General features: G+C 37.6%; 46 protein-coding genes (2 of these 46 cut by a window edge). 33 read left to right on the top strand and 13 right to left on the bottom strand.

Annotated elements, in window-relative coordinates; genetic code table 11:
* The 3 genes from H6G18_RS04395 to ndhM form a co-directional block, all read right to left on the bottom strand.
* A protein-coding gene (locus tag H6G18_RS04395) for a CHAT domain-containing protein (protein ID WP_190405871.1) crosses the window boundary here: on the bottom strand, nucleotides 1–779 show its 5' portion. The gene continues 802 nt to the left of window position 1, outside the view; only the first 779 of its 1,581 coding nucleotides appear in the window; it begins with the start codon at nucleotides 777–779; its stop codon lies off the left edge, out of view.
* A 280-nt stretch (nucleotides 780–1,059) separates the two neighbouring features.
* A complete protein-coding gene (locus H6G18_RS04400) occupies nucleotides 1,060–3,336 on the bottom strand; it encodes a protein phosphatase 2C domain-containing protein (protein WP_190405872.1) in 2,277 nt (758 codons plus the stop codon).
* An 886-nt stretch (nucleotides 3,337–4,222) separates the two neighbouring features.
* Nucleotides 4,223–4,579, bottom strand: coding sequence for an NAD(P)H-quinone oxidoreductase subunit M (gene ndhM, locus H6G18_RS04405; protein ID WP_190405873.1), 357 nt, complete (start codon nucleotides 4,577–4,579; stop codon nucleotides 4,223–4,225).
* 702 nt (nucleotides 4,580–5,281) lie between these two features.
* Between ndhM and H6G18_RS04410 the strand changes: the two genes are divergently transcribed.
* The gene (locus H6G18_RS04410; RefSeq protein ID WP_190405874.1) at nucleotides 5,282–5,563 is read left to right on the top strand and encodes an Npun_R1517 family heterocyst differentiation transcriptional regulator; all 282 of its coding nucleotides are present in this window, start codon (nucleotides 5,282–5,284) and stop codon (nucleotides 5,561–5,563) included.
* A gap of 539 nt (nucleotides 5,564–6,102) precedes the next feature.
* On the opposite strand, the gene H6G18_RS04415 is transcribed toward H6G18_RS04410, so the two are convergent.
* From H6G18_RS04415 to ctpB, 3 genes are all read right to left on the bottom strand, one after another.
* Nucleotides 6,103–6,798, bottom strand: a complete 696-nt coding sequence (locus tag H6G18_RS04415) for a response regulator transcription factor (RefSeq protein WP_190405875.1) — start codon at nucleotides 6,796–6,798, stop codon at nucleotides 6,103–6,105.
* Nucleotides 6,799–6,862: 64 nt separating this feature from the next.
* Entirely contained in the window at nucleotides 6,863–7,831 is a 969-nt protein-coding gene (locus H6G18_RS04420) for a glycosyltransferase (RefSeq protein ID WP_190405876.1), read from the bottom strand.
* A gap of 220 nt (nucleotides 7,832–8,051) precedes the next feature.
* Complete coding sequence (gene ctpB, locus H6G18_RS04425) at nucleotides 8,052–9,389, bottom strand: carboxyl-terminal processing protease CtpB (protein ID WP_190405877.1); 1,338 nt, start codon at nucleotides 9,387–9,389, stop codon at nucleotides 8,052–8,054.
* Nucleotides 9,390–9,712: 323 nt separating this feature from the next.
* On the opposite strand from ctpB, the gene H6G18_RS04430 reads away from it, so the two are divergent.
* Nucleotides 9,713–10,411, top strand: a complete 699-nt coding sequence (locus H6G18_RS04430; protein ID WP_190405878.1) for a YdcF family protein — start codon at nucleotides 9,713–9,715, stop codon at nucleotides 10,409–10,411.
* Nucleotides 10,412–10,438: 27 nt separating this feature from the next.
* Nucleotides 10,439–10,579 (top strand): hypothetical protein, encoded by a 141-nt coding sequence (locus tag H6G18_RS04435; protein WP_190405879.1) that lies wholly within the window; start codon nucleotides 10,439–10,441, stop codon nucleotides 10,577–10,579.
* Nucleotides 10,580–10,650: 71 nt separating this feature from the next.
* On the opposite strand, the gene H6G18_RS04440 is transcribed toward H6G18_RS04435, so the two are convergent.
* Nucleotides 10,651–12,828, bottom strand: a complete 2,178-nt coding sequence (locus H6G18_RS04440; protein ID WP_190405880.1) for a GumC family protein — start codon at nucleotides 12,826–12,828, stop codon at nucleotides 10,651–10,653.
* Between the two features lie 302 nt (nucleotides 12,829–13,130).
* On the opposite strand from H6G18_RS04440, the gene H6G18_RS04445 reads away from it, so the two are divergent.
* The 26 genes from H6G18_RS04445 to H6G18_RS04570 all read left to right on the top strand — a co-directional run bounded on the left by H6G18_RS04445 (nucleotide 13,131) and on the right by H6G18_RS04570 (nucleotide 46,137).
* Nucleotides 13,131–14,486 carry a glycosyltransferase family 4 protein gene (locus H6G18_RS04445; RefSeq protein WP_190405881.1) on the top strand — a complete coding sequence of 452 codons (1,356 nt, stop codon included), beginning with the start codon at nucleotides 13,131–13,133 and terminating at the stop codon, nucleotides 14,484–14,486.
* 355 nt (nucleotides 14,487–14,841) lie between these two features.
* Entirely contained in the window at nucleotides 14,842–15,279 is a 438-nt protein-coding gene (locus tag H6G18_RS04450) for a hypothetical protein (protein WP_190405882.1), read from the top strand.
* Nucleotides 15,280–15,579: 300 nt separating this feature from the next.
* Complete coding sequence (locus H6G18_RS04455; RefSeq protein ID WP_190405883.1) at nucleotides 15,580–17,106, top strand: hypothetical protein; 1,527 nt, start codon at nucleotides 15,580–15,582, stop codon at nucleotides 17,104–17,106.
* A 55-nt stretch (nucleotides 17,107–17,161) separates the two neighbouring features.
* Nucleotides 17,162–18,226: an NAD-dependent epimerase/dehydratase family protein gene (locus H6G18_RS04460; RefSeq protein WP_190405884.1), complete on the top strand. Its 1,065-nt coding sequence runs from the start codon at nucleotides 17,162–17,164 to the stop codon at nucleotides 18,224–18,226.
* A 61-nt stretch (nucleotides 18,227–18,287) separates the two neighbouring features.
* A complete protein-coding gene (locus H6G18_RS25230; protein WP_390824733.1) occupies nucleotides 18,288–18,680 on the top strand; it encodes a GtrA family protein in 393 nt (130 codons plus the stop codon).
* 294 nt (nucleotides 18,681–18,974) lie between these two features.
* The gene (locus H6G18_RS04470) at nucleotides 18,975–20,477 is read left to right on the top strand and encodes a glycosyltransferase (protein ID WP_190405886.1); all 1,503 of its coding nucleotides are present in this window, start codon (nucleotides 18,975–18,977) and stop codon (nucleotides 20,475–20,477) included.
* A gap of 385 nt (nucleotides 20,478–20,862) precedes the next feature.
* Nucleotides 20,863–22,458: a glycosyltransferase family 39 protein gene (locus H6G18_RS04475; protein WP_190405887.1), complete on the top strand. Its 1,596-nt coding sequence runs from the start codon at nucleotides 20,863–20,865 to the stop codon at nucleotides 22,456–22,458.
* A gap of 154 nt (nucleotides 22,459–22,612) precedes the next feature.
* Complete coding sequence (locus tag H6G18_RS04480; RefSeq protein ID WP_190405888.1) at nucleotides 22,613–24,229, top strand: ArnT family glycosyltransferase; 1,617 nt, start codon at nucleotides 22,613–22,615, stop codon at nucleotides 24,227–24,229.
* A 154-nt stretch (nucleotides 24,230–24,383) separates the two neighbouring features.
* The gene (locus tag H6G18_RS04485) at nucleotides 24,384–25,211 is read left to right on the top strand and encodes an ABC transporter permease (protein WP_190405889.1); all 828 of its coding nucleotides are present in this window, start codon (nucleotides 24,384–24,386) and stop codon (nucleotides 25,209–25,211) included.
* Between the two features lie 15 nt (nucleotides 25,212–25,226).
* Nucleotides 25,227–26,498 carry an ABC transporter ATP-binding protein gene (locus H6G18_RS04490; RefSeq protein ID WP_190405890.1) on the top strand — a complete coding sequence of 424 codons (1,272 nt, stop codon included), beginning with the start codon at nucleotides 25,227–25,229 and terminating at the stop codon, nucleotides 26,496–26,498.
* A 139-nt stretch (nucleotides 26,499–26,637) separates the two neighbouring features.
* Nucleotides 26,638–27,843 (top strand): glycosyltransferase family 4 protein, encoded by a 1,206-nt coding sequence (locus H6G18_RS04495; RefSeq protein ID WP_190405891.1) that lies wholly within the window; start codon nucleotides 26,638–26,640, stop codon nucleotides 27,841–27,843.
* A gap of 105 nt (nucleotides 27,844–27,948) precedes the next feature.
* A complete protein-coding gene (locus H6G18_RS04500) occupies nucleotides 27,949–29,226 on the top strand; it encodes a glycosyltransferase family 4 protein (RefSeq protein WP_313954414.1) in 1,278 nt (425 codons plus the stop codon).
* Nucleotides 29,227–29,239: 13 nt separating this feature from the next.
* Nucleotides 29,240–30,256 carry a glycosyltransferase gene (locus tag H6G18_RS04505; RefSeq protein WP_190405892.1) on the top strand — a complete coding sequence of 339 codons (1,017 nt, stop codon included), beginning with the start codon at nucleotides 29,240–29,242 and terminating at the stop codon, nucleotides 30,254–30,256.
* Nucleotides 30,257–30,334: 78 nt separating this feature from the next.
* Nucleotides 30,335–31,276, top strand: a complete 942-nt coding sequence (locus H6G18_RS04510) for a glycosyltransferase family 2 protein (protein ID WP_190405893.1) — start codon at nucleotides 30,335–30,337, stop codon at nucleotides 31,274–31,276.
* 6 nt (nucleotides 31,277–31,282) lie between these two features.
* The gene (locus H6G18_RS04515; protein WP_190405894.1) at nucleotides 31,283–32,503 is read left to right on the top strand and encodes a glycosyltransferase family 4 protein; all 1,221 of its coding nucleotides are present in this window, start codon (nucleotides 31,283–31,285) and stop codon (nucleotides 32,501–32,503) included.
* Nucleotides 32,504–32,583: 80 nt separating this feature from the next.
* The gene (locus H6G18_RS04520; protein ID WP_190405895.1) at nucleotides 32,584–33,645 is read left to right on the top strand and encodes a glycosyltransferase family 2 protein; all 1,062 of its coding nucleotides are present in this window, start codon (nucleotides 32,584–32,586) and stop codon (nucleotides 33,643–33,645) included.
* Between the two features lie 56 nt (nucleotides 33,646–33,701).
* Entirely contained in the window at nucleotides 33,702–34,784 is a 1,083-nt protein-coding gene (locus H6G18_RS04525; protein ID WP_190405896.1) for a glycosyltransferase, read from the top strand.
* A 1-nt stretch (nucleotide 34,785) separates the two neighbouring features.
* On the top strand, nucleotides 34,786–36,096 hold the full coding sequence (locus H6G18_RS04530) for a glycosyltransferase (protein WP_190405897.1): 1,311 nt from the start codon (nucleotides 34,786–34,788) through the stop codon (nucleotides 36,094–36,096).
* Between the two features lie 122 nt (nucleotides 36,097–36,218).
* Nucleotides 36,219–37,331: a glycosyltransferase gene (locus H6G18_RS25170; protein WP_199311551.1), complete on the top strand. Its 1,113-nt coding sequence runs from the start codon at nucleotides 36,219–36,221 to the stop codon at nucleotides 37,329–37,331.
* A complete protein-coding gene (locus tag H6G18_RS04540; protein WP_190405898.1) occupies nucleotides 37,331–38,458 on the top strand; it encodes a glycosyltransferase in 1,128 nt (375 codons plus the stop codon). The genes H6G18_RS25170 and H6G18_RS04540 overlap by 1 nt, the downstream gene beginning before the upstream one ends.
* Before the next feature lie 2 nt (nucleotides 38,459–38,460).
* Entirely contained in the window at nucleotides 38,461–39,615 is a 1,155-nt protein-coding gene (locus H6G18_RS04545) for a glycosyltransferase family 4 protein (RefSeq protein ID WP_190405899.1), read from the top strand.
* A 164-nt stretch (nucleotides 39,616–39,779) separates the two neighbouring features.
* The gene (locus H6G18_RS04550; RefSeq protein ID WP_190405900.1) at nucleotides 39,780–41,021 is read left to right on the top strand and encodes a glycosyltransferase family 4 protein; all 1,242 of its coding nucleotides are present in this window, start codon (nucleotides 39,780–39,782) and stop codon (nucleotides 41,019–41,021) included.
* A 169-nt stretch (nucleotides 41,022–41,190) separates the two neighbouring features.
* Complete coding sequence (locus H6G18_RS04555; RefSeq protein WP_190405901.1) at nucleotides 41,191–42,414, top strand: oligosaccharide repeat unit polymerase; 1,224 nt, start codon at nucleotides 41,191–41,193, stop codon at nucleotides 42,412–42,414.
* A 2-nt stretch (nucleotides 42,415–42,416) separates the two neighbouring features.
* Nucleotides 42,417–43,559, top strand: a complete 1,143-nt coding sequence (locus H6G18_RS04560; protein WP_190405902.1) for a glycosyltransferase — start codon at nucleotides 42,417–42,419, stop codon at nucleotides 43,557–43,559.
* Nucleotides 43,560–43,903: 344 nt separating this feature from the next.
* On the top strand, nucleotides 43,904–45,097 hold the full coding sequence (locus H6G18_RS04565; protein ID WP_242040186.1) for a glycosyltransferase: 1,194 nt from the start codon (nucleotides 43,904–43,906) through the stop codon (nucleotides 45,095–45,097).
* A 179-nt stretch (nucleotides 45,098–45,276) separates the two neighbouring features.
* The gene (locus H6G18_RS04570) at nucleotides 45,277–46,137 is read left to right on the top strand and encodes a hypothetical protein (RefSeq protein WP_190405903.1); all 861 of its coding nucleotides are present in this window, start codon (nucleotides 45,277–45,279) and stop codon (nucleotides 46,135–46,137) included.
* A gap of 242 nt (nucleotides 46,138–46,379) precedes the next feature.
* Here H6G18_RS04570 and H6G18_RS04575 read toward each other — a convergent pair whose 3' ends face one another.
* Nucleotides 46,380–48,002, bottom strand: coding sequence for a mechanosensitive ion channel family protein (locus H6G18_RS04575; RefSeq protein ID WP_190405904.1), 1,623 nt, complete (start codon nucleotides 48,000–48,002; stop codon nucleotides 46,380–46,382).
* A 408-nt stretch (nucleotides 48,003–48,410) separates the two neighbouring features.
* On the opposite strand from H6G18_RS04575, the gene ahcY reads away from it, so the two are divergent.
* Both ahcY and H6G18_RS25235 read left to right on the top strand, forming a co-directional pair.
* Nucleotides 48,411–49,688: an adenosylhomocysteinase gene (ahcY, locus tag H6G18_RS04580; RefSeq protein WP_190405905.1), complete on the top strand. Its 1,278-nt coding sequence runs from the start codon at nucleotides 48,411–48,413 to the stop codon at nucleotides 49,686–49,688.
* Nucleotides 49,689–49,842: 154 nt separating this feature from the next.
* Nucleotides 49,843–49,911 (top strand): element excision factor XisI family protein, encoded by a 69-nt coding sequence (locus H6G18_RS25235; protein ID WP_390824734.1) that lies wholly within the window; start codon nucleotides 49,843–49,845, stop codon nucleotides 49,909–49,911.
* A 171-nt stretch (nucleotides 49,912–50,082) separates the two neighbouring features.
* On the opposite strand, the gene leuD is transcribed toward H6G18_RS25235, so the two are convergent.
* Both leuD and leuC read right to left on the bottom strand, forming a co-directional pair.
* Nucleotides 50,083–50,691: a 3-isopropylmalate dehydratase small subunit gene (gene leuD, locus H6G18_RS04590; protein WP_190405906.1), complete on the bottom strand. Its 609-nt coding sequence runs from the start codon at nucleotides 50,689–50,691 to the stop codon at nucleotides 50,083–50,085.
* 85 nt (nucleotides 50,692–50,776) lie between these two features.
* On the bottom strand, nucleotides 50,777–52,180 hold the full coding sequence (gene leuC / locus H6G18_RS04595) for a 3-isopropylmalate dehydratase large subunit (protein WP_190405907.1): 1,404 nt from the start codon (nucleotides 52,178–52,180) through the stop codon (nucleotides 50,777–50,779).
* A 204-nt stretch (nucleotides 52,181–52,384) separates the two neighbouring features.
* Between leuC and H6G18_RS04600 the strand changes: the two genes are divergently transcribed.
* On the top strand, nucleotides 52,385–53,359 hold the full coding sequence (locus tag H6G18_RS04600) for a 50S ribosomal protein L11 methyltransferase (RefSeq protein ID WP_190405908.1): 975 nt from the start codon (nucleotides 52,385–52,387) through the stop codon (nucleotides 53,357–53,359).
* 642 nt (nucleotides 53,360–54,001) lie between these two features.
* On the opposite strand, the gene H6G18_RS04605 is transcribed toward H6G18_RS04600, so the two are convergent.
* The 3 genes from H6G18_RS04605 to H6G18_RS04615 all read right to left on the bottom strand — a co-directional run bounded on the left by H6G18_RS04605 (nucleotide 54,002) and on the right by H6G18_RS04615 (nucleotide 57,085).
* Complete coding sequence (locus tag H6G18_RS04605) at nucleotides 54,002–54,601, bottom strand: gamma-glutamylcyclotransferase (RefSeq protein ID WP_190405909.1); 600 nt, start codon at nucleotides 54,599–54,601, stop codon at nucleotides 54,002–54,004.
* 320 nt (nucleotides 54,602–54,921) lie between these two features.
* A complete protein-coding gene (locus H6G18_RS04610) occupies nucleotides 54,922–56,319 on the bottom strand; it encodes a hypothetical protein (protein WP_190405910.1) in 1,398 nt (465 codons plus the stop codon).
* Between the two features lie 268 nt (nucleotides 56,320–56,587).
* Entirely contained in the window at nucleotides 56,588–57,085 is a 498-nt protein-coding gene (locus H6G18_RS04615; protein ID WP_190405911.1) for a hypothetical protein, read from the bottom strand.
* Nucleotides 57,086–57,470: 385 nt separating this feature from the next.
* Between H6G18_RS04615 and H6G18_RS04620 the strand changes: the two genes are divergently transcribed.
* On the top strand, nucleotides 57,471–57,671 hold the start of the coding sequence (locus H6G18_RS04620) for a glycoside hydrolase family 10 protein (RefSeq protein WP_190405912.1). 1,050 nt of this gene lie beyond the right edge of the window; 201 of the gene's 1,251 nt are visible here — the first part of the coding sequence; it begins with the start codon at nucleotides 57,471–57,473; its stop codon lies beyond the right edge, outside the window.

A 57,671-nucleotide genomic window follows, 5' to 3' on the forward strand; every position in this document is an offset into this window, starting at 1 on the left:
TCTGGGCCTGGTAGACCGTGACCAGCGTAGAAAAAAACATTGTATGCTCTAGTTTCTAACTCTTGAATCAATTGTTGGGGTGTTGGCTGGATAAGGGTTTTAACTGTACAGGGTGCGTAACCCTGAGCATGACTACTCACCTGACCACCATTTAACAAGGTTTTTTCTAGGATAGCGGCTTCTGTTTGCAGTTGCAGGTCTTGATCGTGTCCGAGAACCAGAAGCACTTTTAAAGCTTGGTCGATGCGTAAATATGGTAGAGCTTCAACTTCACTCGTAGTGCGGCTAAATAACACATCTGGGGAGAGGGACACCGCCGGCTGACCGGGTTCCCGTTGCATAATTTCCCAAGGTAAGGCAATTAAATCTGGATCACGAATTTCTAGACGAAAGCGCAGACGTGTATGCTGACCCATAGCGATACCACGGCTACGTTCCAGACTCCCCAGGATTTGGCCCTCAAAGATCCAACGCCATAAATTCATCCCCAAATATTGCATGAGACGACTACCATAACCAGTGGTTTGGCTGGAGGGTAGTGGGACTAAATTCCCCGGAACTGAATTTTTTAACAGAGGGTTTGTGTCTGAAGAAATGTTAATACCGCTATGACCAGCAAACATTTGCTGCCATTCTTGCCAAACTTGATTGAGTTCAGCCGGCCAAGTACAGTCACGCAGAACATAGCCACTGGGATAGGGAGCCTTGACCACCCAAATGGCGAAACTATCTTTGCCAGTGTTGATGAGACGGGCGATCGCCAGATTCAGGGAGGGCATGGATTAGGACACTACGAGGTATAAACAATTCAAAATTCAAAATTCAAAATTCAAAATTATGGTTACTGAACCTGCCGAAGTCAAGAGATTTAGCCTACGGCACGCTTTTCACATTCAGAAGGGGACTTTTACCCAGACTGAAACTGAAACCACGTGTAGACGTAGGGATATTAAACCCTTTAATTTACGATACTTGCCAAGTATAATTTTCCTGGAGAAAAACTTTTGGCTTGTGAATTTCGTCTTGTTATTATCTGTATTATTTCAGGTTTTTATCAGTTTATCGAGTATTTGATTCAGTTGCACTCGTATTGTTTGGGGTATTTGGTGTAGAAGGTAAGCTGTCTGCTGGAAGGGAGACACTATCACAAGGACTGTCTTGATTTGATTGTAAAACAGTGACAGCAAAGCGTTTCAGTTCAGCTAATTCTATCCTCACTGGTTGATCTGAAGGTAGGGGCGGTTCTGTCGCTAGGTTATTAGGGGTAGCTGGGCTGGGATTGTTACACAGACGCAGGTACACTTCATAACCCCCAGAAGCAGGTGGAGGATTGAACTTTTTATCAATAACTTCTAAAAAACTTTCAGGGGGTAACTTTTGTTGATTGAAGGTGATTTCACTGTTAGTTTTAATTACCCATCCAGGTGCGATATTATTGAGCGATCGCGCTAACTTGGGACTCTGGGTGGTTGATGGTACGGTCTTTGTTGGGGCTACTGTCGGAATTGCGTATTGCGATCGCAGTAACATCACCCAATATCCCAATACTCCAGCCGCCGCCATCAAGATTAACGGCACGATCAAATTTAGGGGTAGTTTGCTGATTCTCTGGGGTAAATGGCTGGCAACTACTTTTGTTTTTTGTTCAGGGCTAGCCTCTAGCAATGTTGGCTGTAGAGCCTTTGATGACAAATTTACGGTTTTGATATGAATATTGTCGGGAACGACTGCTTTCAGAGTGATCTGGGGTTCAGTGTATTTAACTCGACAGTTTACCAGAGCGATCGTGACATTATCATGTCCATTTTTAGTGTTAGCGATTTCCACCAATCGCTCAACCACATTAACTATATTATTCTCTTCACCCGTAAGAATTGGTAAAATTTCTGTTTCCCAGTAGTCTTCCACACGGTCAAAATCACTTAAGCCGTCGGATGTCAACAGAAATACTCCATCTTCATCGAGGATAAATCGTTGTGCCGTGGGATGTAGTGAACTGCTGGGACTCATCCCTAAGGCCTGTACGAGAGAACCAGATCCACTTTGTTGTACAGCTTCACGATAGACAGCGTAGCCTAGTCTCACTTCCCGTGATGCCACATCGTCGTCTAGGGTGACTTGATAACAGCCGTGGCGGTTAATCCAATAGGCGCGACTGTCACCAACGTGAGCAATATACATTTCGTGGGCAATAGGTAATGCCATCACCAAGGTTGTACCCATGCGTTTTCGCCCTTGGCGATTTTCACTGTCATTGCGCTGACTAATTTTGTCGTTGGCAATGGCTACTGCCCTTTCTAAATCAGCGATCAAAAGTGAGGGTTCGATGTGATCTACAGGTACATTTGTCAGTTGCTGTACCTGTTGGTAGATAGTCTCAATGGCTAAATTAGAGGCAACATTGCCGCCTTCATGTCCACCAATTCCATCACAGACAATAGCCAAGGCGGTTGATTGGGGTGGTTTGCTCAGTAGTGTTCCACTGGGAGGATAACAAGCATCTTCGTTCCGTTGACGACTGGGGCCTGTGTCAGTTTGAGTAGCAATTTGGATGGTAGGCGTTTGTGAATTACTTAATTCAGTCAGTCCTTGGTCTAAAACGGCAACTAGTACTTCTGGAGATGTAATTTCGCCTTGAATTAGCAAATTACTGATTTGGTTGACAAATTCCGCTATGGCTGGTTTGGCTTCGTGGTGTAGTGACTGCCAAAATTCTCCTAATTGGGACAATTCTGGTGCGGTTGTCGAGTCATAATGCAATTCCAACAACCGCACTAATGGCCCTTCTACCCGCAATAAGTATGGGTTAAGTAGGCTAGAAGCAACGCCCTCACTCTTGAAAGGTTGCCAGAGATTGGCAATTTGCCACAGCCAATGTAGTTGGCGTATTGATGTGGCGTAGCACCAAGCATCTGTAAACTCGCTACACAAATGAACTTGTTCAGCTAAATTGTCTGCGAAAAGTGGAGATTTTTCCAACAACAAAACTTGACTGTGTACATACCCATCAGTTATTTGTAGCATCCCATAAACTTGCGGAATATTTAAGCGATAGGGGATGAGTCGGAGATAAGGTCTGATGGCATGGGAATTTTCTAACTCAGGTGCTTGGGGTAGTAAACCTGGTTTAGTATCTAAAACAACGGATTTATTGATAATTAAATAGCGATCGGCTAATACTTCTCCGGTACTGCCAACGCTCAGACTATCTCCCACCACCCACAAATAACGCTTAGGTAAGGGTGTGGAGCATCGCTGGCAAAACTTATGAGTCAGGGGGTTAGCAGCCTGACAAAGTTCATTTGGACAGTAGAGCGTTGCCGCATCATTTTCCATAGTGTTCGCACTGATCAGCGATTGGCAATTGTTTCAACAGCACTGGTAGCGGCAAATATTGACACCGCTCATATTTCTTGAATTAGATTTATCCAACTTCGGATCATGATTATTCGCTGGTAGATACCAGCCGATATTAATACTTATCTAAATTTATGCAAACAACACACTCCTTTGTTAACTCTACAGCCTCATCATAGCTTTTATTTATCTGTGGTTTTCTCTTGCTAGAGCCACTAATACGCATCCTGTCAGGATTGTTTGCTTTGATTGTATTAACCATGAGCAACCATCGAAAACACAGGTATTTTCATAGTTTATAAGTTGAGGAACAGTCATAAACTTTAATTAAGAATTAAGATGCTAAGAGTTAAATGAGTGGGAAATTTGTAATTAGTAATACCCTAGAATAAGTGGGCTACGTAATACGTTGTGGTGACTCCGTTAGAAAAATTCTAGACTAAGCTAACGCCTACGCAATTTGTAATCCCCTATGATACTTTGTTGCAGAACTAGAACACTAGGCAAACACCTACATAATTCTTAATGATTTTTCAGCAAGAGAGTCAGATATTTGAAATGGGTGATTGATTTCCGTCTTACTTTAGAACTAGTGATTTTTACTCGATACTCAGCACTCCAATTGGATGATAAATATCTAATTGATTTGGTGCTGTTCACATTGACACATTTAGGGAAATAATTCAAAACTCAATTTATTTAATTTATTAAGGACATGGTGTTTCCATGCCCTTAAGATGTATGGCGGTTAGCAATTGAATGGGATACACTTTGGCTTGTCCCTGACTCCGTTCATACAAGAATGGGGTGAAGGGTTGAGGTTTTGTGTTTTCGTCAATGCTTCGCTCATAACTTATGCTTTTACTTACTTTTCCTCAACTGCAACTTGAGGAAGTCCTAAGCTGTAGTTAGTGACACGAGCAGAGAGGTTGTAGCTAATTTCGCCTTTTTGGAGGAGCGATCGCAGATAATGTTCTAAGTCTGACCCAATGCGGCGTAAGTTGTAATCTGTCAGGTCTGCACCACTGGAGGCTTCGACTAGTTCATCGAACTTGCGATAAATCTTTTGCAAAGCATCTTCATTCCAATTTAATTCATTGTCTGGGTCAACATCCAAGGTTAAGACCTGATGACTGGGAACTAGTTCGCCATCCCGGTCGATTTCTGCTGCAAAAATGCGGATGTGTCGGGTTGTAGACTTGAGCAGCGTTGCGTTGTCCATAGCTGGGTGTCAGATTCAGGTTAATTACACTGCAATAATTGTAGACGCTATATATGGGCTTAAATGCGCCCAAATTAATGGGGGTGGGGAACTTGGTAGGGGTGGGAAAAGGAGGAAACGTTCTCTAAGCTTCTTTTCCTTGCTCCCTTGTCTCGATTAGATTTTCTTTATTTGAACTTAGAGTCTATGCTATGGGTTACAACCAAGATTTTACTTTTGAGAAAATTGCTCCTCTACGTCTGCTGAATTTGATGATGAAAAAAACGTACATTGGGTAATTTTACGTAATTAGCATATAACTATGTCTAGCTTTAATCAAAGCTGAAAAAATAGGGGATTTACTTACGTGTAAACACGAAAAGTTCAGTAAAAACTCAAACTATTATTGACGGCAAAATAAAGTTGATGTAAAAAGCTTTAAAAACCTAGAACAACTTCTTACAGAAACTTTATTGTATATAATCTCAAAAACTGAATAATAGTTATGGCTTACCTAAACAAAAACTGGTACAGGAAGATTCAAACTTAGACAGTGAAAGTCTATCCAAAAAAAAACTCAGGAGAGGGCAATGGCAGATAAATGCTGTGAATTAAAAAAAATTTCTTAATTCAGGCAGAACGGATTCAAAAAACTATAAAGAAATTTTGTCGGAGATATGTCTCCTCAACCCCATACAACCAAGCACAGGAATCTCTAAAACTATGAACTCGAAAGCATTACCACGGCAGATAAATAATATAGAAGTCGGTGTTTATGAGTGCGAAATACACCTTAAATTTCGGTTAGTTGAAGAAAAGAGCTTGCTGGGCGATCGCGAGCAACTAATGCAGATGCTGCTAGAAGCTCTAACCGAAGGGTCTGACGACTTTCTAGAGATGCTACAAGCGTCTGTAAAAGCACAAGAAGTCTCTGAGTTTAAAGCATCACCCCAAATGCGTCGTCAATTGATGCGTTTACGTAATGCGGTTGATACTAATCAATAGTTACAAATAAAACAGTAATTTGAGTAGCGGCAAATCAAATACTGGGCAGAAAGTCTTAATTTTTTTGTAAGTTAGCCCATATACCTATTTGCTCTAAATAATGAGTTGGCTTGTATAACTTAATGCCTTTGTTAATAAGCTCAAATTTACCCTACTCTCCAAAAAGCTGAATAAAGCATCTACAATCGTAGTTCTAACTATTTGCATTACGTATATAGTTGAGTAATTACTAGCACTATCATGCCTGCTTCTTAAGCCGAGAACAGTTTTGGAAGATTTACTTTTGAGGGCAATTGGTGTGACCAGGGTTTTACTTTGATTCTCGGAGATTAATTAGTAATTATTGCCACAAATTATTTAATATTTATCACATACTGAAAATAGTTGATAGTTGATTTTTTTAAGATGTGTGGTTGTTTAATGTAATAGTTATCACACCTTTGTTGCTAAGTTTTTGTGTCTCCGTGGCTCTGTTTTTAATAATATTTTTTTACCACAGAGGCACAGAGAGAAAATTTTTATAGGGATTTCTGAGGAGTCTATTTTGCTAGACCGTGTTCTAAGGCAAAACGAACTAACTCAGTCCGGCTGTTAGTACCAGTTTTACTGAACAAACGACTGACATATTTTTCGACGTTTCGCACGCTGGTTTCTAGACGGCGGGCGATTTCTTTGTTCATTAACCCTTCGGCTACCAAGTTTAAAACACTCTGTTCTCTGGGGGTGAGGTCAATTTTGAAAGGGGCTGGTGTTTGTGAAATCGCATTTCGTTGAGTTAATAAAGCTTTAATTTGAGCAATTTGATTGGCTAATTCGGCAATATCTGGTGTTTCGCCTTCTTCAGTTGTACTTTTAGTTTTGCTATTACGGCGGATAAGTAAGTTTTCTACGATGGCTACCAGTTCATCTGGGTCGAAGGGTTTAGGCAAATAAGCATCGACACCAGCTTGATAACCTTGGATGCGATCGCTTGTCATCCCTTTAGCTGTTAAAAATACCACGGGGAGCGATTGAAAGCGGGGGTCTTCACGCAATTGCTTGAGAAACTGATACCCATCTACCTGAGGCATCATGACATCAGAAATCACGAGGTCTGGTGTGTTTTGTTGCATCAAATCCCAACCCTCACGGGCATTACTGGCGACTTGAACGCTAAAACCACTTTCTTGCAAGTAGTCTTTCACGGCTTCTCTGATTCCGGGTTCATCATCTACCAGTAACAATTGTGCTGACATCTAAAATTTCCTTTGGTCTACCTTGTTCCAATGTAGCGAATCATGGATCGAAAATTCCAATTTCCTACAACCATTCAATTGTCTTAGCTTCTTCTGGTAGCTTGGCATTCCGTTGTCCATCTGCCCGCGCTCTAGCTGTAAACAGGCTAATGGGCGTATTGAATAAATCTACCAAGGTGGCGTGACCTGCGATCGCCTTGGCACTATCCCGTGGTATTTCTTTAACTAACCAACGTGCTAAACGGTAGCCCACATCTTTGAGGCTGATATCTGGCATTAAATCTACACCATGCAGTTCGTGCAGATAGCGATTGGAGCGTCCGTAGCGTCGCCATTGACTGGCTAGTTCTTTGAGGCTGGCACGGTGGCGGTGTTGGACAATGGCATCTGGGGCAAATTCTAAACTGCCAATATTTGACCGCAAAATTCGCCAACAAATATCTGCGTCACCGCCGGTGTTGAGATGAGGACGAAATAATCCTGCTTGCGTAAAGGCTGTACGTCTGATTGCTAAGTTAGCCGTTTGACCATAGGGACAAAAGCGATGGGCTAAAGTGTGTTTTTGTGAGAGAGTTTCTTGACGGTCTGCGTGTTTTTCTAATAAATTTTTTCCTGGTAAGGCGATGATTTCACCTGCAACCATTACTACTTGTTGGTTGACAAAAGGTTGAATTAGTGCATTTAGCCATTGGGTTTGGGGACGGCAATCAGCATCCGTGAATACTACAATGTCACCCACAGCAGCCCGAATTCCGGTATTACGTGCAGCGTAGGAGCTTTGAATTTGGTTTTCGCTGAGGGGACGAATGGTGATTGGGGAAGTGACGGCAGCTTTTTCTATAAATATGAGGGTGCGATCGCTACTGTTATTATCTACCAACAAGTACTCTACCCGTTCTTTCGGATAGGTTTGAGATGTAAAACAGTTAATTAACTCTGGTAAATCTGTTTCACCGTTATAAATAGGAACAACCACCGATACCATTGGCAAAAAGCTGTTGGTGGTGGTTGTATCACTTGGCTGATGATTCATAAAACCTGGGAGTGTGGGTTGGGAAATACTAACTAGTAGTTTGCCACGGAGTTAGTTGGTAGTCAGGACTTTAGACCTTAAATATTTCCGTACTAAAGTACTTGCTTACAACCTATCAAAACCTTCAACTCTCAGGTTATTATTATGACTCCAGACAACTGGAGCGAGAAAATACTGCTATACGAACACCTGGTAACTAAATTACTCGCAAAACGAATTGTTAAAACTTCAACTCACTGGCTCCCTGGCTCATTGGTTGATTGGGCTGATTTACGGGAGGAAGGGCAAAGGTATTGCTTGATAATATAGCGATCGCGCGGGCATATTGAGGATCGTTTTGAGTCCCAATTAGTTTGGGGTTAGTTGCTAGTTGGCGTTCTTGTGCCTCGGTTAATTCTATGGGAATATCTGGTGTAATACCTTTTTTATTAATATCTGTACCGTTGGGAGTGTAGTAATGAGCAATGGTGACTGCCAAACCGGAACCATCTGGTAGCTCATGGACTGACTGTACTAAAGCTTTACCGAAGGTTTGGCTACCAATGACTACAGCGCGTTTATTATCCTTGAGCGCACCTGTGAGAATCTCACTAGCACTAGCTGAGTTACCATCTACTAACACTGCCAAGGGAAGTTTTGTTAACGCAGTCCTGTTAGCTCTTGTATTCTCGTTGACTCCTTGACGGTTAACTGTGCGGACAATTGCACCATTGTCTAACCACATCCGGGCAATTTCAATACTCCCTTGCAATAAACCGCCAGGATTTCCCCGCAAATCTAAGACGTAAGAATCTACTTTCTGACCGTTCAAATTGCGAATAGCTCGTCCCATCTGCTCGGCGGCGTGGGCGCTAAATTCCCGCAACCGGATATAACCAACTCGACGGTTTCCTTCTTGCCTCAGGGTGTAGGTGACGGTTGGTACTTCTATTCTGGCTCTTGTGAGCTTCAGGTCAAAAGTGCTGCGTCCAGTACGTCCTAGACGTAAAGTAATGGCAGTACCTTCTTTACCACGAATTAATTTAGAGGCATCATCCACTTTCATCTGCTGAGTGGGTTTGCCGTCAATTGCGAGGATTTCATCACCTGCTTTAATCCCAGCTTTCAGGGCTGGAGAATTTTCTATGGCTTCTAAAATCGTCAACCGCTTGGTTGTTTCATTCAACTCCATGCGAATGCCGATACCGGATACTTCCCCAGATGTTTGACTGGTGAGGACTTCAAACTGTTTGGGATCCATAAACCTGGTATACGGATCGTTCAGCTTTTGTAGAGCTTCCCGAATTGCTACATAAGCTTCTTCTTTGGATGAATAATCTTTGCTTAATAAACTTTGTCTGACTGCCAGCCAATCTTGTTGATTAAACTTGCCATCAACATATTCACTATTTACTAATTGCCATACTTGGTCTACTACAGCTTTGGGACTGTCTTGTAAGGCGGCGCGAACACTGCGAGTCCAAGCCGGGCCAAATACGGATACAGTTGCTGTTGTAGCGATCGCTCCTCCAATCATGGCAACCTGGAGCAGCGAGTAATTTTTCGCAGATGGGTTCATGTATATCAGCCGGAATTTATTGTGATTTTGACAGTTTAGCAATCAGACTTTCCAGAAATTTTTAAGTTTTTATACTCAATTTTTAGTTACACTCCCCTCATTAATTCTCCTCTTTAAACTATGCTAAAATTTTGCATTAGTTTATTAACAATCATTACTATTTTGTCACTTTTTTAATCAGTCTAATGTACCACTATGACAATAGTGTGACAGTTCTGTTACTGTCATCTTTACACCCTATATTAATTTTATAAGATAGCACTTATCTCAAAGAATGGCCGGTCTTTTTAAGCTTAACTAACTAGGCTTTTTTATCTTGTGTCATGAAGCGCAAATTTACCATAAATTTATCTGTCCCTATAGGGAAGAAATTAGGAAAAAAGTTGCAAATACTACAAAAACTTGCTTGGGGTTTATGTCTGGTGTTGGCGAGTTGGCTAATAATTACCACTATAACCTTACTTTTTGCCTCTTCCCAGCGTGTAGATGCCTTTTTTGTCCTTGGTGGTAGCATTAGACGCGAAATCTATATTGCCCAAACAGCCAAGGAATATCCGCAAATTCCAATTTTGATTTCAAATGGTTCCCCAGATCCATGTATCCGGCTAATTTTTCAACGCGAGTTAGGGAAGTTGTCAAACGTTTGGCTCGAAAAGTGTGCCAATTCCACCTTTGAAAATTTCTACTATGGAATTCCCATTTTAAGACGTTGGCGAGTACATAAAGTTAAACTAATTACTTCACCCACTCATTTACCAAGAGCTAAATGGATGGCACAGATTCTTTTAGGCGCTCATGGTATTTGGGTCGAGGTTGAGGTTGTTAAAGAAACAGGTGTTCCTGGTAATCGAGAATCTTGGATCAAAACAGGATTAGATATCACTCGTAGTTTATTGTGGGCAGGTTTGAGTCAAATCATTCAACCCCAATGCCCAAATGTCATTAAACTCAGTGAAGTGGATATGTCGACTTGGGAGAATCGAGGATTTAGGTGTGAACATCAGGGGGGTTTGGGAATGTGAAGGGAGAGACTTCCAACTAAAAAAAACGTGAGTTCGACGCAACCTAAACCCAACCCCTTCCCTACAAGGGAAGAGGCAAAAAAGCTACAACTGGGAACGCAGTTAATTTATTGCTGTACTGCCAACTGTGAGTCTACTTCATCGTTGGGCAGCTTGAGCGATCGCTGAATTTTTAATTTTTAATTCCCCGTTCACTTAGCGTCCCGTAGGGAAGGGGTTGACAATTGTGTACAGTATTTTTAGTAATAATTACTATGTCTAATTTTTTGAGCATTACCAACAATACCCAAAATATTTACTGGAGCTATTTTTAAATCATCAATAGCAAGTTTTAAAACTGATGAGTTAGTTTGATCAATCTTTACTACTATTAAAACACCATTAGTGTGGGGTGCAATTAAGCTAGCATCAGCTAATCCCGCTAAAGGTGGGACATCATAAATTACTAAGTCAAATTTTTCAGCCAATTCTCTCATTACGTGCTTCATTTTTTCAGAAGAAAGCAATTTGGTAGGATCAGGTGGTAAGGAGCCTGTAGTAATGACACTTAGTTGCTTAATGGAAGGTGCTTGCAGAATCACCTCTGATATTGGCAAGTTGCTAGAAATTAAATTACTCAGTCCACACGAGTTATTTAATTTCGATAGTTTATGAATTGTTGGTTGGCGAAGATCAGCATCTACAAGCAGTACTCTTTGCCCCATTGCTGTGGCTATTCTCGCCAGGTTAAAAGCAACTGTAGACTTACCATCACCTTGCGTAGCAGAACTAATAACTAGAGAACGAATTGGATGATCAGAATTAAGGAGTTTAATATTAGTGTAAAGTACACGAAAAGCCTCTAGAAATGGAGATGAATAGTAGTTGTATTCTAAATTAAGTTCAGTATCTGCTTTAGTATTCTCTTGTAGTATTCTATTTTCTTGTTTAATACCAAAAAATCTTTCTTTAAAAGTTCTAGATTGATTATTTTGGAGTTTTACCTCAAAGGGTATATTTCCTAGTAAAAGTAATTTTAAATCTTCTTTCAATACTTGAATGTCATGATAAGTATTGTCTAATTTTTCTAACAGTAGGGCGGCACCAAGACCCAATAAGAGACTGCTGCCGAGTCCTTGCAAGATAGCAAGTATTGTGTTGGTAGAGTTAGCAGGATATTGGGGTAAACTGGGTGACTCTATTAACTGCCAGCCTAATTCTGTTTGAGAAATTTGAATTTGCAGATTCTCACGGGTAGAGAGAAATCGATTGAGACTTTCAGTTGCAACTTGTAAACTACGCTGTAAGTCGGTGTATTTGCGTGATAGGTTCGGCAATTGCTTTCGTCTCTGCTCTACTGTTTGTTCATTTTTACTGAGTTGTTGGTTGATAACTTCTAATCTTTGAAGCTGAGTAGTTAATTCTGACAATTTCAAATTAATATGGTTCTGCGCTTCTTGACGTACTAATGGCAACAAACTGTCTCTCTGTTCTTTCAACGTTAAGACAATGGGGTTATCCTCTTGTAAAATAATTAATATTTTAGCAATTTGTACGTCTAATTGCCGTACCTGACCAATTAATTGCTGATATAACTGAGCATCACTCAGGGCGATCGCTTCACCATCTTGTCCTTGTAAGATGGCTAAACTTGCACGTACTTGGGCTAACTGTAAATTCAGTTCTTGTCTTTGTTTAGATAAATCAGCAGCTTGAGAACCAATCTCGATTGCTAGAGAATCTGGATCTTTCAAGTTATAATTTTGTCGTAAAAATTGCAGTTCTTTTTGGATCTGATCAACTCTAGTTTGTAAAGATGGTAACTGTCTTTCAACGAACTGTATTCCTTGACGTAATCTAGTTTGCCGTCTTTCCTGACTGTATTCTAAGTACTCTTTAGCAATTTCGTCTAATACTAGTTTGGTCAGCTTTGGATATTCACTACTATACCTAACCTCTATAATTTTAGCCCCACCCAACTGCTTAACAATTAAAGAGGACAGTAAAAAATCGTAAGTGATATTTGAATCATAACTTTGCAATCGCTTCACAACGTTTCCTATCAATTCAGGACTCTTGAGAACCTGAATTTGCGTCTCATAATCTAGGTTAGATATACTTGTTGAGTCTTTGACAACATCGACAGAGTTACTATCTTCATTAACAGGTTCCACTAACAAGCGAAAACTGCTTTCGTATACTGATGGCTTGGCATTTAGTATTGAGTGAGCGACCAAAGTTGCCATTACAACCATACTTACACCTGCAATAACTAAGGATCTACGCTGGAGCAGGCTTAATAACTTAGTAAAATTTCGGTTATCTTCTTGTCTGTCTGATGAAAAAAAGGATTGAGCTTGGAGTGATGGAAGTACAGAGTTACTATTATGTTCAAAATTTGAGAGTGGAGCGGATTTATAAGAATTATTATCCAGCATTTAAATTACTAATGTGTAGTGTGGTTGTAGTAATTAATGGCAATGTAAGCTTTCGTAGTCAAGTTTATAGCAAAAATATTTTGAATTAAATAATTATACATACTGATTTTTAGGAAAAATTGTCTATTCTAAAGTTTGTCAGTATACCAATTAGAAAGTTAGGTATCCTGACCAAGAAAATAAAAAATACTGTTGCATATCAGTAGACTTTTGGAAAAATCAATATTAATTTTGTGAGTGTTCAAAAATTAATGACTTGAATAATTGAGTAAGACTAAAAAATAAAAATTAGGATACAGCCGATGAAGTTGAATGAATGGATTCATCAAAAATTTCTGCAATCCATTTATACTGTTTTAGAAAGTGAGAATAAAAATTTATCTCAAAGCCAGAAAAAGCAGTTAATTAGATTATCTGTAATTACTCAATTTTTTCCTCCTGACTATGCGGCTACTGGACAACTGATAGAAGAATTGGTGCAACAACTAGGACACCAAGGTGTAGATATTGAGGTTTTTACAAGTCAGCCTGGATATGCTTTTCGTTCTAATATAGCTCCTTCAGTCGAACAGTTAACACAAATCCGAATTCAGCGATCGCGCACTGCTCAGCTTTATCCGGGAAGAATTCGTGGTAAAACTATAAATGGTATTTTATATACCTTACGAGCTATGCTCTATCTGTTGAGGGCTTGGCGGCGTAGAAATATATTGTTAGTGACTACAGCTCCACCATTTTTGCCGTTGCTAGGATATCTGGCTAAACTCTTATTTAAATTACCCTATGTCTGCATACTCTATGACCTTTACCCCGATATTGCGATCGCATTGGGAGTAGTTTCTCAGCGTAGCTGGCTAGTAAAATTTTGGCACACGCTTAATAGACTGACTTGGCTAAATGCTAAGGCAATTGTGGTTCTCAGTCCAGCGATGAAACAGCAAGTCTTAGCAAATTGTCCAGGTATAGCTGATAAAATCTCCATAATTCACAGTTGGGCTAACCCTGATTTAATTGTGCCAATTGCCAAGCAAGAAAACTGGTTTGCATGGAAACACAATTTAGTTGACAAATTTACTGTTCTCTATTCTGGTAATATGGGGCGCTGTCATGATATCGAAACCATATTGGCAGCTGCTATATATCTGCAAAATGAAGCAATCCAATTCGTCTGTATTGGTGGTGGAGCAAAACGTGATGAACTGATCAGAGAAGTGAATCGTTTAGGAATGAACAATTTCACATTTTTACCTTATCAAGACAAGCAGGTTCTACCCTATTCTTTAACAGCTTGTGATCTATCTTTAGTTAGTGTTGATGCAATTAGCGAAAGTTTGGTCGTTCCTAGTAAGCTTTACTCAGCTTTAGCGGTCGGAAGGCCATTGGCTGTTATTTGTTCTCCATTTTCATACCTGAGACAATTAATTGCCGAAGCTAACTGTGGTGGTACATTTGACAATGGTGATAGTCATGGTCTAGCTCAATTTATTCGGTTACTTAATCGCGATCAAAAATTAGCAGAACGTATGGGCCAATCTGGTCGCCAGTATATGCGATCGCATTTCACACCTAAAGTAATTTCTCAGCAGTACCTGAATATTTTACATCAGGCAGTATTTTCTGATGAAATTAAACAGGTATCTCGAAGAACCATGAAATAAGGATATTCGAGTTATTGAATAAGGGTAAATTTTCAATCAATTCGTGATTTTTTCTTATAATATTTGGTGCATTTATGGTATGATTAGCTTATGCAGTACACGAATTAAAACTCCATAAAATTTAATAACCAAACCTTGGTGTAAGGTTAGTAAAAAATGATTTGTTACTTGAATAGATTAATGATAGGAATGCTTGTTAATCAATTAAATAATAAAGTAACAAACACCGAAATTCAACAATTTATTGTTTCTGATACTAACTTTTAGGAGTTGGACTTCGATGGTCTTATTGATCTCAGTCCCTCCAAACGTAACCTTCCTAGTTCAAGTTTTTGATTTATATCAGGAGGTCGAATTGCAGAGAAGGTGTGACCGAAACCGGAAGCGTTCAAAACGTAGAGCTATCTACTGCCCTATTCATAGTTGTTATCTTGAGAGCGTCAGTCAGAAATACTCTTTGTTTGCAGATAAAGCTGGACAGTTGCAGCAAAGAGGTATGAATCGTCGCAGTGCATTGATGTTAGTAAATACTCAGACAGCAGTTCCTATAACAGGAGAATGGTTAGAAGCTTTTTGGTGTCAAGAATGCCAGCAGACAAAATGGTATCACGTCTGTAAATCTCAAGATCGCACATATAAAATTTCACTTGCACCAGTAGAGTTGTGGCAGCAGGTAACAGGAGTAATAGACCCACACGGTAATCCCTCCATTGGAGAATTTACTCGCAAAAATTCAAGGATGCTTACTCACAACAGCATCAAATATTTTAACTGTGCAGGTCAGTACATTTAGTGTTGATAACAGGGATGACGCATCTAAATATTGGCGTTCATGAATAAAGTTGTTGTTGTACTTTGACTATTTCTACCGATATACCGAAAAGTCAAAACAAAAAGATGAGAGGCTAGTATCACATTTTTTAGGTCGTTTTACATAATGGATTACAACACTAATTTAATTTGAAAATGTCTCTCCCTTTAATAACAATTGATAAAATACTTCGGATAAGTGTGATAGTCGAAATATTTAACCCAACAATTTTTTTAAATGAATATTAAATAGTTTTTTGAGAAAATACTGAAATACATCTATATGAATTCACTAAAAAATATTATCTTTATTATTTTTTTGATTATATTTATCGGTTTTGTTATAGATGTATTTCTAATAAAAAAATTCCTTTTCTCGTATGTTTATGAAGAATGGCTAATTAATTACAGCCAAGGATTTATAAGAAGAGGATTTCCTGGCTCAATTTTATTTTTTTTTAACAATAACTACAAGATAGATATTTTTAAAATTATTAAATTATTTTCTTACTTCACATTTTTACTTTTCTCTAGTATATATCTTCTCAAAGTAAAGCAGTCAAAAAAAATCCTGGATTTAGAATCATTGATGGTCGTTTTGTTTTTGCCATCTCTAATTCTGTTTCCTTTACATGACCCTCATGTGATTGGAAGAAAAGAGATTCTTTTTTTCTTTGGTTTATTTGTTAATATCTTTTTACTTGAAACATATCTCAAAGTTTTAAACATAAAACAAAATTTTGAAAATGAGCAAGATACAACAAGGATTATTAATCAATATTGTTACAAATTATTTATTTGTTATAATTTGTTATCTATTCCCACAGCACTTAGTCACGAGTCAATTATTTTTCTATCTCTTCCTTTAAACATAATAATTACATCGAATTTCATTCGCTTAAAATTTTCCATTAAACAAGTTGTATTGCGAAGTTTAATAATTTATTTTCCTACTATTTTTATTGCCTTTTTATGTTTTATTTTTCAAGGAAATGACTTATCTAGTATCGGAATTTGTCAATCTTGGCAAGAATATATTAACCAATATAAATCCATAAACTGCGACTCAGCTTACCTGCCAGCTAGGAAAATGTTTACTTTCACAGATAATGTACCTTTAGTATTACAGTACTTTGGGCTTCCCATCCGATATTTTTTCATAGAAGTTTGGACAAATAATATTTCGAGTAATAATGGCTTAGTGTTTATTAAATGGCTATCTGCTTTTTCATTATGTACAATTATATTAATACGTATATCATCAAGAATATTGAGCAATTATGTGGAAAAGTTCAAACAAAAAATTCACTGGCAATATCAATATGATAAATCTCTTGGATTCTACTCTTCAATAAATTTGAATCATTTGATTCCAAGTTTTATTTTTAAATATGCTTTTATACCTTCTATTTTTTCTGCTGTTCTCTATATCATTGCACAAGATTGGGGTAGATGGTTTTTCGTGACTTCTACTAGTTATACTATCTGCCTCTTAAGCCCTGGTTTAATTCTTATTGAAATAGTTGGTAATTTTAAAAATAAGTGTAATAGTAGAGATAAGTTGCAACCGAAGTTTTTATTTTTTATTTATTCTACTTACTTAAAAATTTTAAATCTATTTTGTACATTTCATTCATGTAAAAAAATTAGTAGTATTATTTATTTTTTAACTATTATTTTCACACTTTTTATTTTAAAAATTCCACACCACAGTCATTTTTGGGATTGGTCTTTTAAACCTTGGTTATTACCTTGGCTAAATAGAGTTAAATATTTTGATCAATTTGCTTTAATTGAGATATTAAGTTGATTCAACCAGTTTAATATCTTATTTTTAAATCTTGAAATTAAAAGAGTATTTACTGATGAATATTGTTTTAATAACTGGTTCAGCAGGGCTGATTGGTTCCGAAGCTGTAAGTTTTTTTTGTGAACAAGGCTTCACTGTTGTCGGTATTGACAACAATATGCGCCAAAGATTTTTTGGTGAAGATGCTTCTACAGAATGGAATCGCGATCACCTCATAGATAAGTACGGTGATCTTTATATTCATCACAATGTTGATATTCGAGATCACGAAGCTATTTCTAAAATTTTCCAGACTTATAATCAAGATATTAACCTAATTATTCATACTGCTGCTCAGCCTTCTCATGATTGGGCTGCTAATGAGCCTTATACTGATTTTACCGTTAATGCTAATGGCACTTTAGTTTTATTAGAGAATACGCGTCAAATATGTCCAAATGCTGTCTTCATTTTTTGCTCTACTAATAAAGTTTATGGAGACACACCTAATGGCTTACCACTAATAGAAGAAGAACTACGCTGGGAAATAGATCAGAACCATCTCTACTATCAGGGTATTGATGAAACCATGAGTATCGATAACACCAAACACTCATTGTTTGGCGCTTCAAAAGTAGCCGCAGATGTATTAGTTCAGGAATATGGACGCTATTTTGAGATGAAAACTGCTACTTTCCGGGGTGGGTGTTTAACAGGTCCCAGTCACTCTGGAACAAAGTTGCATGGCTTCTTATCCTATTTGATGAAATGCACAATCACTGAGCAAGCTTATCAAGTATACGGCTATAAAGGGAAGCAGGTTAGAGATAACATTCACAGTTATGACTTAGTAAACGCTTTCTACCATTTTTATCAGAACCCACGAGTTGCAGAAGTTTATAACATTGGGGGTAGTCGTTACAGTAATTGTTCGATGTTAGAGGCTATTCAACATTGTGAAGCTATTACTGAGAAAAAACTAGACTGGAGCTATATTGAATCCAATCGAATTGGAGACCATATTTGGTGGGTTAGTGATGTCAGCAAGTTTCAAAGCCACTATCCAGAATGGCAACTAACCTATACTGTTCCAGATATTTTAAAAGAAATTTTTGCTCAAAATGTAAATCGATGGCTTTAAAAACAGGATTTTGCCCTTATTGAGAATTTTCAAAAAATTGAAAGCAATGCTTAAAAAACTTATGAGGAACCGGATAATTAGGTTCCTCATTTGTGGAATTATTACCGCAGCCTTCAATGTTCTTCTTCTGATTACTCTTCTTGAACTATTGAAAATTGAACAACCTTTACACCGTAATATAGTAAATATTGTCTCAATTGAAATATCTCTGCTATTTAGTTTTTTTATTTATCGTATCTGGGTTTGGTCAGAGGGCAAATGGAATTTTAGAAATATTTGTTTTAGACAAATTCCTATGTACCATATCTCTTATGGATTAGTTATAGTAGTTAGAAGCTTCCTATTGTTTCCTATATTAGATTGGTTAGGTATTAATTACATTATTAATACATTAATAGGAATATTAGTTGGTTCCATTATTAACTATATATTTAGCGAAAAGCTAGTCTTTTGATATAACTTATTTTTTTTTAAATAGTAGGATGTTTCGTTTTAAGAAAATGGAAAATTTTTAAGATACACTAAAAAATAGTCAATTAGTTGAATGCCTTGCAAAAAGATTTAATTTATAATTTAAATCCGTGCTTAAAATTCTCATTAAAAATGAGTAATTCTATTAAAAAAAATAAAAACATATGAATAAGTTATTGTTGGTAAATAAGCTTTTGTCAGGAAAAAAACAATAATTAAAGCACCAACAATTGGATGATAAATATTAAAAAGTTAAACATAAAAAAACCAAAATAACATGATCAAAAGCTCTATAATTTCAGAAAAAAATAGCCAATCTGCAAAAATTCTTAGTATACGTGAACAGTATCGAGATAGCTATTGGTTAAAACGTGATCCAATTTATCAAGACAGGCTTCTCTGGCGAGCGCAATCCTTTCGTCACATGGTACATCTGCTACCAGGGCAAACTATCTTAGAAATAGGTTGTGGTCAAGGTCTGTTTACTCAACAGCTAGTGAAGGTTTCTCGTGCAGAAAACCCAATTACTGCTGTAACTTTTACTGAGATTGCTAGACCAGAAAAGTTATCTCAATGTGTTGAATTCATTAATGCTTACTCGATTCCAGGTGAATTGCAAGAAAAACGATTTGACTTTATAGTTGCAATGGATCTTTTGGATAAGCGTAATTGTCCATGGTTTCTACAAAATGTGTATGAACTACTTAAACCTGGCGGTCAAGTAATTTTTTATGAAAGTAATCCATGGAACGTAGTTCTTAAATGCCGTCGTTTTATTACCCAATTTTTGGGTAATAAAGACCCTCGGCAATTATTAAGTCGCCCTGAACTGTACGAATTAATTTCTGAAATTGGTTTTATTAGAGTATTTGCGATTTACAACGATTTTGTTTACGCACCATTGAAACAACAACTAATATGGCTGCTGCGTAACCTCTCAATTCTCTTAGAAAACCTCTCAGGTATTAAAACCTTAGCTGGAAACATTCTGATCCATGCACAAAAGCCTCCTCGTATAGTTGAGCATCCTCAAATCTCTTTATGCGAGCATGAGCAGTTAAAGAAAGGTGTTTCTGTCGTTATTCCCTGTCATAATGAGGAAATGAATATTGAGCCGCTCATTACTAGATTAAAAGTATTATTTGGCGACTATCTTCATGAAATCATTCCTGTTGATGATAACAGTCGGGATAAGACTCGTGAAGTAATTCAAAAACTGGCTAATGAAAATCCAATTATTAAACCCGTATTTCGTACACCGCCAAATGGTGTAGGTAGAGCGCTTCAAGATGGTTATAAAGTAGCTACAGGGCGCTACATATTATCAATGGATTGTGATTTTCAACATCTTTTGCCAGAAATACGCGATTTATTCGATGCAGCAGCGCAAGGATATGATGTTGTAGTAGGTAGCCGTTTTTCTCGTCATAGTGTGTTGCTAAATTATCCATTTCAAAAAATATTTATGAATCGTGGGTTTCATTTTTTAGCTAGAATTTTGTTCTTCCGCAATATCCGCGATTTAACAAACAACCTTAAACTCATGCGTAAAGAGGTGGTAGAAAAACTTGAATTAACGCAACCAGGATTTTCTATTAATGCTGAAACTGGTCTAAAACCATTGCTGATGGGCTACTCAATCAAAGAAGTTCCCATTTCTTGGATTAATCGCACTCCAGACATGGGAGTATCTTCATTTCGTTTAATAAAAGTTGGTGGAGGCTATTGGCAAGTCATATTTAAACTATGGATTAAATCCATTTTTAAGTTTAAGCATTAAGAGGTTATTTATAAAGTAAAAATAAAATTTATGTAGGGTGTATTAAGCACAGATTTCAATGTGATTGGTCACGAAAAAATAATTTAAGTGCCTAACGCACCAGGTTATATGGCGGTGCATTAGGCTAAAGCCATAACACAAAGGTAATAAAGCGGGAAGAATATCTACACCGCTTTTTGCCTTCCCTACTTAAGATTTACTTTATAAATGGTTTCTAATGCTTGGTATTGGTAGTTTAATAGCGACAATCTAATTGTAGAAGCAAGAAAATCAAGCGAAACTGACTCAATTTATTGGCTTCACTTCACTTTTCATGAACCAGCAACTACTAATGAGCTAATTCCAGTTTGGATAATTTACATAATATAATTTGAAATTTAATATAATGAATAATACTAAATTTAGTAAATGGGAGTATATAGTACCTCTATTTACTGTTGTGTCTCTACTCACTTCATCAGTTATTGTTTCTGGAAAAAAATATTTCTGGAATGATGAGTTTTTATCATTTTATTTATTAAATGATCCATCATTTACGCACATGATAGCTGCTTGGAGCGATACTTTCAATCAAGCACCTCCTTTGTATTTTATACTGGGATGGCTATGGTCAAAAATATTTGGTGCTACAGAAGTATCACTTAGGTTATTTTCAAGTTTAACGTTATGTTTAGCGTTCATAATTATTTGGATAACATTACGCCGTACTTATGATTTTTGGAGTACAGTTATTGGAACTACAAGTGTATTTTGCTTATCCACTTTAGTTTTATATCATAACGCCGAAGTGAGAATGTATGGGTTGTTTACAGCATTTTGTGCATTAGGATTTTTATTGTATGACATCATAATCAGAAGAAAAAATATATCTTCAAAAATTCTTGTTCTCAATACCATTATTCACGGCTTAATAGTTTTAACTCATCTCTATGGAGGTTTTTATAGTGCAGCCATTTTAATCGCAACTTTTATTAGGGATAAATATTTGAATAAAATACGCGTTAATGTTTATTTATCAATAATATGCGGCTGGTTATTTTTATTTCCTCTTTTACCTTTGATGATTAATCAATCTAATAACCATGCTAAATGGATTGCTAGTATTAGTTTAGTTCAAGTAATTAATTATTTGATATTTACACCTAAATTTGCACTATTTATTTTAACACTATTAATAATTTCAATTTTTCTAAACATAATACATCCAAGTATTGCTAATAAAAACAGACAGTCTGAATATAATTTCCAATCAGATTTTCATTTATTAATATTAGCTGTGATGTTTATGGCAGTCCCTGTAATTACTTGGTTTATTACTCAAACAGTTAAACCTATCTTTGGTGAAAGATATATCATACCTACTATTACTATCGGTTGGACTATTTTGTTATCATATTTGTGTACAAAAATATTTCCCTACTTGAATAATATAGAAAATCTGTTTTTTGATAAAAACAAAACTCAATGTATTCTTGTTTTGACTTTAAGTTTTTTACTTATAATTTATCCATTAAAATATGCTACACGAGATGTCGAAGCAATATTACCAAACAGCTATCTTACGAAACCAGGCATAGAAGATGAGCGTTTTGGATACACAGCGCTACCTATTGCTACAGAAGCTGGGCATAATTTTCTGCCACGTTTTTATTATTCTCCAAAAAGTGAAAGATACTTTCATATTCTTGATTGGGAAACGGCATTAAATAATAAAGAAAGTGCTTTTGCAACTGGCGATTATACTCATATGTCAGCCTTAAAACGCCACTACCCTTTCATTAATAGTGTTCAAAGCCGCGATTTCTTGACTGAAAATACTAGGTTTTTAGTTTTGAATGAACCTAAAAATGTTATCAGTTGGTTTGAAGAACGTATTCAGAATACCTCTTTATATAAAATTACACTACTTGGAAAAGTGGATGGTGGATATGGATATCCTTTGGAACTATTTCTTGTAGAAAGTAAATCATTATTGAAATAAATTATTTAAACACAATATTAATTAAAATAAGATATTAACTTGAAAATAGTATGTTATGTTAAACATGAAAAAAATTGATACTAAAAATATTTTATTAATAATTTTTATATGGTTCGTCATAGTCATTCTAGTAAATCCTATAGGCAATTTTCCCTTGAATGATGACTGGGCCTATGGCTGGAGCGTCAAAATATTATTAGAAACGGGAGATTTTCAACTTTCTGACTGGACTGCTACAAACCTTTTACCCCAGGTGTTTTGGGGAGCGCTTTTTTGTCTACCTTTTGGATTTTCATTTACGGCTCTAAGATTTTCTACCTTAACTTTAGGAGTAATTGGTGTCATTACAACTTATCTTTTATTAAGAGAGGTTAATTCTAGTCCTAAATCTTCTCTGCTTGGAGCGCTCACAGTCGCATTCAATCCTTTATATTTTGTACTTTCTAACTCATTTATGAGTGATGTACCTTCTTTAACATTTACAATTTTATCTTTATATTTTTTAATTCGAGGGCTTAATAAAAATTCAAATATTGAAATTATTATTGGTATTTTTCTTTCTTTTATATCTATTCTTAATCGTCAATTGGCTATTGTAATTATGCCAGCATTTAGTTTGGCATATTTAATAAAAAAAGATTTAGAAGTTAAAACATATCTTGCAGCTTTAACTCCTAGTATATTTGGTATAGCCTTGTATTTATCTTATTCACATTGGTTACGGCTAACTGAGAGATTACCTCTTCTTTATAGTTTTCAGGGCAAGCAATTGCTAGAATCTTTTTCGAGAAATTTAATTGAAATTATCGCAATTTATTCTAAAAACTTACTAATTATTTCAATATATTTAGGATTATTTCTATTTCCACTTTTAATAGTTAGGGTTTCTATTGAATATAAAATACTTTCTCTTTGGCAGAAACGAATTAGTATTTCTTGCACATATTTTATAGTGGCGGTAGTTTCAGTATATTTTTTAGTTAAGCGCCTGCAAATGCCTTTAGTGGGCAATGTTCTAGATTCATTCAGTTTAGGTCTTCAAGCATTAGATGGTTATAATGCTTTCTTAAAGCCTACTTCAAGATTTATCATTAGTGCAATTTGGCAAATATTAACATTAGTAGGGGTGGTTGGTGCTGCTTTATTATTTCAGTGCTTATTGTTTGCTATATTCCAAATATTTAGCCTAAAAACAGATTTAAATCGAAAATATTTGTTAATATTAACGATTTCTAGTACAGTTCTATATCTTTTACCAATAGCTGCATTAAAAGATTCTTGGTTTGATCGCTACCTCATTCTCTGCTTACCATTTTTATTGATATTTATCTCAATAAAAATGAACAACGTTTATAAAAATAAGCCTAGCTTAAAAGCAGTTATCATTTGCTTAGTTATGTTAATTTTTTGCGGAGGATTCACCATTACTGCAACCCATGACTACCTTTCTTGGAATCGAGTTAGATGGCAAGCCATAAATGATTTAATGCAAGAGTCTCAAATATCTCCTCATCAAATCAACGGTGGGTTCGAATTTAACGGCTGGTATTTCGGAAACAGGCTGGAAATATGTAATCCTGAGTATCAACAAAATACTCAACAAACTAGTATTAATTGGGGAGACTTCACTTGTCTATGGGGTCAAGGTGAGTATAAATATACTGTTTCTTTTGTGCCTAAAGCTGCTTATGAACTAGAAAAAGAATACTCATTTAAAAGATGGCTACCTTGGAGAGACGAAAAATTATTTGTATTACGTAAAGTTATTTAGAAATTACTTTAAGTTACTTTTTGGATTAATACACACAGCAAAATCAAATATTACAAATAATCTGAACTATTTACCTAAAGCTTGTAAGTATAAGCTTTCCAAGAATATCTCTCAATCTGACTTTTCACGCTATTTATTAGATGCAGGTATATAGATGAACCAACAAGAACTAATTATCGAACCTGGACAAACTCAAAAGCAGTATTGGAAAGATATATGGAAATATCGGGAATTATTTTACTTTCTAGCATGGCGTGATATTTTGGTACGTTATAAGCAAACTGTTATCGGCATGGCATGGGCTTTAATTCGACCATTTTTAACAATGGTAGTATTTAGCGTCATATTCGGAAAGTTGGCTAATTTACCCAGTGAAGGTGGCGCTCCTTACCCAATTCTTGTCTATGCTGCAATGTTACCTTGGCAATTTTTCTCCGGTTCGCTTTCGGAATGTAGCGGTAGTTTAATTGGTAACGCCAACTTACTTTCTAAAGTTTACTTTCCTCGTTTGATTGTGCCAACATCTGCGGTGATTGTTAGTTTTGTAGACTTCATGATTTCTGGCATGATTTTGTTGGGCTTAATGGCCTACTACAATTTTGTACCTGGTTGGCGCATTATTACGCTACCACTATTTATTTTGATTGCCTTTGCAGCATCAATGGGTGCAGGATTGTGGCTGGCATCTTTAACTGTAGAGTATAGAGACTTTCGCTATATTGTGCCATTCATTGTCCAGTTTGGTTTATATATTTCTCCTGTAGGTTTTAGCAGCCAAATAGTACCAGAACAATGGCGCTTTCTATATTCACTTAACCCAATCGTGGGAGTTATTGACGGTTTCCGTTGGGCAATTTTAGGTGGTGAATCACAGATATATTTACCTGGATTTGCATTATCTTTGGTAATTGTGACTCTGTTGTTAATAAGTGGTATTTGGTACTTCCGTAAGATGGAACGTACTTTTGCTGATGTGATTTAGTGAGGAGTTGATTACGTGTCTGATACAGTAATTAGAGTTGAAAACTTAAGCAAAAAATACGTTATTGGTCATCAGCAGGAGGGAAAATCCAAATATAAATCCTTACGAGAAGTTATTAGTAATAGAGCAAATGCATTAAGTAAAAAAATATTGAAACCTGCTGACAAAGAAATTTATAATCTTGAACTTGAAGAGTTTTGGGCATTAAAAGAAGTTTCTTTTGAAATTAAGCGGGGAGACAGAGTTGGCATAATTGGTCGTAATGGTGCAGGGAAGTCCACTCTGTTAAAAATATTGAGTAGAATTACGGAGCCTACGCACGGAAAAATTGAAATTAAAGGACGAGTTGCCAGTTTATTAGAGGTAGGGACAGGTTTTCATCCTGAATTGACGGGAAGAGAAAATATTTTTCTTAACGGTGCAATCTTAGGAATGAGTAAAGCTGAGATAAAGCGAAAGTTTGATGAAATTGTTGAATTTGCAGAAGTTGAAAGATTTTTAGATACTCCAGTTAAGCGTTACTCTTCTGGAATGTATGTGCGATTGGCGTTTGCAGTAGCTGCACATTTAGATCCAGAAATTTTAATTGTGGATGAAGTTTTGGCAGTGGGTGATTCTGCATTTCAAAAGAAATGTTTAGGAAAAATGGAGGACGTTTCTACGAATCAAGGACGCACAGTCCTGTTTGTTAGTCATAGTATGCAAGCGATTGCACAGCTAACTAATCGTTGCATATTGTTTTCAACAGGAAAAATTCGGTTTGATGGTTATACTGACCAAGCAGTGCGGTTATATTTAACTGAGCCAAAAGTTTTGGATGCTCAACCCGCTTATTACAAAGCGCCTCTTAATAAAACTGAAAACCACATAGCTTGGGCCAAAGTACATACCTTTGATGAACAAGGTCTTCATTTTTGGGGTCAGCATATTACTTTTGAGTTCGCTTTAAATATTACTCATCCACATGAAAGTTTGTGGTTTTCTTTTCATGTAGTTAACGAACTGCAACAATCTATTTGTGCATTCTGGTTTTACGATTCCCAAGCCCCCTTCAGAAAAGAAGCAGGAAAATTTATTCTACAATGTTATATACCAAAATTCCGACTCTATATGGGATCATATACTTTAACAACCTGGTTATTAGAGCGTCGTAGCAATACTTTGTTAGAAAAACTCACTTATATTTGCCCTTTTGAAGTAACCATGCACGGTACTGAGAGAGAAGAGTATGAATGGCAATCTAATGAGTGTATTTATTTAGAAGATTCCGTTTGGAAAATAATATAGTACTAAAGAGCCGTAATTTTAGATTATGCAGTTTACTAAACTGGCATTTTTCTGTTCATTCTCCATAAAAGTGCCTGAACAATCATTAATTTTAAACAACTTAATTACCATTAAATAATAATTGAGTCATTAATTAAGCATGAATATCTTAATATCTGTTTCCGATTTAAGTATAGGAGGAGCACAAATATTTGCTGTAAGGTTAGCAATTGCTCTTTCTCAAAATCATTCTGTCTATATTTATAATCATGAACTATTTCAAAAACATAATACATCCAGATTGCTCCAAGAATTACCACATAATATAAAAACTATATATCTTCCATCAAGGCTAAATTGGTTAGCAATAAAAGCAGATGCGCTACTTTTAAGGTTTAAAATTAATGCTCAAATAAGACGAATTATTCGATTTCTTTACTTCAGAGCAATAATCCATTTTTATAATATAAATATTATCAATAGCCACTTGTATCCCTCCGATCAATTTGTTGTAAATGCATTAAAATCTTATAAAATTCCAATAATAATGACTGATCATGGTGAATATCGCTATGTTATTGAGGAAAAAATATCAACACTCGAAGAAGTTCACAAGATAGCAAATAGAGTTAACGGCATAGTATATTGCTCTCGTTCCAATGAAGAAATATTCTCAAAATATATTAAAGAATATAAACCTTTAGAACGGATAATATATTATGGCTTTTTTCGTGAAAATAAAAGAAATATTACTAATTGTGCAAGAGAAAACTTAGGAATACCAAAAAGCTCTTTTGTCTTTGGGATGGTTGCTAGAGGCATACCTGAAAAGGGATGGAATGAAGCGATTCAAGCATTTAAGTCAATTTTATATGTAAGTGATGTAAGCAAAAAAGATATTCATTTAATACTTGTAGGAGAAAGTGACTATCTGTGTTCCTTGAAAGATTCTTTAGAGCCTAGATTAAAATCTGTTATCCATTTTATAGGTTATTCTTCGGAACCAGATTACTGGATTGATGCTTTTAATGTAGCTATGCTACCAACCTATTTTTTTGGGGAAAGTCTACCAAACTCAATTATTGAGTATTTGTCTTTTGGAAAACCTGTTATAGCTACTGATATTGGTGGAATTCCGGAAATGATAAATCACAACGGAGAAACAGCTGGTTTTCTAGTTAGTCTTAGTGAAGATGGTAAAGCAGACACTTCTATTTTGGCAGATAAAATGTTTATGTACATAAATGACTCTAGTTTGCTAGAAAGTCATTCTCGTCTTGCAATGCAGGCATTTGAAAAATTTAAGATGCAGAATTGTGTAGAGTCATATGAATTCTTTTTTAAAGAAATTTTGAATATCAGTTAGAAAAATTGGATTTTAAAAACTCACAAGTAATAATTCTTTTGATTCTTATATCCTGCCTATTAATTATTCATTTTTGAATTTTAGACATAAATAGTTTAAGTAATTGTGGAGAGTAATCAATCACAACTAAAAATTGCCCTGATGTCTTGCGGTGGTCTGTTCGAGGACTTTTTTGATACGGTCGGAGTTTCCTTAGAAATATTTCGCACTGAGCAAACAGGGGGTTGGATGTTCAACTATATAGAGGCTCTGCAACTTGCAGGTGTGCAGACAGTTTTAATATTCATTTCATCTCGTGTTTCACAAACATTACAATTTAAACATGAACCTACTGGTGCAAGAGTTTGTATATTACCAGCACCGATACTTCATCGTAGTTTTCGCTATTTAACTTGTGCAATGAAAATATCGGGTAGGAGTTTATGTAAAAGTATTGATTCTTACCTAGTTTTACCGATTTTATTACTGAGTCACGAATTAAACCAACAAGGTATTAACGCTATCGTCTTTCAAGATTATGAAAATCCTAGCTTCGATATTTGTGTTCTGCTAGGGAAGTTATTACAAATCCCTGTATTTGCCAGTTTTCAAGGGGGTAGTGGTCAGCGCAGTCGTCTGGAACGTCCAATACGTCCATTGACACTACGAGCAAGTACAGGTTTAATTATTGGACCTGAAACAGAGATTCAACGGGTACGCGATCGCTATCAGCTACCATCCCAAAAGATAGCGCAAATCTTCAATCCAATGGATGTGATGGCATGGCATCCATCTGATCGCAATCAAGTAAGAACGTCATTGGGTATTCCAAATCATGCGAGAGTCGCCTTGTGCCACGGTCGTATTGATATTGCCCACAAGGGTTTAGATATTTTGCTGGAAGCCTGGAAACAAATTTGTAGTGAGCGTCCAAATCAGGAATTATGTTTGCTTTTAGTAGGTTCAGGTAGCGATGCACCGGAATTGCATCAGCGTATTGCCTCAATGCAACTAACAAATGTGTTGTGGATAAATGAATATATTCGCGATCGCACTCTGCTTTGGCAATACATCTCAGCCGCAGATGTTTATGTTCTTTCATCTCGATATGAAGGCTTTCCTGTTGCACCAATTGAGGCAATGACTTGTGAACTACCTGTAGTCGCAACCGATGTTAACGGTATACGCGATATTTTTAACGAAGGTGAAGCTTCAGGTGGAATCATAGTACCTCGTGAAGATCCCAGTGCCTTAGCTGCGGCATTAGGTCGCATTTTAGATGCTACATCTCTTGGACGTGAATTAGGCAAACGGGGCCGCCACCGAGCAGAACAAGCTTTTTCATTTGAAGTGATCGGTAAGCAAATGCGTGACTTTCTTTTTCAGAACGAAGTTGACAACTGACCAAATAGTTTTTATGCAGGAACAACACTCATATCGAGCTACGATTCCACCCGTTCCAGATGGAATACATCGTCCACTCTGGTCTGTAATGATACCCAGCTATAATTGTGCATCATATTTGCGTGAAACATTAGCTAGTGTATTAGCCCAAGATCCAGGACTTGAGATGATGCAAATAGAGGTGATTGATGATTACTCTACGAAAGACGATCCTGAAGCAGTAGTTGCCGAACTAGGAAGAGGTCGTGTCAGCTTTTATCGACAGCCCCAAAATGTCGGTCATACGAGAAACTTTGAAACTTGTTTAAAGCGATCGCGCGGAAAATTGATTCATCTACTACACGGTGATGATTGTGTGCGAGAGGGTTTCTATCTGAAAATGCAGCAAGCATTTGATGAAAGACCTGAAATAGGTGCTGCATTTTGCCGTCATATTTTTATGGATGAACATGGGAATTGGCAATTTCTATCTGAATTATTACAACCAAAAAGTGGAGTGTTGAGCAATTGGTTAGAGCGCATTATTGTTAAGCAATATATTCAGACACCCTCAATCGTAGTACGACGTGAAGTATACGAAAGTTTAGGAGGGTTTGATAGACGATTAGCTTGGTATGAAGACTGGGAAATGTGGGTAAGAATTGCTACTGAATATGGCTTCTGGTATGAAGTTGAGCCATTGGCAATATACCGTATGCACTCAGCTTCTAATAGTGGGCGTTATGTACGCACTGGGAAAAATATTCAAGATGTGCGTAGGGGTCTTGAGATTGTTCAATCATACTTACCTAATTACCTACCCAATACGATTGTCAGCCAATTATTAGATAAAAATAGAGAATATTCAGCATTATGCGCTCTGGATACTGCTAGAAAAATGCTTTCAGTTGGTGAAATCGAAGGTGCTAATAATCAAATTCAAGAAGCACTCAAGTGTAGCCAGTCCTTCAAAATCCGTCAGCAAGCCATTAAGCTTTTCGTTAAAAATAGAGTACGGCAAATTTTGCAGCCAGTTAGTACAAGCATATAAGGCTAATTTTACTACACTTTTCATCGTCTTATAATTAAGCAAAAATCAGAAGTTAGGAAATAGATTACAGTTATAGCTATGTCTCTTAAAACTCCTGTAGGGTTTCTTATATTTAACCGTCCTGACTTAACAGAACAAGTATTTGCTGCTATTGCCCAAGCAAAACCTGAAAAGCTGTTCGTTATTGCCGATGGTCCACGCTTTCCCGAAGAAGCCGAAAAGTGTCAACAGACTAGAAGTATTATCAATAAAGTAGATTGGGACTGTGAAGTTTTTACTAATTTCTCAGAAATAAATTTAGGATGTGGTCGTCGGGAGGCTACTGGATTTGACTGGGTTTTTTCGCAAGTAGAGGAAGCTATCTTTTTAGAAGACGATACGTTACCAGCACCATCATTTTTCAGCTTTTGTGAAGCAATGCTGGAACATTATAGACATGATGAAAGAATCATGCACATTAATGGTGATAATTCTGTTAACCACAGTAGAACTGAATACAGTTATTATTTCTCAAAATATATGCACGGGTGGGGCTGGGCTTCTTGGCGAAGAGCCTGGCAACATTATGATTACTATATGAAAACTTGGCCAGAGTTTAAACAGCAAGGCTTACTTGAACTCATTTTTGAAGATTTATACGAACAACAATATTGGACAAATCTCTTTGACCAAATGTATGAAGATCCACAAGTAATAGACACATGGGATTATCAATGGACTTATGCTTGTTGGTCTCAAGGTGGTTTAGTCATAGCACCTAATAAAAACCTGATTACAAATCTGGGTTTTAATAGACCAGATGCTGCTCATACAACAGGTGATAGCCCACGCTCTAAATTGGCAACAACGGATATTTGGAAAATTAAGCATCCTCCATTTATAGTTAGGCAAACACAAGCAGATCAGCACACCTTTGACTATATTTTTGGAGGTAAACAAATGCGACAGCAAGACCAACCACTGATGAAAATTCGCCGACGGTTATCTTCGGTGAAAAAAAAGCTGCTCTTTGTATCTTAATGTTATATGAATGTTTTACACATCAACCAATCTGATATTTCTGGTGGAGCAGCGCTCGCAGGCTACCGACTACATCAAGGTTTATTGAAACAAGGTATTAACTCAAAACTGTTGGTTGGTATAGTTAAAACTGATCATAGTGAAGTTGCTGCTGTACCTCGTAAGCATCGCTTAGAAAATCAATTATTTCGTCTGAATAGGCTCTTAGGATTAAATTATCTTCATTTAGTAAGCACATTTGATATTTTAAAACATAATTTCTATCAACAAGCTGATATTATTAATTTCCATAATCTGCACACTGAGTATTTTAATTATTTAGCTATTCCCGCATTAACTAAAAGTAAACCTGCTATTTTTACACTCCATGATATGTGGAGCTTTACTGGACATTGCGCTTACAGTTATGATTGCGATCGCTGGCAACAAGGTTGCGGTCAGTGTCCCTACCCTGAGACATATCCGGCAATAGCTAGAGATAATACCAGACTGGAATGGAAACTGAAAAACTGGGTTTATAGTAACTCTCGTCTGATGATAATAACTCCCAGTCAATGGCTGACTGAGCAGACAAAAAAGAGTATGCTTAACCGCTTTCCCATTTATCATATACCAAATAGTATTGATACAGATGCTTACCAACCCTTAAATAAAGATAAATGTAGGGACATTTTACGTATTCCTGCTCAGAAAAAAGTACTCATGTTTGCTGCGGATAGCCTTAAAGATTCCCGTAAAGGTGGGGATTTACTTGTAAAAGCATTGCAAAGCCTACCTGAATCGTTAAAAACAGAGACATTATTGCTAACTTTAGGTAACGGAGGCGAAAAAATTGGTGATGTAGTGGGAATACCAACTTTAAACCTTGGTTATGTAAGTAGCGATCGCCTTAAATCCATAGCTTACTCTGCGGCTGACTTATTCATTTTTCCCACTCGTGCTGATAACTTACCCTTAGTACTACAAGAAAGCATGGCTTGTGGTACGCCGATGGTCTCTTTTAAAATTGGTGGAGTACCTGATTTAGTACGTCCAGGCATAAGTGGTTACCTAGCTCAACCAGAAGATACTCAAGATTTTTGTCATGGGATTATTCAATTACTAGAAAATGAACAGTTACGAATAACAATGAGTGAAAATTGTCGAGCGATTACGCTTAAAGAATATGCTCTAGATTTACAAGCAAAAAGGTATATTGAAATCTACCAAAAGGTTTTGTATTCATAATACTTTTACTTGAGTGATTCTTACTTGGTTCTGCACAACTTTTTTTAAAAATACTTTTTAAACTTAAGTATATTAAATTAATGCCACCGAAAGTTTCTATTTGTCTCCCTAATCTCAATAATCGAAGATTTTTACCGGAGCGCTTAGACAGCATTTTGTCCCAAACTTTTCAAGATTGGGAACTTGTAATAGTCGATAGTTATTCTGATGATGGTGCATGGGAATTATTACAAGAATATGCAGCCAAAGAGCCTCGAATTAGACTATTTCAAGCACCACGCGAAGGTATTTATGCAGGATTTAATGCGTGCATACGCCTTGCTCATGGTGAGTATATTTACATTGCAACTAGCGATGACACAATGAGGTCAGACTGCTTAGAAAAAATGGTCAAAGCTCTTGATTCTAATCGTGACTGTAATTTATGCCAGTGTGGTTTGGTATTTATTGATGAAAAATCTCAACCCCTTCCTCCAGATAAACAGTGGAATCAGTTTGGCGCGTGTAATTACTTCAAATTATGGTTAGAGAAATACCATAAAAGATTGGCTCCTCATGACGGTATTCTTCACTTTGCGGTTAATACTGTCTATACCTCTGTGACGCAATTACTTATCCGCAAGCGGGTTTTTGATGAAATAGGTTACTTTGAAACTTGCTGGGGGCCTATGGGAGATTTTGAATGGGGAATGCGTGCATCTTTGCTCTACAACACAGTATATCTTCCTGAATATTTAGCAACTTGGCGTAAACATTCGGCTCAAGCAACCACAAACCCTTATACTCCTAAAAATCTCAATAATCTACTCAGAATGGCCCATCATGCTTTGAAAATAGCGAAAAAGCTTAACCCTAAGAAAGTAAAAGGAATTTCATTTTCAGAATTGGCTTTTGAATATGAAATGGCAATGGTTACTGTAGGCATTAATGAACGAAAGCAAGTAATTGCCAAGCTTATTTATTTATTTCACTGCCTATTTAAAATACCTAAAACCGTGACATACTATATATTAAATAAAATATTTTATTCTAATAAAAATAAAGATAGTTCAATTAATTGGATAACTTCCAAAATTATAAATTTAGGTGTGTCTGGGCCAATTGAAATAAATATTACTCAGCTAAATGAAAATTTAAAATAGTATTTGTATCCAAATTAATAGAATTTTAATTAAATTAATTATTTATCTATAAATAAATGACTTGGCATATTCTACGCTCCTGTGCATTTCCTTTCAAATATCCAACCAATGGTGGTATCCATCGTTCGGAGCAAATTTTAGAAATTTTAGTAAAACACAATATTTATGTAACAGAACTACATGACTCACAATTCAATCGATCAAGACCGATTAGCGATCGCCTGACTGGAGCCAGCCTTTGTATCCAAGATGGCAACTGGGATGCCTTTCGCGATCGCAGGGTAGGTGGACTGGGCCAAAAGTATTATCAATATCAGCAGGAACTCACCAAAGTTGAACGACTGGATGCGCTAATTTGGGAAACTACAGCCGAATCAGTCACGCCCAAAATTGGTAAGAAATATAATCTGCCAGTTATTGCATTACCACATCAATTAGAGTCGTTTTTTCAAATATATTTTTATAAGCGTCCTTCTCATGCAGTTTTTCAATACTTAAAACAAGAAATTCAAGCACTTAGTTTAGTAAATGCAGTTTTCACAATTTCCGAAGAAGACCAAATATTGTTAAATAATTGTGGAATTAATGCCGAATATCTTCCTTACTATCCCTCTCAAAGACTAATTAATTTTTACTCTCAAATTCGCCAACAAAGGAAAAAATATCCTCAAAAAGAATTTTTAATATTGGGTTCTGTACATAATCAATTGACGCGAGAAGGCATTCTAGAACTACTTGCTTGGATTAATTGTTATCCAGAAAAACAACTACTCAATATTACACTTGTGGGTAATCAAACAGAATCCCTAAAAAATATAATTGATTATCCCTGGCTGAAAATTATAGGAACAGCCAACCAAACAGAACTGGAAGATTTACTTTTGAGGGCAAAAGCAATATTAATTCATCAACTCAAAGGAGTAGGAGTCTTAACTCGTATTCCAGAAATGCTGGTAGCAGGTATCCCTGTAATTGCTAATCGCATTGCTGCTCGCAGTGCAAGTCATATACCAGGAGTTTACATTTACGACGATCCTGAAGAGTTGCAAAGCTTACTAAGTGGGAAATTTGCAGAAGTACCTTTTCCCCAAGCACCCAAAAAAGCAGAAGCAAGGTTTATTAAAACTATATTAAATTAATATGAAAATCCTGCACCTCCCAGTTGCTTATTTACCTTGGACAATCGGTGGACGTGAGGTTTACTGTCATCGCCTATGTCAAAACCTGCAACTTTTAGGAGCTGATGTACAGGTAGCTATTCATCAAGATGTTTCCGGTCGGGAACCTTTAGGAAATCACCACCATGAAGGTGTTCCTGTTTGTGTTTTACCTCCAATTTCCGATCACGGCGATCGCGTTGCTAGTGTTAGCAGAACTACAAATCATCCTATAGGATTTAGGGAAGTGCTGGCTGAATATCAGCCAAATATAGTCCACTTCCATGATTCTTGTAGTAGCGCAGGAATTACACATATGCGCTTGTCTAAAGAGGCGGGTTGCAAGGTGGTCATGACTTATCACAGTCCTGGTCAATCTTGTCTCCAAAGTGCGCTACTCTATCACGGTAAGCAAGTATGTGACGGTAAGATATCAGGCTATCGTTGCACAGAGTGTCGATTAAGTTATGCCGGATTACCTTCTCCTGTAGCTCGATTTGTGGCACTTGGCTCTCCACCCTGGATTGACCCCGCTAGTCCCGGTAAAATCAACCACGTTCTCACAGCCAGAAAAATGACTGAATTGCATCACTCTGCATGGTTAGAAATAATCGAATTGGTGGATGCCTTACATGTGCATGCTGCGTGGGTAAAAGATATCGTCTTGTTGAATGGGGCAGATCCACAAAAAGTACATTTCTTGCGTCCAGGAGGCCCAAATCCTGTTTCACATTTAGTCCAACTAAAATCCCATAGTGATTTCTTAAATATCGTATTTGTTGGGCGATGTATTGATATTAAAGGTATTCATATTTTAATTGCAGCAGTTAAGTTATTACCAAAGGAATTACCTATTAAAGTTACTTTCTTTGGACCTTATTGGGAAAGTAAAAATTATGGGCGTAATCTGCTGCAACAGATTAAAGGAGATGTTCGTTTTGAACTAAAGCATAATCTACCAAACACTCAAATTGTGGAAACATTGGCTAATTACGATGTTTGTGTAGTTCCTTCTATCTGGCTGGAAACCGGCCCTCTTACGGTTTTAGAAGCATTTGCTGCTGGTGTCCCTGTAATTGGCAGCCGTCTGGGAGGCATTGTTGAATTAGTACGAGATGAAGTTGATGGCATTCTCTTTGAACCAGGTAATGCTCATGAGCTTGCCAATATTTTTACCCGTCTGGCAAGAAATAGAGAGTTAATAGAGAAGTTAAAGATGAATATTAAACCACCTAAAAAAATGACTAGCTTCGCAAAAGATATGTTATCTCTGTATCAAGATTTACAAAAATGAAGGTACTAGTCATTGCTGACCCTCACATCCCTATTCCACCACCACAGCAGTATGGTGGTACAGAAAGGATTGTACATTTAGTTTGTCAGGGATTGCAAAATCGAAGCTTAATTTAATTTCTTGTGAAAAAAATTATTATTGCCCTCACATCTTTATGCGCTGAAGGAACACCAGTCTTAGTACTAGAAATGTGCCGTTGGTGGTTAGCGCATAATATTCAACCTATGGTTGTGACGTTGAATGCTGAACCAACAGATTTAGTTTCAGAATTCCAACAACTAGGCATACAGATCCATAGCCTTAATATTTCTAATTATGGCTATAGGCGCTACGGGCAGATAATTCTTAAGTTTTATCGCATCTGTCATCAATTCCAACCAGATGCCTTACTCTCAATGCCCCTGGGATGGCACACATTTATCGCCTATGGTGCGCGTTTAGCAGGTGTCCGTCGAATCGCTGCTCATGCTGGAAATTACCCTCCCTATTGGACAGGTACTGCCTTTCAAAAATTTCGGTTCCTAATACAATTAGGACGACCTGTTACTGACATACTAATTTGCTGTAGCGATTATGTTCGCCAAGGCGTAATTAAATACTTAGGAGTCCCAGAAAGTGAAACTGTCACAATCTACAATGGTTGTCCTCTTGAGCAGTTTTATCAATCTAACTCCCCACTTCAATTTCCGTCCAATCACGTTTTAAACATTGGGATGGTGGCTCGTCTGGAAAAGCACAAAGATCAACCTACCTTAATTCGTACCGCTCACATTTTAAAAGAGCGTGGGATGTTATTTAAGGTTCAGCTCATTGGAGAAGGGAGCCGTCGAGGAGAATATGAAACCTTAATTCAGCAAGAGCAAGTTGAGGATTGTGTATATCTATTAGGAATGCGGCGGGACATTCCCAAATTGTTGAGTGAGATGGATATTTTTATCTTCTCAGCAAAACCTGATGAGGGATTGGGAGTAGCCTTAATTGAAGCTATGGCAACTGGTGTACCAATTGTTGCTACTGCTGTTGGTGCTTGTCAAGAAGTTTTAGATCAGGGTAACTTGGGACTTTTAGTCAAGCCTCATGACTCGCAAGCCCTAGCAAATGGAATTATAGAAATTTTGTCAAACCCTAAATCTGCAAAGTCTAGAGCAGAATTAGCTCAAAAAAAGGTATTTCGTGAATTTACTATTGAGAACATGGCAAAGTCCTATGCTTCTTGTCTAGGCTTAGGGGTATAATGAACAAAAAAATTTCCAGAAATCAAACTTTTACAATAGTACATTTCTTGAATGGATTTCACTTTGGAGGCACAGAAAATATATGTCTCCAAATTTTGCAAAACTCACCATCAAATGTGCAAAATATTTTAATTAACCTTAATCCCAAAAACCTGGAGATGCTGCCAGTTTTTCAGGCAGTACCAAATTTGGTAATTTTAGAACAACCTTATAATACAAATCAGAAACTGGAATTTATTTTTGGAATTGCACAAACACTTAAAAAATTACAACCTCAAGCAATCTTAGTTCAAACTTTTGGTTTGCATATATTTATAGGATTAGCAGCTCGACTCGCTGGTATTGTCTCAATTGTTACGCGTGCAGGTAACCCTGCACCCCAAGAAAAATCAATTCAATACAAATGGAAATTAATTATTCAGGCTTCTCACTTTTTAAAAATTCCTATTCATTCTTGCTCTCAGGCTACTCACGACTCGCTTCAAAAACTGTCTAAGTTGCCAGCAGGTTCATTTGCAATTCCTAATGGTTGTGATGTAGAAGCGATCGCCTCTCAAGCACTAGCCAGTCGTCAGCAACGTCCAGTGAATGCACCTATTACTATCGGTATGGTTGCTCGACTCAATCGGATCAAAGACCAAGCAAGCTTAATTCGTGCTTTTGCCATTGTGCATCAAAAGTACTGTAATACTCAATTATGGTTAATTGGTGATGGCGAAGAGAGAAATCGGTTGCAAGCCTTCACTAAAGAACTTGGTTTACTAGAGTCTGTAATTTTTTGGGGTAATCGAAATGATGTACCCAGCTTATTGGGACAGATGGATATTTACGCGTTTAGCACTACTCCAGATGAAGGGTTTGGTATTGCGATTATAGAAGCAATGGCAGCAAATTTACCTGTAGTTGCCAGTGATGTTCCTGCTTGTCGTGAAGTTTTAGGCAATGGCCAGGCAGGTTTCTTAGTAAAATCTCCAGAAAGTTTAGCTTTAGTAATAGAAAATCTCATCAATTCCCATGATTTGAGAAATCTATGGGGAAAACGGGCATACCAGTATGTTAGTGAAAAGTTTAGTATTCAAAACTGTTCAAAGCGTTGGTATAGTGTTCTGTTGAAACAAACTAGCTAATTATGAAAAGTATCAAAAGGGTGTTAACTGTCATTGGTGATCCTAACCAAATTAACACCTGGAGCAATACACCTTATTTCTTTTTAAAAGCTGGACAGAAACTTGGTTTCCTTGATGCAGGTATCACACTTAATCCTGATAAATTACGCACTCAAAGAATAATTTGGAACCTGTTAACTTGCTTGAAAACTGCTGAAAAAGGTGGGTTTCAATATACTGATTTATTTCTTAAAAAGCTTTTTGCTCAAGCAAACTTGAATAAAGAATCTATTGAAATTATCAGTCACTTTCCTTTATTACCTCCAGTTACTTGGGCTAATTCTTGGAAAGTCAGCTACTATATCGATGCTACTCTGCATCAAAACTTTGCAGAATATGGTTTAGCAAAAAAAGTTAATCGTCATGTACGTCAAGCTGCTATAGAACAAGAAAAAAAAAACTATCAGAATGCAGAAAAAGTAATTTGTATGTGTCAGTGGGCAGCAGAATCAGTAGTGAAAAATTATGACATATCTCCGATTAAAGTACACGTTATTCGTAATGCTGCTAATGTTCAAGAATCTAACTTAGGTCATCAAGGAAACTCTCCAATTCTCTACCCTCCACTTAATCCTTTACGCTTAGGATTTATTGGAAAAGACTGGCAACGCAAAGGTCTACTTTATTTACTACAAATAGCTGAAACTCTAAATCAGAGAGGAATTGCAGTAGAAGTTATTGCAGCTGGTTCAGAGCCGAAGACTTTACCATGCCATCCTCTATTAAAATCTATTGGCTTTATTGATAAAGCCAATAATATGCAAAAATTTATTGATCTGATTCGCTCCTTTCACTTTGGATGTTTGTTTTCTTCGGCTGAGGCAAGCCCTGGTTCCAATTTAGAATGCTTGCGTTTGGGAGTTCCGGTTTTATCAACAAAAATAGGAGGGATTCCTGGTACAGTTCCCGATGGACTAGGGTTTTTATTTGAGTATCAAACGCCTCCTGAGAAAGTAGCAGATTTCCTAGAGTCTTTCACCGCTAATCCATCAAAATACTATGAATTACGGCAGCAAGTTGCCAAGCGATCAGAAGAATTTTCTTGGCAGCAAACAGTTCATAAATTTATTCAAGTTTGGGAAGGGTCAGAGGAATTTCGCTATAAGACTCTCATCTAAAATATCTTGAAAATAAATTTCCTATTTTTGATAAACATTTTTATATACATGAAGTAAAGCTTTTACAAGAGAAAGGTTTATCTTTAGAGGTTTTAAGGGCTTCAGAAGTTGCAGTCGAACCATTGACGGCATTTATTCATTTTTTACTTCAACCAAATTTTGCTATGACACTATCATCTGAAGTTTGTCCACTACGTTTTATCGTTATTCAAATGGGAGCAAGGATGCACTATGCGGTTCCGGCACTGTTAGCAAGACATGGAATGCTAGAGCATTTTTATACAGATATTTGCAGTAACGTCGGATTTTCGGGAATCATTAGCCATCTTTTACCAAACTCTATCCGTCCTCAACCTGTTAAACGATTTCTAGGAAGGAAACTGCCACCAGAAATCCAACCTTCCCAAGTTACCACTGTTCCTCTAACAACGCTTACTAACTTTGTAGCTCAAAATTTGCAAACTAGAGGAATTAATACGCCCTCAGTTATAAATCCAGAATTGAAAATTTTACAGCGTGTATTAAAAGACAATTTATCTAATGCCAACTCACTATATACAAATTGTATTAACTCAGATATCGAAGTAGTCCAAAAAGCTAAAGATAAAGGAATTAGTATCGTTCATGAAGTAATTATTAATGCTGATGTTGGACGCATTCTTAGAGATGAACGTAATTTATACCCTGGTATAGAAATGCAGGATGATTTGGATGAAGTGGAAGAGGGAATAAAAAGAGATTTAAAAAAATGGGAAATGTCCGATTTGATTCTAGTACCGTCGGATTTTGTCTACGATCGCACTGTGAAGCTAGGAGGAAAAGCTGATAAAATTGTCACGGTTCCTTATGGAATAGACCAAGATTGGTTTAACAATCAGCCCAATCCCCAAAGAGGTCGTGTTCTTTTTGTTGGTTCCGTCAGTTTACGTAAGGGTAATCATTACCTGGCACAAGCTACACGTATACTGCAAAAGCGGAAAGTAAATTGTGATGTACGTGTCGTTGGCCCTTACGAGCCACAAGCAATCGAACACCCAGAATTTCTGGGGCCTGATTATGTAGGGCAGTGTCCCCGTACTCATGTTAGGAAAGAGTTTCTAGAAGCTGACATCTTTGTTTTACCTACTCTATCAGATAGCTTTGCTTTAGTTCATCTGGAAGCAATGGCTTGTGGCGTTCCAGTAATTACTACACCTAACTGTGGCTCTGTTGTTCGTGATGGTGTAGATGGGTTTATTGTTCCAATTCGAGATGCTCAAACCTTAGCTGACCGTATCGAACAACTCCTAACTGATAATAATCTCCGTAATCAGATGTCCCAAAATGCAAAAGCACGTGCAAAAGAATTTACCTGGGAAAAATATGGGCAAAGATTAATGGATGCTTTTAAGAAACTTGCAAAATGATTTATATTATTTGGCTAATTAAAGCATGACGTTTGATTTATTTTTTAATTTGACAGTTGCAACCGGTATTATTGCAATAGGATGTGCATTTTGGGCTTACCAAAAGAGCAATGACTCATTTCATCCTATGATTTATCTGGGAATGCTGCTCTTTTTCATGTATTGCTATATGCCCATTAAACTTGTTCAGGAAGCTCCTGAACAATTACAAAATTATTTATCTATTAGCCAATTAGAATATGTGCAATGGATAAATTTAATTGGTGTAATTAGCATTTGTACAGGAGTTTTTATAGGTAGTGGAAAAGTTCAATTCTGTCCACAAAGACAAGCATGGAGCTTGCCACCTTTTATCTGCAAACGCCTTAAAAAGGCAGCTATAGTATGTGGACTTATAGGAGTCATAGGTTTTGCTTATTCTATCTATAACGTAGGTGGAATAGAGGCTGCTTATGGTAAATCCTATGGTGGAGGTTGGGATGACTCTGGTTATGTGCGAGAAATATTTTTGTTAACCCTACCAGCACTACTATGGTTTTTAACCAGTCATATGCGAACCCGCCTATCTCAAATGGATTGGGTATGGGTGTTCTTATTTTTGACTCCTCTACTAATGCAAGGATTACTGGGGGGAAGACGTGGGCCAACAGCGATGGCACTAATTGGAATAACCGTCGGTTTGTATCTGATAAGAGGACGGCGACCTCCATTAACAATAGTGCTTGTTGGCAGTCTTTTATTAGGCTCGCTACTACTATTTATAGTCAACAATCGAGGAGAAATTTATCTCGGTTCAGATTTTAATTTTCAACAACAAGAACAAAAGCAAGAATATATCTCTGTAAGTTCAGGCAATGAGTACATATTCGGTGCAAGTACTATCTTGAATGCTGATATACGTTCTGAATATTTATGGGGTAGGCGCTACTTCATTGTATTTTTTATTCGTCCAATTCCAAAAGAAGTGTGGCCTACAAAATATGATGATGCTACTCAATTATTTGGTGTTGACCTTAGGGAAAACGCTGGTATTAGTTCTAAAAGTATAAAAGAGACTTTAGGATGGCTACCCGCAAAAGGTGCAGCTCCTGGCATCATTGCAGATATGTGGCTGGAAATGTGGTGGTTCTCCTTTATTATCCTCTACTTAATTGGTTGGGTATATGGCACAGCATGGCGCAAAGTATTATCTCAGGGTGGCTTGTGGATTCCTACTTATACTCTCATGACAGCACTATCTGTCTACCTGGTGACGCAAACTCTAGAAGCTATGGGCTTCCGTTTTTTGTGGACCTTTACCGCAGCATGGCTAATCTGGCGCTATGGTGCTGGCAAGTTTCGCAAAACTCTCCTCAATCAATACAATTCCGATTTTAACCATCAGAGTTTTTAGCAGTGCTTTTTCAAGATACCATTGCAATTATTCATACCCAATTTGGTCCCTACCATTTTGCTCGTGCCAAAGCAATTGCAAAACTTTATTCTGGAAAAGTTCGATTAATCCAATTAGCCTCTAAAGAGATTCAGCGAGACTGGGTAGTAGACGTTGAGCAATCAGAGCTAATAACCATTGCTCAAGGAACTCTAGAGAGCATTCATCCAAATGTAATTGCTCGCCAGTTAGTTAAATGTTTAAACGAAATTCTTCCGAATGTATTAGTTATTGCAGGTTATGCTCATCCAGCCATGCGTTATGCCGCGCTGTGGGCAAAATCTCAAGGAATAGCCCGTATTCTGCTATCAGACTCTCAACAGCAAGATAGACCTCGTAATTTTATTACAGAAGGCTTAAAAGGTATATGGATATGTCGTAACTTTGATGCTGCTTTTGTGGCCGGAGCAAATGCTGCACTCTACTTGAATAAATTAGGCTTTCCACTGCACAATATATGGCGAGGTTATGATGTGGTTAATAACCATCACTTTGCTCTTGAATCTGAGAGGATAAAAGGTTTCACTCCTGAGCAACGTGATCATTTTGGAGTGCCAAAAAAGTTTTTTCTTTACGTAGGGCGCTTCTCTCCTGAAAAAAATTTGTTGCGGTTACTGTTGGCGTACAAACTCTATCGTCAGCAATTAGGCCAAGAGGCGTGGTCTTTAGTCATGGTAGGGGGTGGGCCTCAAGAAGCAAAACTGAGAGCGCAAGCCCAACAATTAAATTTATTAGATGTTATTTGGCCTGGTTTTCAGCAGGTAGATAAATTACCGATTTATTACGGTTTAGCATCTGCTTTGATTCTTCCTAGTCTCAGGGAACCGTGGGGATTAGTAATTAATGAAGGCATGGCTTGTGGCTTGCCGATTCTGATTTCAGAACGTTGTGGTTGTGTGCCAGATTTAGTATTCCCCGGGATTAATGGCTATGTATTTAATCCTTTTAGAGTAGAACAAATTGCTGCTGCTATGGCTGCTATGACAGCAAAATCTGATTTACAGAGGCATAAAATGGGCAATGCTTCTAGTCGTATCATTGCTAACTATACTCCCGAAACTTGGGCTGAAGCACTATCAGATTGTATTCATAATATTTGTGTTTAATTCTAGATTTATTGATTTCTATTTTTTGAAAAATCAATAAAATCACTAATATTAAATCTAGCTACTTAATGTTTTTTAAACTATCACTTGCAGCCAGCAATCATAACAAGCGATCGCTCGAATTAATTCGGTTTTATTAAACAAAAATTGACAATAAATATATGTAGATACTTAAAAGCCTCAAATCTCCTAATCTCTGAAAACAGGCTTTTATGCTACTGGTAATATTCGTTCACGAATTTGACTGCTTTTACAAGTGGGCAATGCTTTACCATGCTCTTTTTCCTCAACGCTACTGGTAAATGCACAAATCTTTTATTAAATACTATTTAAGCGGACTTGATATGATGAAAATCCTTGTAATTTCTCCCTATTTAGGAGCCAGCTATGGCGGCATTTCTAAAATTGTTATTGACTTGGCTCAATCTTTAGGAAAACTAGGGATTCATGTTGATATTGTTACAACAAATGCTAATGGTAAAACTAAATTACAAGTTCCATTAAAAATGTGGGTAAATGAACAGGGTTACAGAGTCCAATATTTTCCTTGCTGGCATCATGATGACTTAATTTTGAGTACTTCATTAATTAGATGGCTTTATACAAATGTTCGTGAGTATGACTTAGTTCATACTCACACAATTTTTGCACCTTTAATTGGTATAGTACAAAGAATTTGTCTAGCACGTCGAGTTCCCTACTTGGCAATGCCGCATGGTATGTTAGAGCCTTGGGCATTGACATACAAAGCATGGAAGAAGCGAATTTATTATGCCTTATTAGAGAAAAAATCACTGCAAAGTGCTGATGCAATTTGTACTTCTACTACTAATGAGAATAAGCAGCTAAAATTACTGAAAATTCAAACACCAGCATTTACAATTCCCAATGGTATTTATCATCAAGAATTCGCAATTTTACCAAACCCAGAAAACTTTTACCAACAATTTCCCAAAACTCGTAACAAGACTATAATTTTATTCCTGGGACGCATTGATCCTAAAAAAGGTTTGGATTTACTAGCTCCTGCTTTTAGTAAAATTTATCGTCAGTTCCCACAAATTCATTTGGTTGTAGCTGGCCCTGATAATATCGGATTTCTACCGACTATTAAGAAACATTTTACTCAAGCAAATTGTTTAGAAGCTGTCACTTTTACGGGAATGTTGACAGGGAAACTCAAATATGAATGTTTAGCAGCCGCAGACATATATATTTCTCCTTCATATTCAGAAGGTTTTAGTATGTCTATTTTGGAAGGTATGGCCGCAGGTTTGCCTTGTATCATAACTACAGGCTGTAATTTTCCAGAGGCTGCATTTGCTCAGGCTGCTCATGTTGTAGATATTAACAGTGAAGCGATCGCTAATGCGTTAAATCAATGTCTTAGTAACCCAAAAGCTGCAAAAGCAATGGGGAATCGCGCTCGTGATTTTATTTTCCAAAACTACACTTGGGAGTGCGCTGCTGAAAATTTGCTAAAAGTTTATCAAAGTATCTTACCGTTCGCGCAATCGAGCATGAGTTTGATGAAATAGGGGATATTGTTCCAGCAGGCGATGGCGTTCCGCCTACCGTAGGTGATCGTTTTTACCACCCCTTGTGCAGAGAGAAAGTTAATTTCAAAAGAATTCACAGTTAACTACTAAAAATAGATGTTAATAAATATTTTTATATTTTTAAGTAAAATTATTAAATATGTTACTAAAAGGCCTAAATGGTTTTGTATGTATGCTTTGGGAAGATTTCAAATTGTAAAATTCTTCTTTCCACTTTTTTTTTCACTAAGAAATTTTTAAAAAATTTTCAGGATAATGAAACTTTATTTAACAATCTTGATGTAGAAAAAATTGTTTCAACTCTAGAAAAAGAAGGACTTTACTTGGGGATAAATTTACCTCAGGATGTAGCAAAGACAATTTTTGAATTTGCTATGCAAGAAAATTGTTATGGAAACCAAGCTTTACATCTAGGTTTCAAATATGATGATAAAGAAAAAGCAGAATTAAACTCTGGGCAAAAATTTACAATTGGTCAATACTATAATACTGCTAATTCTTGCACAATTATCAAAAAATTACAAGCCGATCCAAAATTATTAGAAATTGCTAGTAAATATTTAAATGTGCAAGCTATATATGTAGGAACTAGGCTCTGGTGGAGTTTTGCGGGAGACAAAGAACTCATTAATCAACATAACTTTGGTCAAAGTTTTCATTACGATCTAGATGATTATAAACATCTTTGTTTTTTCTTTTATCTAGTAGATGTAGATATATATACGGGGCCACATATATGTATCCGAGGTAGCCATAAAAATAAAAAATTATCCTATTTGTTTCTTTTTAATTCGCCAAAATCTATTGCTGATCAAGATATTATAGATTATTATAATTTTGAATCTCTAATAACTATTTGTGGTAAATCAGGTTTTGGATTTGCCGAAGATCCATTCTGTATACATAAGGGAATGAATCCCATTAATAAAGATCGCTTGATTTTACAAATCAGATTTTCTATAAATGACTATGGCATATTACATGATGATGTAGATATATCCTTACTTAAAAATTGTTGATAAATACAATAATTTTGAAAAAATAATTGATGAGTAAAATTTGTTTTACTCACTTAGTTACCTTCTTCTGAGAAACTTTTTACTCTACCTGTAAAGGCTGGATACCCATGACTGTCTAATCAGTATTTAAGAGTTTGAAACTCAAGCACAGTAAGAAGTATGAAACGAGTTTCAACGCCAAGCATGGAAATTTTCTAGGGAGTGGGTACTGGGATGTTGACTCAGCACTCCCCACTCAAAACTTAATTAGCCTTGCCATTCTCCTGGGGGTATAGCAACTGACTATCATTTACCCAGACTGCTTGTTGTGGTACGGGTATAGAAATACCTGCCTGGTCGAAGGCGATTTTGAGGCGGCGGCGGTATTCTCTGGCTACATCCCATTGCTTGAGGGGTTGTGTTTTAATCCAGACGCGAATAATTAAACCGCGATCGCCAAAGTTATCGATTCCCAATACTTGCGGTGTTTCGATAATTCGTCTTTGCCAAAGGGGGTCTTGATTCATCTTCAAAGCTACATCGCCAATCAACTTCAAAGCTTGATCAATATCGGCTTGATAGTCTACTGGAACAGTTAAATCAGCTCTTGACCAACGACTAGAAAGATTAGCCACAATTTTAATTTCGCTGTTAGGAATCGTAATTAATCTTCCTTCTGCATCTCGCAGCTGAGTCATTCGCAGATTGAGATTTTCTACTAAACCTCCCACATCTCCTACATTAATCACATCGCCCAAAGCGTACTGGTCTTCTAAGATAATCAAGAAGCCGTTAATTGCATCTTTAATTAAGTTCTGGGAGGCAAGGGAAACAGCTACACCCACTAAACTCGCACCAGCTAGTAAAGGTACTATATCTATACTTAACAAAATCAATGCTAACAAGATTGCCACTATCACACAAATAATAGTTGCAATACTTTTAGTCACGCCAGAAAAAGTAGAAACTCGCAGTTGTAACCTTTCCGAAGTCTCAGACGTTAGTAAAGCACCACTGCTGATGAGAGTGCTAGTAAAGCGGTCAATCAGCGCATAGATCAAACGAATCGCCACATAAGTTCCCACTACTACCACAGCTAATCTCAAGGGAATTTGCGCTGCTGAGAGAATGGCTATTTGCAATGTGCGTGTGTAAGGAAATAAACCCAAGATAATGAAATTTCCACCTCCCCAAATCCCTGCTTGCGTTAATTGAAACAGACGTTTTTTGACTTCTTGGAGATGCTGATGTTGTTGTTGATTGAGCTTGGTTGTAATCTGTTTCGTAGTTGGTGAAGAAGCAGAGTTAGATTGTAGAAATTTCTGGCGGGAACGACGTTGCCAGCGAGTTACTCCCCAACTAGCAATAAGCATTGTTAATGCAATGCCAACAGCAATTTGACTACGGTTGATTAAAAATTGTGGTTGCCGTTCTTGCCTTGCTCTTTGTAAGTCTTGCCTTAACGACTGTCTAATGTTTTCGGCTAATTCCCAAGGATCTCCTTGTCCCAAATTTAAACTGGCATCTTGGGAATTGACAGTCATGAGGTAACGATTGTTGACATAAATTACTGGCAATTCATTGACTTTGCGGACTTGTACATCAGCTTCTGTAGCAGACGATCGCAAAAAACTTTGAGTAATATCTCGCAAACTCTGCTCAATGGTTTCTATCCGTTCTGGAAGGTTTGCTCTCGTTGCTGATACCTGAAATAAGCGGCGACCATCCAAATGAACCCAGCCAGACACAACTCTATTGTCTGATTCGTTGCTGATCACATTGGGTACTTGTATCTGTGGTATCAACGGAAATTGGGCTGTAGCTTTTGGTATGGAAACAACTGTGATAGCCATTGAACCAGCGATCGCCAAAAAGTGAAATCGCACTCCACACCTCCTTAAATTATCAATTTAGAGCCGGATACTAATGTTTCCTTAGCCATAGTCCACAATCAATGTCAGTAATTGTACCTATCTAAAGTTGAATTTTTCCTTTTAAGTAGTTGAAAAAAGCAAGTATTTTTCATGGATTTACTATCTTGAGATAGATGACGATTAAATTCATCTACTTTGGGTAATAGCTAAAGAAAACATTGATATACTCTTACCAAAAATTAAGTTAAAAAGAAAAAGCCGGGCATGGCGTTGACATTGAGCTTGGTAAACGTCAAGCTAGTCCAGAGAACCATTGACTAGCTCTTGGGTAATTACCCCCAAAATTTGCTAGTCGTGGAATAATTGAATAAAGTGCGTAAGCAATTACGTAGCTTTTTTGACTTTTTTGAGGAACTTTTGATGACCGCAACTTCTCCCCGATTAAAGCACGAGGTTAAAGACCTCGCCCTCGCTCCCTTGGGAAGACAGCGTATTGAATGGGCTGGACGGGAAATGCCAGTATTGCGGCAAATCCGCGATCGCTTTGCCCAAGAAAAACCCTTTGCTGGGCTTCGCCTTGTAGCTTGCGCCCACATCACCACAGAAACAGCACATTTGGCGATCGCGCTGAAAGCTGGTGGTGCTGATGCTGTATTGATTGCTAGTAACCCCTTATCCACTCAAGATGACGTAGCTGCTAGCCTTGTCTTAGATCACGAAATTCCCGTATTTGCTCAAAAAGGCGAAGATAACGCCACCTATAACCGCCACGTCCAAATTGCTTTAGATCACCGCCCCAATATCATCATTGATGACGGTAGCGACGTAGTTGCAACTTTGGTACAAGAACGCCAAAATCAAATTGCCGATTTGATTGGTACTACCGAAGAAACTACTACCGGTATTGTGCGTTTACGCGCCATGTTCAAAGACGGCGTTCTCACCTTCCCCGCAGTTAACGTTAACGACGCTGACACCAAGCACTTCTTTGATAACCGCTATGGTACTGGTCAATCTACCTTAGACGGGATTATCCGCGCTACAAATATTTTGTTAGCTGGTAAGAACGTTGTCGTTGTTGGTTACGGCTGGTGTGGTAAGGGTACAGCCCTGCGCGCCCGTGGTATGGGTGCAAACGTCATAGTTACCGAAATCGACCCCATCAAGGCAATTGAAGCCGTTATGGATGGTTTCCGCGTCCTACCAATGGCGGAAGCTGCACCCCAAGGTGATATCTTTATCACTGTGACTGGTAACAAGCACGTTGTTCGTGGTGAACACTTCGATGTCATGAAAGACGGTGCGATCGTTTGTAACTCTGGTCACTTTGATTTGGAACTTGATTTGAAATACTTGGCTGCTAATGCTAAGGAAATAAAGGAAGTCCGTCCTTTCACTGAAGAATATAAGTTGACAAATGGTAAATCCGTTGTCGTTCTCGGACAAGGACGTTTGATTAACTTAGCTGCGGCTGAAGGACACCCCAGCGCAGTTATGGATATGAGTTTTGCTAACCAAGCTTTAGCTTGTGAATACCTGGTGAAGAATAAGGGTAAGTTAGCTCCTGGTTTACACTCAATTCCTGTTGAGGTTGATCAAGAAATTGCTCGCTTGAAGTTGCAAGCAATGGGAATTTACATCGATAGTTTGACCCCTGAGCAAATTGAGTACATCAATTCTTGGACTTCAGGTACTTGATATCAATTTATTCATTAATTTTTTAGGGATAGGCGTTTTTGCCTATCCTTTTTTGTTTCTCACGTAGAGACGCAGAGAGGAATGGATTAATAAGATTTAGATTATAGTTAAACTTACGGTAGGGTGTGTTATCGCGCAGCGCAACGCACCATCTATAGCTAATCAATTAGTAGAGTTAGGAGTGCCGAAAACAGATATTGTTTTAGGTTTTAAATCACCTTAGCCAAACAGGCAAATCCTGATGTGAGGTGTTATTTTTAGAGAAAGCGAATATTCGTTGTAGTAGTGCGATCGCACCGCATAATCTGGAGTTGGCGTAAATACAGATGTTATTCCCAGGACAATTATTTACGCCAATTTAACATATAAGCTGAAAATGCAAAATTGCTGGAGTCTAACCCACAGCTAACTTACCCCAACTGACATAAGGTAAATTACTAGCCGTTACCCGAATTTGCTCGGTGTTAGCCACCAACTGACCGCAAGCATCCCAAGCGCCAGTAATAAATGTGCTTCTCGTCCCTTCACCAATAGAAACTGGGGCTGTGAAATCACCAACTTGCACTTGCAGAGTTTCTAAATTGATGCTGACAGGTGCTTGGGGATTCGCTGCTACCAATTCTTGCAGTTGTTTGACGATCGCCTCATCACCTGTGACACAAGGCACACCTATCGCCACGCAATTACCGAAGAAAATTTCTGCAAAGCTTTCACCAATAACAGCTTGAATCCCCCATTTAGCTAAAGCTTGGGGTGCGTGTTCCCGCGATGAACCACAGCCGAAATTACGGTTAACTATTAAAATGTTTGCATCTTGATACTGGGCTTGATCAAAAGGATGCTCACCTTTTAGGGCTGTCCGGTCATCAATGAACGCACCTTCACCCAACCCATCAAAAGTAACAGCCTTCAGATAACGAGCCGGAATGATGCGATCGGTATCTATATCATTACCGACTAAAGGTATGCCACGCCCTATAACTTCTCTAACTTCACTCACCATAATTGTAATTTTTAGCTAAATAAATGTCTTTGAGTAAGGAGTAATGAGTAAGGAGCTTTTTCATCACCCCTAAACCCCTAAACCCCTACAACAACTCCCGCACGTCCGAAACTTCACCCTTAATTGCAGCCGTGACTACCATCGCCGGACTCATTAACAAGGTGCGACCAGCAGCTGATCCTTGTCGTCCTTTAAAGTTGCGGTTGGAGGAAGAAGCACTGATTTGTCTACCTTCAAGTTTGTCAGGGTTCATCGCCAAGCACATCGAACATCCGGGTTCGCGCCATTCAAAGCCTGCGGCCTCAAATATTTTATCTAATCCTTCAGCTTCTGCGGCTTTTTTGACTCGTTCGGAACCGGGAACCACAAAGGCCTTGACTCCTTCTGCTACATGGCGACCTTTAGCGATTTTTGCAGCTTCTTGCAAGTCGCTGAGTCTACCATTAGTGCAGCTACCGATGAAGCAAACATCAATTTTAGTCCCCTTAATCGGTTGACCAGGATATAAATCCATATAACGGTAGGCTTCTTCGGCTACAAAGCGGTCTTCTTCTAGCAGTTCTTCTGGCTGGGGAATCAACTGGTTGACACCAATACCTTGACCAGGGGTAATCCCCCAAGTCACAGTCGGGGGAATATCCGCAGCGTTGAATACTACCACATCATCGTATTCAGCATCAGCATCACTCTTGATCGATTCCCACCAAGCCATAGCTTGCTCCCACTCATCACCTTTGGGGGCAAAGTCTTTACCTTGGAGATAATCATAAGTCACTTGATCGGGATTGACATAACCGCATCTAGCGCCACCTTCAATGGCCATATTGCAGACTGTCATCCGTTCTTCCATGTTCATTTGCTCAAAGGTAGTACCCGCGTATTCGTAGGCGTAACCTACACCACCTTTAACCCCAAGGGTGCGGATGATATGCAGGATGACATCTTTCGCATAAACACCGGGGTTAAGAGTACCGTTGACTTCAATTTTACGGACTTTGAGTTTAGACAAGGATAGGGTTTGGGAGGCGAGAACGTCCCGCACTTGGCTAGTACCGATGCCAAAAGCGATCGCCCCAAAAGCCCCATGACTGGAAGTGTGGCTATCACCACAGGCGATGGTCATTCCTGGTTGTGTCAGTCCCAGTTCTGGCGCAATTACATGAACTATACCTTGGTTGCCAGAACCGATATTGTAAAAAGTAATGTTATTTTCTTGACAATTTTGCTCTAGCGCCTGGATCATTTCTTCTGCCAAGCGATCGACAAAGGGACGTGCCTGATTCTCTGTAGGTACAATATGATCTACCGTCGCCACAGTACGCTCAGGAAATAGTACTTTTAAACCTCGTTCCCGTAACATAGCAAAGGCTTGTGGACTAGTGACTTCATGGATTAGGTGCAACCCGATAAATAGTTGCGTCAGCCCTGAAGGAAGTGTACCAACAGTGTGTAAGTCCCAAACTTTATCAAACAGGGTTCCTTTGCTCATACGTCTATCGTTAAGTAACGAGTCAGAGTTTTTATAGTATCAAAAAAAAGTCAAGCTTTTTCCATCATCGAACTAATTGCCAAAACCTTCACTGAACTGTATTTTGCGAAAAACTGCATCTGGTAGACTTGATAAGTCCTATACTGTCGATGGCTCCACTATGCAGACAGTATATGTTCTACAGTTAGGCCAGAGGAAGATAGTATGTCGTGGATGGAATTGAGCCTCGATACAATACCCGAAGGAGTTGATTGGGTTTGTACACTAGTGGCTGAAACTATCACTATTGAGGATATTTACATCACAGAATATCAGGAAATCAACCAACCTGAATTAGTCGCAGAAAATGCGACCCATCCTAGTTGGGCGTTTACGATTAAATTATACCTAGCCTGTGATGTCCATTTGCGGACACGTATAGATAAAATTGCGAATCTGCTATTTCCCTTAGAGCGTACAGGATTAGCAACAGCAATTCAAACAAATGTAGTTGAGGAAAAACTCGCAAACGCAAACATCCTCAACCCTGTCATTCATCACATTGGTAAACGGTTCGTTGTGTTAGCTCCCAATGTACCTTATGAATCAGAAACAGCAGACCAAGTTACTTTGAGACTGAATAAAAGCTTTTCCTTCGGTAGTGGGTTTCATCCAGCAACAATTCTCAGCCTCAAATTGATTGAGCGATATATCATCCCTGGAATGAATACCCTTGATTTGGGTTCGGGTTCAGGTATTCTCAGTGTGGCAATGGCAAAATTAGGTGCAACTGTCTTAGCCTTAGATAATGATAGTGTTGCTGTGCAAGCAACTCAAGATGCTGTGCTTTGTAACAGCGTTGAGCAACAAGTAACAGTCATGGCAGGAAGTCTAGGGTCTGGTAGCGATTTGGGGCATTGGATGAACCAAGAAACTATTGATCATGTGTCAACAATTCAGCCGACAAAAAGCTTTGATCTCATAGTTGCAAATATCCTGGCACGAGTTCATGTTGCTCTCGCTGATGATTTCCAATGTGCATTGCGTCAAACAAATGCAGATGGAGGAATATTAATTGCATCTGGCTTTACCATTGATCATGAGGAAAGTGTTGCGATCGCTTTCACACAGGCAGGTTTAGAGTTGGTTGAGCGTGAGCAATTGAATGAGTGGGTTGCTTTTGCTTATCGCTTGGTGTAACAGCAGCATTATCGAATGTAAGTAACCCTATGTTTATCAATCAATTGAGATGACAATTCTGAATGATATGTCTGTTTGAGAATTGGCATTTCTTGCCAACAATTTCGACAAAAAAAGTAGACCTCATGACTGCGGATATGGCGTAAAAGCCGATTAGAGCAGCAAGGACAATTATTCATGATGTTTAAAAATTTTAAAAAAGTGATCTCAAAAAAATTTTGTAGTTATGTAACTAATAATTTAGTCACTTAACTATTTAAATAATTATGTTTTTACTCAATAATATCTTCAGTAAAAGCACGTAAAATAAGTATAAAGATTCTTGAAGAGAGTAATTTATTAAGTATGCTTACTTATATAAATACCGCCTGATCTGATTTGGCACTCAAATTATTAGCATTGGTATAAGAAAAAACCTCAAATAGTTAACTCATAATTCATGAAAGCCAAGTTATTTTATGAGTATAATTACTGGCTTTGTGACAATCTGCTGACCATTTTGCAATTTTAGTCCTTGGGTTTCTGTGGTGAAAAATTAATTTATCTAAGCACAGAGATACAGAGACAAAAGCAAAAGATACAGCCACACCTTAGTTCGTCAAAAAATACAGCCTAATTCAAGAGCATCGCATATTGAATTGTTTACGCCGATCGCCTAAATTGCTGTTCTTGGTGATGTTGCTGTAATTTATACATATAATTGAATAAATGCCAGCAATACTCCTCTGGTAATCCGCAGGTGATTGCTCCCCGGAGAACGACATTAAAGTACCAGTCGTTAGGCGCAACTTCTTCCTCTAATTTGTTCACCACTACGTAGGTGCGAACATCCTCATATACTTTATTGTGGCTGTGAATCTCTACTGATTCATGACGATAGAGGTTTTGGGAAACACCTTCACGTTGATCTAAGTATTCACTTAAGCGCAAAGGTAGTTGATAAAGAACACCTTTGACACTAGCTTTGGGGTCTTGAACTATATCTAAAACGCCACATTTACGGGTTGGTAAGTAGAGATGGAAACCTAGACGATAGCCTTTTAACACTCCAGGGCCGATGATATAAGGGTGGGTATTCTCACCAAGCGATCGCTTCAAATCCACCGGACACATACAAGAACCATAAGCAAAATAATAGAACATCGGCTCTTTATGTAACTGATGTTGCAATTTCATTTCTAACTTTACAGGATGATGAGGTTGCACCCAAGTATGGTGTGGATGTGAGGTTTGATGGCTCATTGACCCCTGGAAGTATTTACAACTATCAAGATTCTACTACGAATATTTTAATATATACAACTGTATTTCGACCGATAAACCGTAGTTTTTAGGTTGAAAATATGAAAAGCACAACTTGAACGCTAGATTTTTGCCTTTCTCTGTGCCTCAGTGCCTCTGTGGTTATACCATTTTGGATTTGAGATTTTGGATGGAAAACCGCTTAGTGTATTTGGATTTCCTCCGTCCATCTGTCCTGATCATTTTTCCAATTGGTATTAAATAAACTATTTTTTACCACAAAAGCACTAAGAACACTCAGTCCCTATTCTCAAAACATATCATTGAGCATTAGTAACAATATTGCTCCAAACTCGAACTATGGCTTGTAAATCCTGAGGCAAGTTATTTTGAGAAATATCGTTGTACTCAACCGTACCATCTTGACTGGTAAGAGTATAAGTAATGTAATCAGCACTGCCTCTGGATGCTGGATAGCGCAGATTATTAAATTCACCTCCATAGCGTCTGAGTAATTGCTCAAACTGTTGTAATTGGCGACGATTCAGACGGCGCACACTGCGTTCAGAATCATTGGCATCACCAATACGCACACGAATCAATTGCCCATCATTGAGTAAAACTGTCTCATAGGTTCTGCCAGCAAAGCCACCATGAGAAATTGTGCGGAACAACACATTTCTATCTAAGGGTGGTGGTAATTCACCAGCAGAAATACGTACTGGTTGAATTGTGCCAGTAGTATTACGAATAGTGTTACTAGCAGATCGATTGAACTTGACCAAAGAATTGTTGTCAGTATGATATACAAACCGTTCTCTACCTATGGTGACAATTACACGCCAACCAGGTACTTGAGCAAAAGTACAAACACCCCCATCTAAATCTAGACAGCCATTACTCCAAACTACCCGTTCTGCTTGAGTAATATTTTTCGGACTGAGGGCAATTTTAGTTCTAGCACGGTTGGCAGCATCTGCTAACACCTCTTGTACAATGGATGGTGGTAAATTTGCAGTTGTGTTACTGCCAGTTTTTAACTGAACTCTAGAACCATTTTCATTAGAAACAAATACCCAACGTTGGTTACTAGCACCCACTGTTACTTGCCAACCAGAGACTAAATTTTGATCGCAGGGATTGGGAAAGGTGGGGCGATAATCACAACCTTGAACCCAATTTGTTGGCTGAAATTCTAAAATACTCAGCGCTCTAGCTGGTAATCTTGTAACTTCACTAGCCTGGCGTAAAACGGCATTTCTCACATTTTGGGGTAATCTGCTAGTGTTACCTCGCTCATTTAGTCTAACTACAGAACCTGTTTGATTTGTGTGATAAATCCAGGTTTGTCTACCACGAGCAACCACAACTCGCCAACCAGGAACTAATACCTGAGTACAGAGTTCATCAGGTCGCTGTAGTTCTAAACAACCATTGCGCCAAGTCTGTTGACGATACTCTGTAATTTGCAAAGCTCTGGCAGAAATTCCTTCTCTACTTGATAAATCCCTTAATACAGCATTAGCTACGGGACGAGGTAAACTGGTCGATCTAACATTTTGTTTGAGCAGTTCATTTGGTGTTTCTGCTAGAAAATCGACAGATGAAGCATGGGCATTTTTGATGAATGTGAATCCACTACCAACAGATAAAATGCCAGTCAAAATTAAAGCAGTAATAATTTGAGCTTGTTTGGTATGACGATAAATTTGCAGCATAATTTTTCAGATAAAACGCTGACATCAGCGATTAGAGTTAGTATTGCAAGGATCAAAAATTAATACCTAACAAATAAGAACAATTCCGTAATTATTCCCAAAATAACGCTACTTGGGATTCCTTTCTGGTCTGTCTTCTTAATGTAGATATGAAGATAGACGCTAGTGTATTAATTCTTTGTTCCTAAGTCGTTTTAGATAAATGGGGAAAAGGAAGGAGATGGGGAGAAAAAATTTATCTATACACCAATTCCCAATCCCATCAGTACTAAGCACTGAGAACTGGAGCTTCAATGAATTGATTTTGAAGATCATCAAATCTAATGGTGTTAGCTGCCCAATTTTTTAAATCAGGTGCTAACCAGATTAATTTTTGTAGAATTTCGTCGTTGACCCACAACACCAAGGGAAAATAGAAATCTTTGCGAAACTCATCTCGCATGATATTCGTACTGAGAATGAGTTCGTTAATTGCAGCTACGGATTCTAAACCCCGAATCATCAAAACTTCAGGTTGAGCAGTTCCCAGTGAGGTTTTAATGGTTGTGTATAGTGTCTCCTGTGTTGGTGATAGGGTAATCTCGTGAATGTTGGTTAATGAAGATGCCTTGAAGCAATTTAGTATTTGCTGCTGTTTTGTAACAGAATTGCAACAAGCTAGTATTAGTGAAAACTCGCCGCCAGACAGCATTATCGCCCTTTTTAATCTCTTGGTGGCTGCGGTAATGTCTGTTAGTAGGTCTTGCGAGTTACTTAAGCTTTTCATTATCAACCCTATTTGTGGTTTTTAAAGTTGCTTAACATCTTGTACAAGTTACTTAATATATGATCATTATTATTTTAAGTAACTTTTAACTATCTTATCTCAAGTTTTCCTTGTTATTACTTAGGATTTTTATAAAAATACACTATTTGTTCGATGTTAAGTAAAAATTTTCACAATCATCAAATAAATATAAAGATTTCGTAGTTTTTACAAAAAACTAATAGCAGCAAAATTGCCAGTTTTTTGTCTAAAAAAATCTTGGCTGAAGTAGCGTAACACCATGTACAAAAGCTTTTGACCACTGAGGACTAACAAAACAGCGAAACTTCTGCTTAACTATTACAGTCATGCTTCATGTTTTATTTGCTGATGTTTGTAAAAATTTATGAAAGTATTTGTGAAGTGGTGTGGTGAATCTTTATTGCGGAATATTTTTGTGATTAGAAAGCAAGTATTTTTTGCCGTGATGCTGGTTTTGAGTGTGGTGGCTACAGTGATGTTATCGTTTCCCTTAAACGCTCAAATCACTCCTAACGCAGCATTAGGATCTGAGTTAAGAGGAGTATGGTTAACTAATATTGATAGC

This window comes from Anabaena subtropica FACHB-260, from assembly GCF_014697105.1.
GTDB lineage: Bacteria > Cyanobacteriota > Cyanobacteriia > Cyanobacteriales > Nostocaceae > Trichormus > Trichormus subtropicus.

Coding starts and splice junctions, on each gene's coding strand:
- H6G18_RS04530 (WP_190405897.1), top strand. CDS start 34,786: ATGAAAATCCTGCACCTCCCAGTTGCTTATTTACCTTGGACAATCGGT.
- H6G18_RS04445 (WP_190405881.1), top strand. CDS start 13,131: ATGAAGTTGAATGAATGGATTCATCAAAAATTTCTGCAATCCATTTAT.
- H6G18_RS04505 (WP_190405892.1), top strand. CDS start 29,240: ATGCAGGAACAACACTCATATCGAGCTACGATTCCACCCGTTCCAGAT.
- H6G18_RS04565 (WP_242040186.1), top strand. CDS start 43,904: ATGATGAAAATCCTTGTAATTTCTCCCTATTTAGGAGCCAGCTATGGC.
- H6G18_RS04600 (WP_190405908.1), top strand. CDS start 52,385: ATGTCGTGGATGGAATTGAGCCTCGATACAATACCCGAAGGAGTTGAT.
- H6G18_RS04540 (WP_190405898.1), top strand. CDS start 37,331: ATGAACAAAAAAATTTCCAGAAATCAAACTTTTACAATAGTACATTTC.
- H6G18_RS04510 (WP_190405893.1), top strand. CDS start 30,335: ATGTCTCTTAAAACTCCTGTAGGGTTTCTTATATTTAACCGTCCTGAC.
- ctpB (WP_190405877.1), bottom strand. CDS start 9,389: ATGAACCCATCTGCGAAAAATTACTCGCTGCTCCAGGTTGCCATGATT.
- H6G18_RS04615 (WP_190405911.1), bottom strand. CDS start 57,085: ATGAAAAGCTTAAGTAACTCGCAAGACCTACTAACAGACATTACCGCA.
- leuC (WP_190405907.1), bottom strand. CDS start 52,180: ATGAGCAAAGGAACCCTGTTTGATAAAGTTTGGGACTTACACACTGTT.
- H6G18_RS04460 (WP_190405884.1), top strand. CDS start 17,162: ATGAATATTGTTTTAATAACTGGTTCAGCAGGGCTGATTGGTTCCGAA.
- H6G18_RS04440 (WP_190405880.1), bottom strand. CDS start 12,828: ATGCTGGATAATAATTCTTATAAATCCGCTCCACTCTCAAATTTTGAA.
- H6G18_RS04420 (WP_190405876.1), bottom strand. CDS start 7,831: ATGAATCATCAGCCAAGTGATACAACCACCACCAACAGCTTTTTGCCA.
- leuD (WP_190405906.1), bottom strand. CDS start 50,691: ATGGTGAGTGAAGTTAGAGAAGTTATAGGGCGTGGCATACCTTTAGTC.
- H6G18_RS04555 (WP_190405901.1), top strand. CDS start 41,191: ATGCCCATTAAACTTGTTCAGGAAGCTCCTGAACAATTACAAAATTAT.
- ndhM (WP_190405873.1), bottom strand. CDS start 4,579: ATGGACAACGCAACGCTGCTCAAGTCTACAACCCGACACATCCGCATT.
- H6G18_RS04545 (WP_190405899.1), top strand. CDS start 38,461: ATGAAAAGTATCAAAAGGGTGTTAACTGTCATTGGTGATCCTAACCAA.
- H6G18_RS04605 (WP_190405909.1), bottom strand. CDS start 54,601: ATGAGCCATCAAACCTCACATCCACACCATACTTGGGTGCAACCTCAT.
- H6G18_RS04550 (WP_190405900.1), top strand. CDS start 39,780: ATGACACTATCATCTGAAGTTTGTCCACTACGTTTTATCGTTATTCAA.
- H6G18_RS04520 (WP_190405895.1), top strand. CDS start 32,584: ATGCCACCGAAAGTTTCTATTTGTCTCCCTAATCTCAATAATCGAAGA.
- H6G18_RS04485 (WP_190405889.1), top strand. CDS start 24,384: ATGAACCAACAAGAACTAATTATCGAACCTGGACAAACTCAAAAGCAG.
- ahcY (WP_190405905.1), top strand. CDS start 48,411: ATGACCGCAACTTCTCCCCGATTAAAGCACGAGGTTAAAGACCTCGCC.
- H6G18_RS04470 (WP_190405886.1), top strand. CDS start 18,975: ATGATCAAAAGCTCTATAATTTCAGAAAAAAATAGCCAATCTGCAAAA.
- H6G18_RS04515 (WP_190405894.1), top strand. CDS start 31,283: ATGAATGTTTTACACATCAACCAATCTGATATTTCTGGTGGAGCAGCG.
- H6G18_RS04610 (WP_190405910.1), bottom strand. CDS start 56,319: ATGCTGCAAATTTATCGTCATACCAAACAAGCTCAAATTATTACTGCT.
- H6G18_RS25230 (WP_390824733.1), top strand. CDS start 18,288: ATGAGGAACCGGATAATTAGGTTCCTCATTTGTGGAATTATTACCGCA.
- H6G18_RS04570 (WP_190405903.1), top strand. CDS start 45,277: ATGGTTTTGTATGTATGCTTTGGGAAGATTTCAAATTGTAAAATTCTT.
- H6G18_RS04410 (WP_190405874.1), top strand. CDS start 5,282: ATGAACTCGAAAGCATTACCACGGCAGATAAATAATATAGAAGTCGGT.
- H6G18_RS04495 (WP_190405891.1), top strand. CDS start 26,638: ATGAATATCTTAATATCTGTTTCCGATTTAAGTATAGGAGGAGCACAA.
- H6G18_RS04475 (WP_190405887.1), top strand. CDS start 20,863: ATGAATAATACTAAATTTAGTAAATGGGAGTATATAGTACCTCTATTT.
- H6G18_RS04455 (WP_190405883.1), top strand. CDS start 15,580: ATGAATTCACTAAAAAATATTATCTTTATTATTTTTTTGATTATATTT.
- H6G18_RS04400 (WP_190405872.1), bottom strand. CDS start 3,336: ATGGAAAATGATGCGGCAACGCTCTACTGTCCAAATGAACTTTGTCAG.
- H6G18_RS04415 (WP_190405875.1), bottom strand. CDS start 6,798: ATGTCAGCACAATTGTTACTGGTAGATGATGAACCCGGAATCAGAGAA.
- H6G18_RS04430 (WP_190405878.1), top strand. CDS start 9,713: ATGAAGCGCAAATTTACCATAAATTTATCTGTCCCTATAGGGAAGAAA.
- H6G18_RS04525 (WP_190405896.1), top strand. CDS start 33,702: ATGACTTGGCATATTCTACGCTCCTGTGCATTTCCTTTCAAATATCCA.